At 70.2% G+C, this 57,092-nt stretch carries 49 protein-coding genes, 1 tRNA gene and 5 pseudogenes; 32 read left to right on the top strand and 23 right to left on the bottom strand.

All coding sequences use genetic code 11. The annotated features are described in order from the left end of the window. Positions 1-35 precede the first annotated feature (35 nt). Both IE248_RS25395 and IE248_RS25390 read right to left on the bottom strand, forming a co-directional pair. Entirely contained in the window at positions 36-881 is an 846-nt protein-coding gene (locus IE248_RS25395) for an ABC transporter permease (protein ID WP_073797274.1), read from the bottom strand. Continuing rightward, positions 878-1,786: an ABC transporter ATP-binding protein gene (locus tag IE248_RS25390; protein WP_190031784.1), complete on the bottom strand. Its 909-nt coding sequence runs from the start codon at positions 1,784-1,786 to the stop codon at positions 878-880. Before IE248_RS25390 ends, IE248_RS25395 begins: the two co-directional genes overlap by 4 nt. Before the next feature lie 133 nt (positions 1,787-1,919). On the opposite strand from IE248_RS25390, the gene IE248_RS25385 reads away from it, so the two are divergent. Beyond that, positions 1,920-3,173 carry a sensor histidine kinase gene (locus IE248_RS25385; protein WP_190031783.1) on the top strand — a complete coding sequence of 418 codons (1,254 nt, stop codon included), beginning with the start codon at positions 1,920-1,922 and terminating at the stop codon, positions 3,171-3,173. After that, on the top strand, positions 3,170-3,829 hold the full coding sequence (locus tag IE248_RS25380; protein WP_190031782.1) for a response regulator: 660 nt from the start codon (positions 3,170-3,172) through the stop codon (positions 3,827-3,829). The genes IE248_RS25385 and IE248_RS25380 overlap by 4 nt, the downstream gene beginning before the upstream one ends. Before the next feature lie 725 nt (positions 3,830-4,554). On the opposite strand, the gene IE248_RS25375 is transcribed toward IE248_RS25380, so the two are convergent. Continuing rightward, a complete protein-coding gene (locus IE248_RS25375) occupies positions 4,555-4,944 on the bottom strand; it encodes a hypothetical protein (protein WP_143196312.1) in 390 nt (129 codons plus the stop codon). Between the two features lie 682 nt (positions 4,945-5,626). Between IE248_RS25375 and IE248_RS25370 the strand changes: the two genes are divergently transcribed. From IE248_RS25370 to IE248_RS25355, 5 genes and pseudogenes are all read left to right on the top strand, one after another. Then, positions 5,627-7,369: an immunity 49 family protein gene (locus IE248_RS25370; protein ID WP_190031829.1), complete on the top strand. Its 1,743-nt coding sequence runs from the start codon at positions 5,627-5,629 to the stop codon at positions 7,367-7,369. A 44-nt stretch (positions 7,370-7,413) separates the two neighbouring features. After that, a pseudogene (locus IE248_RS25365) lies at positions 7,414-7,860 on the top strand (IS5 family transposase); the annotation flags it as partial. Between the two features lie 289 nt (positions 7,861-8,149). Further along, a complete protein-coding gene (locus IE248_RS25360; protein WP_190031831.1) occupies positions 8,150-8,617 on the top strand; it encodes a hypothetical protein in 468 nt (155 codons plus the stop codon). Positions 8,618-9,015: 398 nt separating this feature from the next. Next, positions 9,016-9,090: pseudogene (locus tag IE248_RS37560) on the top strand (ATP-binding protein); the annotation flags it as partial. Between the two features lie 713 nt (positions 9,091-9,803). Further along, entirely contained in the window at positions 9,804-11,762 is a 1,959-nt protein-coding gene (locus IE248_RS25355; RefSeq protein ID WP_190031781.1) for a trypsin-like serine protease, read from the top strand. A 98-nt stretch (positions 11,763-11,860) separates the two neighbouring features. Here IE248_RS25355 and IE248_RS25350 read toward each other — a convergent pair whose 3' ends face one another. Both IE248_RS25350 and IE248_RS25345 read right to left on the bottom strand, forming a co-directional pair. Continuing rightward, positions 11,861-12,169 carry a MerR family transcriptional regulator gene (locus IE248_RS25350; protein WP_190031780.1) on the bottom strand — a complete coding sequence of 103 codons (309 nt, stop codon included), beginning with the start codon at positions 12,167-12,169 and terminating at the stop codon, positions 11,861-11,863. A 68-nt stretch (positions 12,170-12,237) separates the two neighbouring features. Further along, positions 12,238-13,773, bottom strand: coding sequence for a tetratricopeptide repeat protein (locus IE248_RS25345; protein WP_190031779.1), 1,536 nt, complete (start codon positions 13,771-13,773; stop codon positions 12,238-12,240). Between the two features lie 554 nt (positions 13,774-14,327). Here IE248_RS25345 and IE248_RS25340 point away from each other — a divergent pair. Next, positions 14,328-14,404, top strand: a tRNA-Met gene (locus IE248_RS25340). Between the two features lie 97 nt (positions 14,405-14,501). Here IE248_RS25340 and IE248_RS25335 read toward each other — a convergent pair. The 3 genes and pseudogenes from IE248_RS25335 to IE248_RS25325 all read right to left on the bottom strand — a co-directional run bounded on the left by IE248_RS25335 (position 14,502) and on the right by IE248_RS25325 (position 20,147). Further along, the gene (locus IE248_RS25335) at positions 14,502-15,452 is read right to left on the bottom strand and encodes a DUF8636 domain-containing protein (protein WP_190031830.1); all 951 of its coding nucleotides are present in this window, start codon (positions 15,450-15,452) and stop codon (positions 14,502-14,504) included. 418 nt (positions 15,453-15,870) lie between these two features. Beyond that, positions 15,871-16,216: pseudogene (locus tag IE248_RS37555) on the bottom strand (transposase); the annotation flags it as partial. Positions 16,217-16,265: 49 nt separating this feature from the next. Further along, positions 16,266-20,147, bottom strand: a complete 3,882-nt coding sequence (locus IE248_RS25325; protein WP_190031777.1) for a P-loop NTPase family protein — start codon at positions 20,145-20,147, stop codon at positions 16,266-16,268. Between the two features lie 178 nt (positions 20,148-20,325). Here IE248_RS25325 and IE248_RS25320 point away from each other — a divergent pair, with 178 nt between their 5' ends. After that, the gene (locus IE248_RS25320; protein WP_159032041.1) at positions 20,326-20,484 is read left to right on the top strand and encodes a hypothetical protein; all 159 of its coding nucleotides are present in this window, start codon (positions 20,326-20,328) and stop codon (positions 20,482-20,484) included. A gap of 406 nt (positions 20,485-20,890) precedes the next feature. Here IE248_RS25320 and IE248_RS25315 read toward each other — a convergent pair whose 3' ends face one another. After that, positions 20,891-22,141: an FAD-dependent monooxygenase gene (locus IE248_RS25315; RefSeq protein WP_190031776.1), complete on the bottom strand. Its 1,251-nt coding sequence runs from the start codon at positions 22,139-22,141 to the stop codon at positions 20,891-20,893. A gap of 78 nt (positions 22,142-22,219) precedes the next feature. Between IE248_RS25315 and IE248_RS25310 the strand changes: the two genes are divergently transcribed. From IE248_RS25310 to IE248_RS25285, 6 genes are all read left to right on the top strand, one after another. Continuing rightward, positions 22,220-22,780, top strand: a complete 561-nt coding sequence (locus IE248_RS25310) for a TetR/AcrR family transcriptional regulator C-terminal domain-containing protein (RefSeq protein ID WP_190031828.1) — start codon at positions 22,220-22,222, stop codon at positions 22,778-22,780. Between the two features lie 103 nt (positions 22,781-22,883). After that, a complete protein-coding gene (locus IE248_RS25305) occupies positions 22,884-23,075 on the top strand; it encodes a hypothetical protein (protein WP_073797288.1) in 192 nt (63 codons plus the stop codon). 1,310 nt (positions 23,076-24,385) lie between these two features. After that, positions 24,386-24,811, top strand: a complete 426-nt coding sequence (locus IE248_RS25300; protein WP_190031775.1) for a hypothetical protein — start codon at positions 24,386-24,388, stop codon at positions 24,809-24,811. Then, entirely contained in the window at positions 24,808-25,746 is a 939-nt protein-coding gene (locus IE248_RS25295; RefSeq protein ID WP_190031774.1) for a hypothetical protein, read from the top strand. The genes IE248_RS25300 and IE248_RS25295 overlap by 4 nt, the downstream gene beginning before the upstream one ends. 35 nt (positions 25,747-25,781) lie before the next feature. Continuing rightward, on the top strand, positions 25,782-26,834 hold the full coding sequence (locus IE248_RS25290; protein WP_190031773.1) for a hypothetical protein: 1,053 nt from the start codon (positions 25,782-25,784) through the stop codon (positions 26,832-26,834). After that, complete coding sequence (locus tag IE248_RS25285) at positions 26,831-29,557, top strand: CHAT domain-containing protein (RefSeq protein WP_190031772.1); 2,727 nt, start codon at positions 26,831-26,833, stop codon at positions 29,555-29,557. The genes IE248_RS25290 and IE248_RS25285 overlap by 4 nt, the downstream gene beginning before the upstream one ends. 1,450 nt (positions 29,558-31,007) lie before the next feature. On the opposite strand, the gene IE248_RS25275 is transcribed toward IE248_RS25285, so the two are convergent. Together IE248_RS25275 and IE248_RS25270 are read right to left on the bottom strand one after the other, a co-directional pair. Continuing rightward, positions 31,008-31,757, bottom strand: a complete 750-nt coding sequence (locus IE248_RS25275; RefSeq protein ID WP_190031770.1) for a hypothetical protein — start codon at positions 31,755-31,757, stop codon at positions 31,008-31,010. A 275-nt stretch (positions 31,758-32,032) separates the two neighbouring features. Next, the gene (locus tag IE248_RS25270; RefSeq protein ID WP_073797294.1) at positions 32,033-32,392 is read right to left on the bottom strand and encodes a hypothetical protein; all 360 of its coding nucleotides are present in this window, start codon (positions 32,390-32,392) and stop codon (positions 32,033-32,035) included. Positions 32,393-32,463: 71 nt separating this feature from the next. Here IE248_RS25270 and IE248_RS25265 point away from each other — a divergent pair, with 71 nt between their 5' ends. Continuing rightward, positions 32,464-32,835 carry a C40 family peptidase gene (locus tag IE248_RS25265; RefSeq protein WP_190031827.1) on the top strand — a complete coding sequence of 124 codons (372 nt, stop codon included), beginning with the start codon at positions 32,464-32,466 and terminating at the stop codon, positions 32,833-32,835. 16 nt (positions 32,836-32,851) lie between these two features. Here the strand turns inward: IE248_RS25265 and IE248_RS25260 are convergent, their stop codons facing one another. Then, the gene (locus tag IE248_RS25260) at positions 32,852-34,012 is read right to left on the bottom strand and encodes a serine/threonine-protein kinase (RefSeq protein WP_373301609.1); all 1,161 of its coding nucleotides are present in this window, start codon (positions 34,010-34,012) and stop codon (positions 32,852-32,854) included. A 286-nt stretch (positions 34,013-34,298) separates the two neighbouring features. Here IE248_RS25260 and IE248_RS25255 point away from each other — a divergent pair. From IE248_RS25255 to IE248_RS25225, 8 genes and pseudogenes are all read left to right on the top strand, one after another. Next, positions 34,299-34,554: pseudogene (locus tag IE248_RS25255) on the top strand (transposase); the annotation flags it as partial. Positions 34,555-35,080: 526 nt separating this feature from the next. Continuing rightward, positions 35,081-35,515, top strand: a complete 435-nt coding sequence (locus IE248_RS25250) for a hypothetical protein (RefSeq protein ID WP_190031768.1) — start codon at positions 35,081-35,083, stop codon at positions 35,513-35,515. Between the two features lie 13 nt (positions 35,516-35,528). Next, complete coding sequence (locus tag IE248_RS25245) at positions 35,529-36,311, top strand: hypothetical protein (protein ID WP_190031767.1); 783 nt, start codon at positions 35,529-35,531, stop codon at positions 36,309-36,311. 5 nt (positions 36,312-36,316) lie between these two features. After that, positions 36,317-37,360, top strand: a complete 1,044-nt coding sequence (locus tag IE248_RS25240) for a hypothetical protein (RefSeq protein ID WP_190031766.1) — start codon at positions 36,317-36,319, stop codon at positions 37,358-37,360. Between the two features lie 290 nt (positions 37,361-37,650). After that, positions 37,651-38,127 carry a hypothetical protein gene (locus tag IE248_RS25235; RefSeq protein WP_308438181.1) on the top strand — a complete coding sequence of 159 codons (477 nt, stop codon included), beginning with the start codon at positions 37,651-37,653 and terminating at the stop codon, positions 38,125-38,127. Between the two features lie 26 nt (positions 38,128-38,153). Next, the gene (locus IE248_RS25230) at positions 38,154-38,777 is read left to right on the top strand and encodes a hypothetical protein (protein WP_229895503.1); all 624 of its coding nucleotides are present in this window, start codon (positions 38,154-38,156) and stop codon (positions 38,775-38,777) included. A gap of 349 nt (positions 38,778-39,126) precedes the next feature. Beyond that, the gene (locus IE248_RS37550) at positions 39,127-39,312 is read left to right on the top strand and encodes a hypothetical protein (protein WP_008735818.1); all 186 of its coding nucleotides are present in this window, start codon (positions 39,127-39,129) and stop codon (positions 39,310-39,312) included. Between the two features lie 352 nt (positions 39,313-39,664). After that, entirely contained in the window at positions 39,665-40,006 is a 342-nt protein-coding gene (locus tag IE248_RS25225; protein ID WP_100582072.1) for a PRC-barrel domain-containing protein, read from the top strand. 482 nt (positions 40,007-40,488) lie between these two features. Here the strand turns inward: IE248_RS25225 and IE248_RS25220 are convergent, their stop codons facing one another. Next, a complete protein-coding gene (locus tag IE248_RS25220) occupies positions 40,489-41,082 on the bottom strand; it encodes a helix-turn-helix domain-containing protein (protein ID WP_190031764.1) in 594 nt (197 codons plus the stop codon). On the opposite strand from IE248_RS25220, the gene IE248_RS25215 reads away from it, so the two are divergent. Both IE248_RS25215 and IE248_RS25210 read left to right on the top strand, forming a co-directional pair. Then, a complete protein-coding gene (locus tag IE248_RS25215) occupies positions 41,081-41,599 on the top strand; it encodes a GNAT family N-acetyltransferase (RefSeq protein ID WP_190031763.1) in 519 nt (172 codons plus the stop codon). The two genes, IE248_RS25220 and IE248_RS25215, sit on opposite strands and share 2 nt — an antisense overlap. 432 nt (positions 41,600-42,031) lie before the next feature. Then, complete coding sequence (locus IE248_RS25210) at positions 42,032-42,322, top strand: hypothetical protein (protein ID WP_190031762.1); 291 nt, start codon at positions 42,032-42,034, stop codon at positions 42,320-42,322. A gap of 29 nt (positions 42,323-42,351) precedes the next feature. On the opposite strand, the pseudogene IE248_RS37545 reads toward IE248_RS25210, so the two are convergent. From IE248_RS37545 to IE248_RS25190, 5 genes and pseudogenes are all read right to left on the bottom strand, one after another. Further along, positions 42,352-42,509 (bottom strand): annotated as a pseudogene (locus IE248_RS37545) (IS21-like element helper ATPase IstB); the annotation flags it as partial. Between the two features lie 41 nt (positions 42,510-42,550). Then, positions 42,551-42,715 carry a hypothetical protein gene (locus IE248_RS25205; RefSeq protein WP_190031761.1) on the bottom strand — a complete coding sequence of 55 codons (165 nt, stop codon included), beginning with the start codon at positions 42,713-42,715 and terminating at the stop codon, positions 42,551-42,553. 432 nt (positions 42,716-43,147) lie between these two features. Beyond that, positions 43,148-43,645: a YfbM family protein gene (locus IE248_RS25200; RefSeq protein ID WP_190031760.1), complete on the bottom strand. Its 498-nt coding sequence runs from the start codon at positions 43,643-43,645 to the stop codon at positions 43,148-43,150. A gap of 206 nt (positions 43,646-43,851) precedes the next feature. After that, on the bottom strand, positions 43,852-44,163 hold the full coding sequence (locus IE248_RS25195; protein WP_100582076.1) for a hypothetical protein: 312 nt from the start codon (positions 44,161-44,163) through the stop codon (positions 43,852-43,854). A gap of 727 nt (positions 44,164-44,890) precedes the next feature. Then, on the bottom strand, positions 44,891-45,715 hold the full coding sequence (locus IE248_RS25190; protein ID WP_190031759.1) for a TetR/AcrR family transcriptional regulator: 825 nt from the start codon (positions 45,713-45,715) through the stop codon (positions 44,891-44,893). Positions 45,716-45,803: 88 nt separating this feature from the next. On the opposite strand from IE248_RS25190, the gene IE248_RS25185 reads away from it, so the two are divergent. Further along, positions 45,804-46,193, top strand: a complete 390-nt coding sequence (locus IE248_RS25185; RefSeq protein ID WP_190031758.1) for a VOC family protein — start codon at positions 45,804-45,806, stop codon at positions 46,191-46,193. 387 nt (positions 46,194-46,580) lie between these two features. Here IE248_RS25185 and IE248_RS25180 read toward each other — a convergent pair whose 3' ends face one another. Continuing rightward, a complete protein-coding gene (locus IE248_RS25180) occupies positions 46,581-47,471 on the bottom strand; it encodes an alpha/beta fold hydrolase (RefSeq protein WP_190031757.1) in 891 nt (296 codons plus the stop codon). 86 nt (positions 47,472-47,557) lie between these two features. Here IE248_RS25180 and IE248_RS25175 point away from each other — a divergent pair, with 86 nt between their 5' ends. From IE248_RS25175 to IE248_RS25160, 4 genes are all read left to right on the top strand, one after another. Next, positions 47,558-48,034 (top strand): MarR family winged helix-turn-helix transcriptional regulator, encoded by a 477-nt coding sequence (locus tag IE248_RS25175; RefSeq protein ID WP_190031756.1) that lies wholly within the window; start codon positions 47,558-47,560, stop codon positions 48,032-48,034. A 649-nt stretch (positions 48,035-48,683) separates the two neighbouring features. After that, positions 48,684-49,115: a hypothetical protein gene (locus IE248_RS25170; protein WP_190031755.1), complete on the top strand. Its 432-nt coding sequence runs from the start codon at positions 48,684-48,686 to the stop codon at positions 49,113-49,115. Next, positions 49,112-50,920, top strand: a complete 1,809-nt coding sequence (locus IE248_RS25165; protein ID WP_190031754.1) for an alpha/beta hydrolase — start codon at positions 49,112-49,114, stop codon at positions 50,918-50,920. Before IE248_RS25170 ends, IE248_RS25165 begins: the two co-directional genes overlap by 4 nt. After that, positions 50,917-51,507, top strand: coding sequence for a hypothetical protein (locus tag IE248_RS25160; protein ID WP_073797312.1), 591 nt, complete (start codon positions 50,917-50,919; stop codon positions 51,505-51,507). Before IE248_RS25165 ends, IE248_RS25160 begins: the two co-directional genes overlap by 4 nt. A gap of 463 nt (positions 51,508-51,970) precedes the next feature. Here the strand turns inward: IE248_RS25160 and IE248_RS25155 are convergent, their stop codons facing one another. Then, positions 51,971-52,825: a class I SAM-dependent methyltransferase gene (locus IE248_RS25155; RefSeq protein ID WP_190031753.1), complete on the bottom strand. Its 855-nt coding sequence runs from the start codon at positions 52,823-52,825 to the stop codon at positions 51,971-51,973. 529 nt (positions 52,826-53,354) lie between these two features. Beyond that, on the bottom strand, positions 53,355-53,966 hold the full coding sequence (locus IE248_RS25150) for a CGNR zinc finger domain-containing protein (RefSeq protein WP_190031752.1): 612 nt from the start codon (positions 53,964-53,966) through the stop codon (positions 53,355-53,357). Between the two features lie 103 nt (positions 53,967-54,069). Between IE248_RS25150 and IE248_RS25145 the strand changes: the two genes are divergently transcribed. Next, positions 54,070-54,921: an SDR family NAD(P)-dependent oxidoreductase gene (locus IE248_RS25145; protein ID WP_190031751.1), complete on the top strand. Its 852-nt coding sequence runs from the start codon at positions 54,070-54,072 to the stop codon at positions 54,919-54,921. Between the two features lie 120 nt (positions 54,922-55,041). On the opposite strand, the gene IE248_RS25140 is transcribed toward IE248_RS25145, so the two are convergent. Beyond that, a complete protein-coding gene (locus IE248_RS25140; protein WP_190031750.1) occupies positions 55,042-55,476 on the bottom strand; it encodes a hypothetical protein in 435 nt (144 codons plus the stop codon). Between the two features lie 60 nt (positions 55,477-55,536). Next, the gene (locus IE248_RS25135) at positions 55,537-55,956 is read right to left on the bottom strand and encodes a hypothetical protein (RefSeq protein WP_190031749.1); all 420 of its coding nucleotides are present in this window, start codon (positions 55,954-55,956) and stop codon (positions 55,537-55,539) included. Positions 55,957-57,092 lie beyond the last annotated feature (1,136 nt).

The raw sequence follows: 57,092 nt of genomic DNA, 5'->3' as shown, positions 1-57,092 counted from the left end.
GAAGTGCCACCCAGGCAGTTGGCTGACCGGCTCTCTCACTGGTCGCGCCGTTGCGCGCTGGTGACGGCGAGCACTGCTGTGGTGAGCGCCCACACCGCATAGACGGTCCAGGCTCCACCGGTCGTCCACGGAAAGTCGGTCCGGGGTGAGCCGACCTCCACGAGCCGTGACCACGCCTGGTAGAGCGTGGCGTGCCCGGCGACCGCCGACCAGTGGCGGCCGTCGGTGAAGACCATGGGCAGTACGAGGATGGCTACCACAGAGGCGACCATGGTGGCCGAGGTGTGCCTGATGACGGAGCCGATCGCCATGCCGGTGAGCGCGCACACGGGCGCAAGAAGAGCGGACGCCGCTACAACGCGCAGGGCACCCGGGTAGCCGATCGACAGGCCGGCGTCCCGGCCGTCGAGGATCGCCTGCGTCAGCCCGAATGAGGCCCCCGCGACGATCGCGCCGAAGACAGTACTGACGGCCGTGACGACCACTGTCTTGGCAGCCATCACCGAACGGCGGGCCGGAACGGCCGCGAACGTCGTACGGATGGTGCCCGTGCTGTACTCGCCGAGGATCGCGACGGCGCCGATGGCACCGAGGGCGAGCATCATGACCATGACGGCGTTCGCCGTGAACGCCTCCTGCAGCGGAATTCCGGCCCGGACGAAGTCTGCCCGGTCCGCCGCGCTCCGCTCCGGCCAGTAGTTGTAGGTGTCGTAGGCGGTGCCCGCGTTGAACGCGATGACGGCCAGTGCGGTGGCCCCGTACGCGATCCAGGTGGAGCGCAGCGACCGAAGCTTGATCCACTCGGCGGCCACCAGGTCGTGAAATCGGGCGCGGGGTTCGTCGGCGCCGAGTTCGTCAACGGCAGCGTATGTCGTGGTCACTGGGGGTCTCCTGCAAGGTATTGCACGCTGTCGGCGGTGAGCTCCATGAACGCCTCTTCCAGGGAGGAGGACCGGGCGCTGAGGTGATGCAGCGGAATGCGGTGTTCCATGGCGATCTCACCGATCCGGACCGCGGTCACACCGGTCACAGCAAGCAGGTCGCCCGCCGTGTGGATAGTCGCTCCCTCGGCCGCGAGCAGGTCTCTCAGGACGGCCGATGCGGGCGTGCTCACCGTGACGCTCTGCCGGGTGCCACGAGCGGAGAACTCCGCGAGGCTTTCCGCCGCGATCAGCTCGCCGCGGCCGATGACGATCAGCTGGTCGGCGGTGTGCTCCATCTCGGACATGAGATGGCTGGAGACGAACACGGTGCGGCCTTCGGCGGCAAGTCGCCTGAACAGGTCACGCACCCACCTCACGCCTTCCGGGTCGAGGCCGTTGAGCGGTTCGTCGAAGAGCAGTACCGGTGGGTCGCCGAGCAGGGCGGAGGCGATGCCGAGCCGCTGTTTCATGCCGAGCGAGAATCCGCTGATGCGGCGCCGGGCGGCCTCGGCGAGACCGACCTCCCGGAGCACCTCCTCCACCCGGCGCTGCGGAATGCGGTTACTGCGCGCCAGGGCGGACAACTGTGCAATCGCGCTGCGCCCGCCGTGCACATCGTGCGCGTCGAGAAGGGATCCGACATGACGCAGGCCGCGGGGGCGATCCCGAAAGGAACGGCCGCCGACAATGACGCTGCCGCTGGTGGGCTCATGCAAGCCGAGGACCATCCGCAGCGTGGTGCTCTTGCCCGCACCGTTGGGTCCGAGGAACCCGGTCACCTGGCCGGGTCGCACGGTGAAGGTCAGATCCTTGACGGCCGTCGTGCTGCCGTATCGCTTCGTGAGCTCGTTGACTTCGATCACGGGGACAACGGTGCCGGGGGGCGACCTTGCCCGTCGTCGGGCCGGAGCTGACAAGTGCCGGACATGAGTGTCAACCCTGGTTGTACAACCGCGGGCCGATGGCCCAGGGACGGCACACGGTTACGATCACCAGATGTCCGCCTCCGTGTCTTCGCCGCTACTCAAGCGCATACCCCCGGGCCTGTGGACGGCGCTGGCGTGGTTCGCGGCAGCAGTGGAACCCATCGTCGAGTACGTCGTGATGCCGCCGAGGCCGACGCACTCGCTCAACTTTCCTCGGGACGGGCTTGATTCGCTTGGCGCCCGGGCCCTGCTTGCGCTCGCGTTCGTGCTGGTCCTGGCCGGTAGTGCGGCGCTGCGCCGCAGCACTACACCGGCCTACGCACTGGTGATCGCCGGCACGGTCGCCTCGACGGTGGCCTGGCGCCAGGACGAGATCCCGCCGCTGCAGTTTCTGGCAGTGGATGTGGCCCTCTGCTACATCGCGGCCATCCGATCCCGACGGAGTTCGCTCACGGCGGCCGCGGGGGCACTCGCCGTGCTCACCTGCTACTTCATGATGCGGCTGCTCATGGGGGACGACTCCGGAATCGCCCCCGAGCCCTTCCTGGCCCTGACCGTGGTCATCGCCTGGCTCATCGGCAACTCGGTGCACCAGGCCCGCGCCCACACCGAAGAGTTGTACGCACGGGCCGCCGCGCAGGCCGTCACCGCCGAACGGCTGCGCATCGCCCGCGAGATGCATGACACCGTCGCCCACAGCATCGGCATCATCGCCCTGCAGGCCGGCGCCGCAGCCCGGGTCGTCGAGACCCAGCCGGCCAGGGCCCGGGAGGCGATGCTCACCGTGGAGAAGGCGGGGCGCGAGACCCTGTCCGGGCTCCGGCGGATGCTCGGCGCCCTGCGCCAGGCCGACCAGAATCAGGAAGGCACCGGTCAAGACCATGGGCGTGCACCAGCATCCCTGCATCCGGCCCTCGGCCTGGCGGACGTGGAACGGCTCGCCGCGACGGCCACGGCCGCCGGTGTCCGCGTGGAGGTGCGCCGGCAGGGCAAGCACCGCCCGCTGCCCGCTGACATCGACCTCGCGGCGTTCCGGATCGTCCAGGAGTCGGTGACCAACGCCGTACGGCACTCCGGGGCCGATTCCTGCCTCGTGCGCCTCGAATACCGCGCGGACGAACTCGCCGTCGAGGTCTCGGACCGAGGGAAAGGCGGCGGCACCGGCACCGACACCGGATACGGCCTGATCGGCATGCGCGAGCGGACTGCCCTGCTGCGCGGCGATTTCACGGCCGGGCCCCGTCCCGGGGGCGGCTTCCTGGTAGCGGTCAGATTGCCGATACCGACAATGACTGAGGCAGAAGAGAAGGCGAGAGCCATATGACCATCCGCGTCGTACTCACCGACGACCAGCCCCTGGTCCGCGCCGCCCTGCAGATGGTCATCACCGACACCGCGGACATCGAGGTGGTGGGCGAGGCCGGAGACGGCGCGGAAGCGGTACGACTGACGGAGGAACTCGCCCCCGACGTCGTCGTGATGGACCTCCGGATGCCCGGCATGGACGGCATCGAGGCCACCCGGCTGATCACGAAGGGCACCGGCTCCGCACGCGTCGTCGTCCTGACGACCTTCGACGACGACGACTACGTCTACGGGGCGCTGCACGCCGGCGCGTCCGGATTCCTCGTCAAGGACATGGCCCTGGACGACATCCTCTCCGCAATCCGGATCGTTGCCGCCGGGGACGCACTGATCGCACCAGCTGTCACACGCCGGCTGATCAAAGAGTTCACCGCCCGACCCGCAGCGTCACCGCCGCGGCGGGCGGAGCTCGGCGCCATCACCGCCCGGGAACGCGAGGTGCTGACCCTCGTCGGCAGGGGCCTGTCCAATACGGAGATCGCAGGCGAGCTCTGCATCAGCATCGCCACCGCCAAGACCTACCTGACCCGCCTGCTCGCCAAGCTCGATGCCCGCGACCGGGTGCAGCTGGTGATCCTGGCCTACGAGGCGGGCCTGGTGGCAACATCCCAGTGAGTGGACGGACTCCCTGCGCAGCGAGCACCGGCCCGCCGGCCGCGCGGGAGAGCATGGAGGCGGTGAAGCCGTAGTTGATGCGCTGGGCCATTGCCGCGTAAGTGAGCGCCTCGCGCTGGCTCTGGGCACGAAGCCACAGCGCCAGCGCTTCCATCTGGCGGGTGCTGGCGGCAACGGCGTTCTCACGCCGTCCCATGACGGTCCGCCGCGTCGTCCCCTCGGCGCGGGCCACGGCAGCCCTCGTCCCACCGGCCACCGCCGGTCGTGGTGGTGGCTGTGCCGGAGTGGAAGGTGACGTCGATGCGGTCCGCTCACGGCCCGAAGCCACTGAACGTGCATGTCGGCGACTGCACCATTTGTCATCGAAGTTGGACGGACAGCTGTTTACGCCAGCGAAGATGGATCACTGCATGGTTGGTGACAGCGAAGCCGGACCGGCAGGGGCTTGAGCTGTGCGATCTCGGAGTCCAGCTCGCCGGAGGACCGCACTTTGCCGGCAGGTGCCCGAGCACCACTTGCGGGCGCGGGGCGGCTCGAGGTGGGCCGTGGAGGTTCCGCATGCCGCACATTCCCGCTGGTCACAGCCTCTGGTGAACTCCTGCTCGAAGGAGTGGTCCGAGCACCAGGGGTTCGGCCTGAGGGGCTGGGAGGGGCAACGGCAGGCCAGCCAGGACGAACCGGCACACCCGGAAGATCTGCACCCGACCAGGTTCACGTCGAGAGCGTCAGCACTTCTCCTTCCGTGCCTGCTGGATCAGCGGCTCGGCCTCGTCCAGCGTGAAGGTGACCTGCCAGGTCTCGGCCGCCCGGTGCAGGGTGTCGGCGAACTCCTGGTAGCCGTGGTCCTGTTGAGCTGCGTCGGCGGCACGGTTGGTCGCCGTGTTCAGGTACTGCTCGGCGGTCTGGTAGTAGGGGTCGGTCAGATTTGACGGCCGGGGGCGGGCGAGTTGGTCGGTCAGCTGCTGCAGGGAGGCGCAGGCGGACTTGGCAGACTCGCGCGCCGCCACCGTGGCCTTGGAGGGAGTCGAGCTGCAGGCCGCCAGGGAGAGCGTGCACGCTAACAGCAGGGGCAGGGGCAGTGACAGGCGAAGTATCAGCTGACGTCGACTAGTCATGGATCAATCCTAGTTAGTATGACTGCCTGACCGCCCGGAAATCCGGTGGGCCGCAGCCACCGTCCTGCCCGGCCCGCATCTGGGTCTTGTCTGCTCTCGCCTGCAACGCGGCTATCGACGACGGCACCCCTTCCGCCCACAGGAATGCTGACCCTGGGCCCAGTGGCGCGCTGCCTGGCTGAGGCGGAGGCGTGCGCCGGAGCGGGGTAAGCGACCGCAACACGCGAACCCCGAGCCCGTGGTGATCCACTGCCCGAAAGTGACGGCCGTCGTGGCAATCTGAGCGACAGCCTTGGCGGTCCCTGCTGGCGACCGCATTGTGGGGGGGGGTGCCGTTGCCCCGGACGACGGCAGAGCCGTCACGGAGCGGGCCAGCACCGGCTCGACCGGCGGTGAGAGGTGCGCTCTCCGCTCCTACGCCTTCCGCGCCACGTCCGCCCGCACGCCGCGCGGCCCGCGGCTCACCAAGTGCGCGGCACCCAGAAGGGAGATGCCACGCGGTCCTGGCCCGCGCCTGACGGACGACGGCGGTTTGCGGCCCCCTTGGGTCCGCGTGGCTCCCAGGGGACGGCGCTGCGCGGCCCGGGCCCGGTCACAGCAGTCGTCGGCCTGTCAGATCCCGCACCTAGGCTGTGGCAGAGATCGATCAAGGAGCAGGGCAGTGCGAATAGAACGTCACCAGGTGCGCGAGGCCGTCGTGTCGGCAGCGCGAGAGGACTTCACCAACCGGATCGGGGGTCAGGTGCGGTCCATGTCGAGGGCCGGCCGGATGGCCACCGACGAATGGCAGTCGATCGCCGAAGAGTTCCTCGACTACCTGGGCGCCCTCTCCGTCGCGACACCCGACCTCGACACCTCGGAGGCCAAGGCGGCCCTCAAGGACGCGTCGGAGGCCGCGGCCGGCGCCGTTGCCTACGCCGCGTACTACCCGCACTGCAGCTTCCAGGTCTTCCTGGAGTACGTGAACTTCGGCATCAACTACGACCCGGGGGAGGACGCTGACGCACCCGAGGAGAGCGTCACCGCCGGGGAGTGGATCGACGCGCTCTGCCTCGCCGTCCTCAGGGACAAGGCCACGTTCCACGGCGAGGCCTTCCACTTCGCCCGCGACAAGTTCGTCGCACAGGCGGCCGGCACGCCCGCCGGCGAACTCGTCACCGGGCTGATGGCCGTGGTCCTGGATGACACCGGCGACGACGAGGAGTACCCGCCGAGCGCGCAGGCCAAGCTCACCGCCGTCGATGCGGCGCTGGGCCGCATCAGCACTCGCGCCGCCGAGACCGGCGAGTCCCTCCAGGAGCGGCCGGACAGCGCGGCCCTCCACGCGTTGCGCGCCCTGGTCGTCGAGGACCGGGAGGCCTTCGATGCCGCGCTCGCCGATCTTCTGGCCCGGCACGCGGCCCTGCAGGGCCCCGCGTCCTCTGCGAGCACTCTGCTTCCGCTCGTCCCCCTCGCTCTCGCCGCGCTCGCGTACCGGACGCTGAGCTGGGCGCCGGCCGTCCGCACCGACTACCTCCCGCACGCGCTGGTCACCGGCTTCGAGACCCGGGGTCCCAGGGTCGCAGGGTTCGGCCGCGACCGGCGGCCGGACGCGGTCGCCGCGCTTGCCGCGGGCCCGCTGGTGGTGGAGCGGCCCGCCTGTGAGCGCGCGGGGATCGGGCAAGTCGAGGCCATGTACGAGGGACACCTCCGGGAAGCGTTCACCCCCGTCGACGGGAAGCCCCTTGCCGCCTGGCGTATCGGCAGCGCCATGGGCGATCAGGAGCGCCTCTTCCAGTGGCGGGCGGGCAACCCCGGCAGCGACACGGACGCCCAGCTCGCAACCCTCCGACTGGCCTCCCAGCTGGGGGCGGCGCTGTTCCGCATCGCGCTGGCGATGCCGGGCACGGAGGCCGAGGTGACCATCGCAGGGCGCACCCTGCGCTACCCGGCCAAGCGTGGCGAGAATGCCGGTGCCGGGTACTGGCAGACGGCCGTCGCCTTCGCCCTGATCACCGGCGTGCGCGAGGACCTCGCCCCGCTGGTCCTCACCGGCCCCACCTTCGCCCGTCCGGACGGCTCGGCGTTCACCGAATACCGCGGCGCCCTCCACGCCTACCTGAAGGGCGCCGAGCCCGAAGCGGCCGCGCAGCGGGCACTTCGGGAGGCCGAGAAAGCCGAGGACTGGGGCTTCCCGATGCCGCCCGCCGTCCTGCTGTCGCAGCTCGTGGAGGGCGACGAAGAGAGCTTCAACCTCGCCTTGGCCGACGCGCTCGAGGCCCACCGGGCCTACTACGAGGTCGCCGACCGCGCCGACGATCCGGACGTTTCCGTCAACCTCGATGTCCTCGCCCTGGCCTGCCACGCCCGCCGCCGCGGCTGGGCGATCCGGGTGGAGTCCCCCTACCTGCCGCAGGATCTCCTGCGGGCCGCTGAACCCTTCTAGGCCGAGTATCGAAAGAGGATCTCGGGCTGTGGATCATCAGGTGCATGGGTCGGGGAGATCTCACGGACGAGCAGTGGGCGGTGCTGGAGCTGTTGTTGCCGAAAGGGACCAGGGCAGCGCGGCCGCCCGTCTGGCCCCGGCGGCAACTGATCGACGGCATACGGTTCCGGGTCCGGACCGGTGTTCCGTGGCGGGACGTCCCCATCGAGTACGGACCGTGGAACCGGGTCTATGACCTGGCCCGCCGGTGGCAGCGGGACGGCACCTGGCACCGGGTCCTCACTCGGCTCCAGTCCCTGGCCGACGCGAAGGGGGCAATCACGTGGGACCTGAGCGTCGACTCCACAGTCTGACGTGCCCACCAGCACGCGGCCGGAGCTCGCAAGCAGGGCGACCTGCAGAAGGAGCCACCAGGTGGCGTCTTCACCGAGCCCCGTGATCACGCGCTGGGACACTCGCGCGGCGGGTTCACCACCACACTGCACCTGGCAGGACCCTGCTGGCCGGGCCTCGTTGACCGAAATCCTCGACCTGTGCCGTGCCGCGGCGGCCCAGGCACAGCTGCGCAGGCCCGAGGACTGGCTCCCCGCCGGACTCGTGGCGGGCATCTCCGAACGCCCGCCAGTCCCCAACCCGGTACCGACCGCACCGGCCTCCGCCCCCGCCCCGCCAATGTCCCGACCCACCACCACCCTGCCGGCACCCCAATCGGCCACGGCCTCCGCGATCCCAGCGCCAGTCAGACCTCCACAGCCCTCCGGGCAGGGCCCGAATCCGCCCATGGGACACCAGCACCAGGGGTACGGACCGCCGGGCAGCTACGGTCCGCCACAGACCTTCCATCCTGCCCGCCCGATGCCCGTGCCCGGTCATCCGTACGCGCCGCCCGCGCGACCACGCAACCGCACCGCCGTCATCCTGGTTTCCATCTTCGGACGGCTGCTGCTTCTTGCCGGCTGCGGAGCCGTGCTCAACGTGCTGTCCCGCGAGTCCGGCGACCGCGGGACAGCCGACAGAGCGGACAGCGCCCCGAGCGCTTCTGCCGGGGCAACGCCCCGCCCCGACCCGCAGCCCGAGACATACACGGACATCAAGCTGACGTCGGACTACCATCTGCGATTCGCCGACGCCCCGTTGGAGCCTGTCGAGTACAGCAAGGACGACCTCTTCTACTCCTGCGGCTTCGGCAGCTGCGACTTCGCCACCTTCAGCGCCAAACTCGCCCGGCTCGCAAGGGCAGCTCACTGAAGGGCGACCCCAGTACGTACGCCATCCTGGACGTCACAATATGGAGGGGCGCAGACGGCAAAGACTGACGACTGCAGTCCAACAGCGATGCCACTTCAATAGAGAGGCTTCCTTTGACCGGCTGCGTCGCAGAGCCCACCTGGGGCGGGAAAGTAGTCCGTCGTGGTGGTGATGCCGACCTCGGCCGCGGCCTTGGTTGTCGCCATGCCGGTGTGCAGGTGGTCGAGAAACGGGCGCTGGCGTTCCGGTGTGAGGCGAAGTCGGTGCGGCCAGACCCCTGCTTCGGGATAGACAGCACCTGATCTTGCGGGCTGGCACCACCCTGAGACCCGCCGAAGCCATACCGGATTTTCTACTCTGCCTGTCCCCGCGGCCCGCACGACGCTAGCGTCAAGTCCATGATCGTATGGCTCAACGGCACCCACGGCGCGGGCAAGACGACGACCAGTGCGCTCGTGCAGCAGCTGACGCCGACAGGGTGCTGGAGCGCTCTTCCTGGTCACGCGGGAAGGTGGCCTCGGGCAATGTACGCGGTCGGGCTGCCGTTGCCGGTGGGGGTGACAACCGAAGCAGTACCGCGTCAGGTAGGAATTCCCGGAGGGGATCGTCGCATCTGAATCCCGGATTCCGGCGCGGCGACACCCCCGCCAATACAGTGGCCTGCATCACTTTTCCGGCCAATATGGAATCCCTCCTTCCAATATGCGGGGTCTGTCGGCTTCGTAGATCTATTGTTGGGTTGCGCACCCCGAGATCGGTTACGATCGGCCCCGGAAGTGGGGGGCTTCCAGGGGTGATGGGCTCGTGACGAGTGCATACCCCCATTCGGAACGTGGCCTTCACATCCGTTTCGCAGCTGTTTCCGGCAGACCGGAACCGATGACTGGGACGGCAATGAAGGCACGTAATACAACGACGATGAAGCTGGTCGCGGAAGACGGCCCCGGTTACGGAGTCGATGACTCCGGCCGCCGGAACACCGCCCTGGAGATCCGCACCTCCAGGTAATCGGAATTCACCGTCCAGCCGGTCTCATGTACCGCAGCGGCCCGCTCCGTAGGCACTGCGCACTGCGTACTGCGCCCTTGCACCACTCCCCGTGACTCCGTCGGCCCAGGGGCCGACCCGCGCCCTGGCATGCGCGTGGACGTCGCGCCTGCCGCACCCAACCTTCGAAGGAAGAAGCATGTCCGTACTCCGTCCGCGCGTCTCGCGGATGACCGGCCTGTCGGCCGCCGCCGCCGTGATGGCGGTGGGCCTGATGCCGGCCGCCCCCGCCCTCGCGGTGACCGGCACCGAGGCCGCCGCCGGCAAGTACCCGTATGCGGTCCAGCTGACCATCGGGGACGAGGCCAACTCCCGGGCGTGCACCGGGTCGCTGGTCAACCACTTCTGGGTCCTGACCGCCGCGAGCTGCTTCGCCGGCACGCCCGGCACCCCGGTCCCGGCGGGCAAGCCCGCGCTGAAGACCACGGCGAAGCTCGGCAACGGCCAGACGCTCGACGTCACCGAGATCGTCCCGCGCGACGACCGCGACATGGCTCTGGTGCGGCTGGCCACGGCCGTGATCGGGATCAAGCCCGCCGCCCTCGCAGCGTCGGCCCCCGCCACGAACACCGAGCTGACCGCGGCCGGGTTCGGCCGTACGAAGACCGAATGGGTGACCGACAAGCTCCACACGGGCACCTTCACGGTCAATTCGTCCACCGCCACCACCCTGGCCGTTACGGGCAAGGGCACGGACGCCATCTGCAAGGGTGACACCGGCGGCCCGCTCCTCAATGCCGCAGGTCAGATCGTCGGCGTCAATTCCCGCTCCTGGCAGGGCGGCTGCTTCGGCACCGCGCCCACCGAATCGCGCACCGGGGCCGTCTCCACCCGTACCGACGACCTCGTCGGCTGGATCGCGGCCAATTCGCCCGACGGTCTGGGTGCTTCCACCGACTTCAACGCTGACGGCAAGACCGACATCGCCCTCACCGGCGCCACGGGCTGGGACTGCCTGCCCGTAGCCACCTCCCAGGGCGCCGGCAACTTCGACGTCACCTGCGGCAACCCCGGCGGCTCCTGGGGCTTCTGGGCCTCCACCGCCAACGTCAAGGCCGTACGGGGCGACTTCAACGGTGACGGCAAGTCCGACATCGCGCTCACCGGCGGCAAGGACTGGGACTGCCTGCCGGTCGCCACGTCCAAGGGCGACGGCACCTTCACCACCACCTGCAACGCCCCCAAGGGCGGCTACTGGAGCTACTGGGCCTCCTCGCCCGGCGTGAAGGTCGTCAGCGGTGACTTCAACGCCGACGGCAAGACCGACCTCGCCCTCACCGGCGCCACCGGCTGGGACTGCCTGCCCGTCGCCACGTCCAAGGGCGACGGCAACTTCGACGTCACCTGCGGCGCCCCCGGCATGAGCTGGGGCAACTGGGCCGCCAGCCCCAACGTCAAGGTCGTCACCGGCGACTTCAACGCCGACGGCAAGACCGACCTCGCCCTCACCGGCGCCACCGACTGGGACTGCCTCCCCGTCGCCACGTCCAAGGGCGACGGCAACTTCGACGTCACCTGCGGCGCCCCCGGCATGAGCTGGGGCAACTGGGCCGCCAGCCCCAACGTCAAGGTCGTCACCGGCGACTTCAACGCCGACGGCAAGACCGACCTCGCCCTCACCGGCGCCACCGACTGGGACTGCCTGCCGGTCGCCACGTCCAAGGGCGACGGCACCTTCACCACCACCTGCAACGCCCCCAAGGGCGGCTACTGGGGCTTCTGGGCTTCCTCGCCCGGCGTGAAGGTCGTCAGCGGTGACTTCAACGCCGACGGCAAGACCGACCTCGCCCTCACCGGCCCCACCGGCTGGGACTGCCTGCCCGTAGCCACGTCCAAGGGCGACGGCCAGTTCGACGTCACCTGCGGTGCCCCCGGCATGAGCTGGGGCAACTGGGCCGCCAGCCCCAACGTCAAGGTCGTCACCGGCGACTTCAACGCCGACGGCAAGACCGACCTCGCCCTCACCGGCGCCACCGACTGGGACTGCCTCCCCGTCGCCACATCCAAGGGCGACGGCAACTTCACCACCACCTGCAACGCCCCCAAGGGCGGCTACTGGGGCTTCTGGGCCTCCTCGCCCGGCGTGACCGTGATCTAGTACCGCCATCGCTTTCCATGACGAGGTCACAGCCCCACGGGCTGTGGCCTCGTCGCCGTACGGGCCTCTCGCCGGCCTTAGGTCCCTCCCGGGAGGCCTCAGGCGGCAGGCTGCGGGCTGGGGCTGCCCGCCGCCCGTCGCCCGTCGCCCGTCGCGATGACCTCGTCCAGCACCTCGCGCCAGCGCAGCAGATCGCCGGTCATCCGGTCGATCCGCTCCCGCTCCAGGCTCAGTTCGATCACCCGTGCCGGGGTGGCTCGCACCGCCGGGCCGCCGTCCTCGTCGCGCATGCAGGGCAGGACCTGCGCCATCTTCGAGCCGTGCAGACCCGCCGCGTAGAGCTCCTGGATCCGGACGACACGGTCGACGGCCCGCTGTCGCAGGGGTGCCCCCGCAGACCGAGTCACCTGGCGGGGCATCGCGCCGGGGTGGCGCCCTTGGGGTCGAGTCATGCTCGCCCTCGAAAACGACGCCCTCAGGCGGGCCGGGGTGCTGCAAGCATCTGGGCAGCCTCTGCGGCCTGGCGCAGATGCTCGGTGGGGTGAGCAAGGCCGTCAAGCATGGCTATCCCCGACCGGAGTGCTGCCTGGGCCACCTCGTGCAGACCGAGCGGCACGGCGGCCTGTGTGATGAGGAAGTGTTCCTCGGTGACCCTCATCCCCAGGCCGAGCTCGCGCCAAGCGAGGATCTGACAGGACGGTTTCGGTAGATCAAGATCGAGCGCCAGCTGATTGGTAGGCGGCGGTGGCGGCGGGCCGTCAAGTAGCGTGACCGCCCGTTGAAGGGACTGCCAGGCTGCCTCGACCTCGCCGTGGCGGCGTTGCAAAGAGGCGAGGTTGACCAGGGCCGAGCCGCGCTTGTCGGCGTCGTCCTGCAGGGACGCGTGCAGACTGCGCGCCCGGATCGCCTGCCCGAGATCCCCCAGGGCTTTGAGCTCGTTGGCGAGAGACCCGAGCAGGGCCCCATCACGCGGGCCTGTGTCATCGAGGATGCGTATGAGCGCGGCGCGGGCCAGCTCGGTCTGCCCCTGGCGGCGGGCCAGCGCCGTCCAGGTGAGGTCGTATTCGTCATGGGGATCCTGGCCATAGTTCGACTCATCCCAGTCGGCCGCCCACCGGGTGAGGGCCCGTGCGGAATCGGGGAAACCGCCGAACAGGAAGTGGACATCGGGGTCGGACTCCCGCAGAGACCGCAGCAGAGCGTGGTCCTGCGTCTCACCGTGCAGGGCGACCAGGACCGCGGCGAGGCGGAGCTCTTCGGTGGGGCCGCGGCGGACTTCCTGTCGCAGGAGCATGCGCAGAAGCTGCAGGTCGGCCGGCTGCCGGTCGTACTGGGCTGCGCGCAGGACGGTGGCCCGCCGTACCGGATCGCCCGCAATCGCGTCCCAGCAGTCGCGGTCCGCCCTCATCCGGGCCAGATCGGCCCGGCCGGGAGCGAGAACCGCCTGCCAGAGCGGCGGGCGCCGAAGACGGTCCAGCAACGCGTACGCGCAGCCTTCGTCCGCATTCACCAGCAGGAACTCCGGCTCGGTCCGCAGAAGGGACTCCTGGAGCCTGCGCAGCAGCTCCCTCCTGGAGAGCTCGCGCAGACCCAACCCGCTGAGCAGCATGCTGCGATCGGCGTCCAGCTCAGGGCCGTAAGAGTCCCGAATCTCGTCTTCGGTCCGGTTGAACACCGCCTCCAGCACCTCTTCATCGGCCGCGAGGTCGATTTCGGTGTAGTCGTGCCAGCCCGGCAGACCGAAGAGAATCTCCAGAGCCTCGTCCATGCTGGCGCCGATGAGGCCCGCTTCGCCCTCGGAGCTCGCGTACAGCACAGCCCCGTCGGCACATACGAAATAGGTTCCGCCGGTGTCATCACCCGCCACGGCCCTCAGCAGCGCTCCGCTCGCCAGACGGACCTCTTCCACGTGCTCGGCCCGGTCAAGATCAAAACCGAAGGATCCCGCAGCCACCCTCACCAGATCAGGATTCCGGCGCAGGACAGCAAGTACGTGGTCGGGGCGTGTCATGGCCGGACCGTAACAACCGCCGCTGACACCAGATCGTGCACGGTCTCAATACTGGAGGGTTTGCTCAGCATGACCGGCCGGACACCGGACACCGGACACCGCAAAACCCTGTCCATAACTTCTGCTCCAGGGCCAGGCCGCCCGCCAGGACACCGGGTCCGGGGACGGACTCGGCGGCCTGGGCGAGCATCGGCTCGAAGGGAGGGGTCAGGACCACTCGGGGTTGGCCTCCTTCACCGCCGCTCCGGGCCTGGTCCCCCAGCTTCACCGGCCGGGCGCGGTCCGGCGCGCCGGCGACCTCATATCGACAGCAGGTTCGGCGACATCAGTACGGGCTGTCTCACGGGCGGCCCTCCGCCCCTTCAGCTTGGTCCGCTGGAGGGGCGGTCGTGGAAGTCCGAGACACTCCCCGGTCCGTTCCCGAGGAGTACGGGCTGACTCCTGTCAGGGACAGTGCGGCGGACCCGGGACGCTTCGGGTTGAAGGGGAGCGCCTCACCGTCCGGATACTCGGTCGGAAGCGTGGGGCCAGTGCCGTAGGGTGGTGTTCACCGACGCGGGGTGGAGCAGCTCGGTAGCTCGCTGGGCTCATAACCCAGAGGTCGCAGGTTCAAATCCTGTCCCCGCTACCAACGCAACAGCCCCCTCGACCACAAGGTCGAGGGGCTGTTCGCATTCAACGCCCGCGTGTGCCGTGGAGACGGCCGGGTGCATGCGAATCGGGCGGTTCTACTTGCCGGGCCGCACCTTCACGATCTTGATGTCCGTGGCGCCCTCTGCCTCGAGATCTGCCTTGCGGTGTTCGGCGCTGGGCTGGTCGTAGCTCACCGCGGACAGCATGGCCTTGCCGTCGCTCGCGCGTACCCACTTCACCCGGTAGTTGACCATCGCTACGCTCCCTCGTCCGCTCCGCACTCGTCGGCTCAGATCAGCAGGCCGTGTCTTTGCATCCCGTACGGATATCCGCCCGCCCCAGATCGACCGGATCTCATCCAACAACTCCGGGTAGTGCTCTCCGTACGTGTTCAGCGCATGCCACACCGCATCCAGAGCTGCTTTGAGCGGGTCGGGTTCGGCAGCAGCGAGTACGGCGGGGAGAGCGAAATGCGGCTGTGAGATGGGCCCACGGACCTGCGGTGTGCTGGCAGGGAACACGAGCTCGGTGAACACCATCGGTGCCTGGCTGTCCGGTAGCCGGTCAAGCTCCCAGCTCGTCTCCCCGTCGCTCTCTTCTGCGGTCTTGACCCACATCAACCCTGCCGGCGGCTGGGGAAAGTACGGCCGCCGCTGGGGCGGTACTGCCCCGAGAACATCCGGGCCCGGTTCGAGAGGGGTGGACCGCAGAGCCTCCCGCATCCGGGCCGCGTCGTCGAAAGGGGGTGGTAGCGGATGCCCCTGCGTCAACGCGGCGAGCGCCCCAGCGACCCACGGCACATCGGTCAGGCCTGCCACCTCGCAGGCCCGCTGAGCGGCGAGCACCGCCACGGCACGCTGGACGTCTGGATCCACGGCGCCGAGGTCGTGGACCAGGTCACTGTCGAAGTCGAGCAGCCCCAGGACGTTGCTCTCGCGGACACGGCGCAGCGACTCACTCGGCAGTCTTCCGCCCCACCGCCACCTCTCGTAGTGCAGCTGCGGATCCTCCGTGACCCCTACCTCATCTGAGACCAGCTTGTGCACAACGCCCCCCGGTCGGGACGGCCTCTGAGATCCCCATCGGATCTGCCGTCACCTCTCCCGCATCATGCCGCAGGCCACTGACACGCCCGGGACACGGGCCGGGGTGACGCGGCCGAGCGGTTGTTCATGTCCGGCCGCCGTGGCTCTCGCGTACGGCAACCGCCGCCCATCTACTGGCGCCGACTGGCTACGACTCCGTTCAGGTCGGCTCGCCTTGACTAGTGCAGAGAAGATGACAGCGCACGCACGGTCCGGACTGGGATGGGGCCCAGGTCGCGACTGCGGTGCGTGGAGTGGGGGTGCTCATGAGCGGGTTCCTCTCGGCGGCGGCACTGTAGTGAACCGTCAGCCCGCACCGTGTCTTCGGCCCCGGAGTACGTTCGGAGGTACGGGGTGTGGCCCTGGCCACCGGGGCCGCGATGGGGGCCGCGCCCCGACACGGCTTTTCGTAGTCGCGGGCCAGGCGGCGGTGGAGCTGAGCCAGCCGTAGGTCCGCTCAACCGTCCACCGCTTGGGGATGGGGGCTTGCGGGCGGTGATTTCCATGTCGATGCCGAGGGTGGCGGCGTGTTCGACGAGGTGCTGGCGGTAGCCGCCGTCGACCCAGACCTTGCGGATTGGGGGATGTTCAGCGGCGACGCGGTCGATGAGCCGGGTGTCGGCGGCGGAGTCCTGCAGGCTGGCCGCGGTGACCACCACCACGAGGAGGAGGCCGGGCGTGTCAGTGACGATGCTCCGTTTGCGGCCAACGCTCCTTGGCTTCGCCGAAGCCGACCTTCATGACTCCTGCTGCTCCGCGGGCCACGGGACGCCACTACGGTCCCCCGTACAGTTCGGTCGCCACCGTACGGACCGCGTCCGGTGCGACAGCCGCCAAGCGGTCCAGGACGCGCTCCCATGGGCCGACGGCGAGGGCCTGGGCGATCAGGTGTTCGCGTTGCGGTGATCGCGCGGCATCGGAGAGGGTCGTCAGCATCGCCGACTGTGCCAGCTCCTGGTCGAGGAAGCGGACCAGCGGCTGGGCGTCGGCGACGCGTGCGGAGGCCCGGTCCGTGGCACCGGCCCGTGCCAGTGCCTCGGCCAGCGCGGTCAGGGCCTCCACTCGTGCGTGGGGTGCGTGGATCCGGCCGATCAGTGTCTCCGCCGCTGTGGCCAGTTGCGCGACTCGGTCCGAGGAGCCCGGACCGCCCGCACCTTCCGGTCGGCCCGGGGCGGCGGTGACGGTGGTCTCGGCGGACGCGGGGCCGATGGCTTGTGCGAGGGCCTTGGCGCGCTCTGTGAGGTTCGGGATCGCCGCAATGGCCGCGTCTGCGCGATCGTGGTCTCCGAGCGTCGTGTACAGAGCCGCCACGCAGGCCGATTCCAAGGCCATGCTCATCCCCAGACGAATGTCGCAGACGAGTTCCCCGGCCGCTCGGGCCAGCCTACGAGCCCGGTCGCGCTGCCCGTGCACGGCGAGGACCTTTCCGAGGTCCACCAGGGCGCGTGCGCGGCGTGCCCGCTGCTGGTCAGCCGGGTTGTCCTCGATCGTGCGGGCGAGCCCCTCGGTTCGTCGGGCCAGGGCCAGTGCGTGGGTGAGGTCGCCTCGGGTGGCCGCGAGGTCGGTCACGGCGGTCAGTGCCCGGCACTGCTGCTCCCCCGCAGGCATCCTGTGGGCCAGCCGTTCGGCGTCTTCGGCCAGCGCGGCGGCGCGGCGGCGGGCCGGCTCCGCGGGATCTTCCGGCGTGCCGTTCTGATGGAGAGCGGCCTTCGCCAACGCGACCAGGGCGCTGACTCGTTGTTCGTCGTGATCGATCTGCCGTACCGCCAGCTCGGCGCTGGTCAGGTCGCCGGCGTCGGTCAGGGCCCTCGCGAGGGCCCTGAGGGCCAGGCCGTGGTGGTGGCTCAGGGTGATGTCGCCGGCGCGGCTGACGGCCATGCGGGCAAGGGCAATGCCGCCCTCGTGCTCTCCGGCGGCCCCTCGCTCACGGGCCACTACCGCGAGGGCGGCGAGCTGTAGGTACCTGTCGGTGATGCGGTGAGCCAGGGTTTCGGCGGCCTCGTGATCACCTGCTCGGGCGAGTCCTTCCGCCATGGCAGCCATGCCCCTTGTCCGGGTACCGGAGTCCGGGTGGTCCCTGGCCTCGTCCTCGGCCTCATTCGCCAGTGCTACGGCCCTGGTCCGGTCGACGCCCGCTAGTTCCCGGGCGAGTGAGGCCAGTACCTCGGCTCGCGCGCCGTGGTAGGGGAGGGCACGGGCGAGTCCGACGGCGCGGTCGTGGTCGCCTGCCCTGGCCATGGCGACGGCGAGGTCGAGCGTCGCGTCGTTCACTTGGCCCTGCCGGAACGCGGTCTCCAGGGCCCTGACGTCCTCCGGCTGGCCATCGGGGGAGCCCGTACCGTCCGGGGTGGTCGGGGCTATGGCTTCGATGGCTGCCTGCGCCTCTTCGAGTCTCCCGGCTGCCGCAAGACCTTGGGCAAGTCCGCACAGCATGTCCTCACGCCGGTACTTCCAGATGCCGAACTCGGCGGTGATGTGCAGTGCCCGGGCGAAGTCGCCGGTCGCGGCAGCAGTGCGTACCAACCGGGCGTAGGCGTGTTGCCAGGCGGATTCCCGTGGGAGGGCGCGGGCGGCGCGTTCGGCTTCGGCGTTGGCCGCCAGGGCGCTGGGGTGGTCACCGATGGAGGCGCGTACCTCCGCCAGTTCACACCACACGGAAACGCGCCGGAACCCGTCCGAGAGGGCGCGGGCCACGTTCTCGACGGACACCGCCAGGGCAACCGCCCGGTCCTGTTCACCGGCAGCCGCCGCCGACCGGCCGACCGCTGCCAGGGCGGTGGCCCGGTGGAAGATGTCGTGGATGCCAGTGGCCACGCGTTCGGCCAGCTCCAGATCACCGGCCCGGGCGGCCCCGCGGACCACCGCGGCAAGCCCCTCGTCGCGGTCCTCGCGCTGGGGAAGGCCCCGGACGATCTCTTCCGCACCGGTGCCGTCACCGGCCTCGGTCAGGCCTTCCACCAGGGAGAGGAGGCCCCGTTTCTGAGCGAACCAGTCGGAGGCGGACCGGGCGATCGCCTCGGCGCGGTGGGGCTGTTCCAGTACCGCCCAGGCTGCGGGCAGACAGCTCGGCATCGCGATGTTGCGCGCGGCCAGTTCGTTGCGGTGTACGGACAGCCTCAGCATTGCGGTGAGGTCGGGGCGAACCCGCCCGAGGAGGAAGTCCTGTGCCGTGGTGATCTCGGCGTAAGCGGCGGCGTCTCCGCCGGAGACGTCGAGCATCCGGTCGTGGCGGGCCGGGTCGGCGGCGCAGAGCAGCATCTCGGCTTCCGCCTCGGCCGCGCCGGAGGTGGTGTCGCCGGCCGCCTGCCGCAGCATCCCGGGGTAGCCGGTGAGCAGGTACTCGGGCGTGTCCTCGGGCCAGTCGCGCCGCCGGTAGGTCGCGGCCCAGTCCCGCAGGCGTCGGCGGTGGCGCAGGAGCCCGGACGCACCGATGGTGTTCTTGGCCATGACCTGGAGCTCTTCGTGGGCGAGGGCGTAGAGATCGGGGACGCCCTTGTGCTGCCAGAGGCCGGGGCGGGTGGTGAAGGCCCGGCCCGCGACCGCGTGCAGCCTGTCTTCAACCTCGTAGCCGGGGAGCCCGGTGAGTTCGGCCAGGTCGTCCCGGGACAGGCCGCCGCCGGCCGCCGTGACCAGCCCCAGAAGGTCCTGGCCTGCGGAGTCTCCGTGCAGGAGGCGCTTCAGGTCGCGTTCGGCGGCGGTGCGGACCACCTGGGCGTGCCGGGAGGGCGCCAGGGCGCGGACCACGGCCGAGCGGCGCAGCGGGTGGCCGTCGGGTACATCGTGCGGGATCGGCGGGTGGGGCCGGCCGGCGACCACGATCCGCAGGCCTTTGGGGGGCCGAACGGGCAGAAGGGCGGCGATGCTGTAGGTCCCGGAGCCGCCGGAGACACCCTGGTCCTCGTCCAGGCCGTCCACGAGAAGGACGAGCCGACGGCCTTGCCGCAGGCGGGACTCGGCGGTCTCGGCCAGAAGTCTGGTCAGGTGGGCCTCGATGAGTTCCCTGGGCGGAAGCGGCGCCCGGCTCCCGCGCAGGGCGTCGAGTTGTTCCGAGACGGCTTCCAGGTAAGCCCACCGGTCGTTGTGGGTGGCGAAACGGGCGGTCACGAAGAACGAGATGACATCAACCTTCGGCGGTGGGCGCAGCGCGAACGTCGACATCAGGGCTGACTTGCCGGCCCACGCGGGGGCCTGCCACCACAGGTAGGCGCTCTCGGTCGGGGCGCCGGTCGTGAAGGCGGCCAGCTCGGCGAGTTCCGCCGTGCGGCCGATGAGTTCGGCGGGGGCGATCTGGCGTATGTACTCGCTGTAGAGGGACGTGTGCGGCCGGGTACGGCCGGTCCAGGCGGTCTGGGCTTTGCGGTAGAGCTCCAGTCCCTTGGTCACCTCGTCCGGGCCGCCGCCCAAAGCCCGTACCAGGCTGGACAACTGGGCCTTGCCGCTCGGCAGGCGCAACCCGCGAAGCAGCTCGTTGACCGCAGTAGGGGAGAGGTGCATCCGCTCGGCGATGCCGCGCAGCCCCTCGCGGCCGTTGTTCTCGCGGAGCTTGTCGAGGAACAGGAGCAGTTGCCGTATCGGTCCGGTGTCCGGCCACTGGCTCCGGTTGGTCGGGTCCCCCTTCGCCAACTGCGCCTCCGGTCCGTCTCCCGAGGTGTCCACCAGGTGTCTCGCGACGGTGCCCGCAGGCGCCGCTGAGCCGCTGGTCAGACCACTTGTCCGTCACCTCTTCCGCACACAGGACAGCACATCGCGCCGCCATCGGGCGGCCGAAGCGCAGGATTCGTTCCGTCAAAGGTGCCGGCCGGCCCGCCCCTCTCTCTTGGACAGGAGACAGATCATGAGCCAGTGGATCTCCCTCATCGAGCTCGTGACCAGCCTCGCGGGTGCTGGCACGGCCACGTTCGCCCTCGTCACGGTCATCGCCGAATCCAGGCGCCGTTCCAGCCTGAGCGCGGCGCGTCAGGACAGCGACGAGAGCCGGCCTGACAGCGAGTGAGCGAGGTCACGTCAGTCACTCGGGCGGGCCAGGCGGCAATCGCGGCGTAGAGCTCGGTGTGGGCTCCGGCTGGGTCTGCGCGGCGGGATTCTGACGCGGGGGACCAAAACCGGGGGCTGACGATCGTGCGCCGACCCGGCGGGCTCGGGAAGGACCCCGTACCCGCGGAGCGGCGGGCGGCGGCCCTGGCCGCCCGCCGCTCCGGACTGGAACCCCGCCGAACGCGGCTGGACGGTGGACTGGCAACGCCACTACGCCTACCTCGCCCGGCTCTTGGACGGAGGCGCCCGCCTGGTCGCCATCGGCACGGCGAGGACCGCTTCGGCGAGCGCCACACATGCTGTCACAGGGGCCGCCCGGTCAAGGGCGGCTGCGACGGTCCTCCGTACGAAGTGCACGGTGGCTCTCAGGCGGTGTTGGTCGGTGCCGGGTTCTCGGGGAGTTGCCAGTTGCCGCCGCGGTCCTCCTTCGAAAGGCGGGCGGCGAGGTCGGGGATGTGCAGGAAGCAGGCCAGTGCGGTGGTGGCCTGGAAGGCACCGATCGCACGCTGGGTCATCGGCATGCCCAGGCGCAGCAGGCGCGGGTTGACCTGGCCCTGGATCTCGTTCACGAAGGGCCGCAGCGCGCTCTCGTAGTTCGCCAGGGCGGTTGGCAGGTCGCCGGGGTGCCGGTTGATCTCGCCGGCCAGGACGTGGGCGCCGACCAGGCTGCCGGAGATGCCCATGCCGCTGTAGGGGGAGGCGCAGTGGGCGGCGTCGCCGGCCAGGACCACGCGGCCTTTGGACCAGGTGTCGGTGCGGACTTGGACGATCTCCTGGGAGTAGAAGAGCGGGCTGGTCTTCATGCCTTCGATGAAGCGTTCGGTTTGCCATCCGGCGCCGTGGAACCTGCTCGCCCAGAACTCCTGCTGGCGCTCGACGGGTGCGCGGTGGATCGCCGAGGCGTCCTCGGATTCTTCCCGTATGACGAAGTACGCCTGGGTCTCGGTCGGGTTGTGGCTGCGGCGCATGATCTGGCGGCCGCCCGGGATCATGTAGGTGTCTCGGATGTTGCTGTCGGAGGCGATGCGCGGGACGAACCAGTAGGCCATGTGGATGCCGATGCGCCAGTACGGGTCGAAGCCCTCCGGGAGGATCGCCCGCCGGATGCGCGATCCCTGCCCGTCGGCGCCGATCAGGAGATCGTATTCGCCGTGGGAGTCATCGGAGAAGTGCGCGACGACCTTGTGTTCGTCCTGTTCGAAGCCGTTCACGCTCTTGCCGAAGATGTACTCGGCATCGTCTCTCGTCGCATCGTGCAGGATGCGCACCAGGTCGCCGCGCATGATCTCGTACTCGGACGTGAGGGTCTGCCGGCCCCTCCCCGAGGTGTTGGCCATGATCGTCGCCTTGGCCTTGCCGTGGGCGTCGATGAAGGCGACGCCCGCCTCGTCCACGAGCTTGCCCCGGACGGCGCCGAGAAGCCCCATGCGCTCGACGGCCTCGATGCCCTGCCCCCGCAGATCGACCTGGGCCCCGGCCGCCCGCAACGCCGGAAAGCGTTCGGCAACGGTCACCTGGTGGCCGCCCCGGGTAAGCCAGAAAGACAGGGCCTGCCCCGCGATTCCACCACCGGCGACGAGAACCCGCAGGGGCTGCTCACCCCATCTCTTCGTCATGCCCACTCCCCAAAATCTATCAGTGAAAGATTCCTTTCCAGAGTCATCTATCAGCGATAGATTGTCAACGTGACCAAGATGAACCGCGAAACCGTCATCACTGAGGCGCTCGGCCTGCTCGACGAGGTCGGGCTGGACGCCGTGAGCACGAGACGGCTGGCGAAGCGGCTGAACGTGGAGCAGCCGTCGCTCTACTGGTACTTCCGCACCAAGAAGGACCTCCTGACCGCCATGGCGGAAGCGGCGATGGAACCCCATGCGACCGCGCCCCTGCCGACACCCGACGACGACTGGCGCGACTGGTTCGCGGACAACACGCGCAGCTTCAGGCGCACCCTGCTGATGCGCCGGGACGGCGCACGGCTCCACGCCGGCAGCACCCCCACCGGCGACCTCGACCGGATCCGCCGCAAAATGGGCTTCCTCGTCGCATCCGGCGTGCCCGAGCGGGACGCACAGATGGCCATGCTGGCCGCCGGCCGCTTCACCGTCGGCAGCGTCCTGGAAGAGCAGGCAGACACCGGCCCCGCTGACAGCGTGGATCTGCCGGTTGACATGCCGGTGATCGATCACGAGTCGGCGTTCGAGGCGGGCCTCGCCCTCATCCTGAACGGCCTCGTACACCGCACCGGGATGTAGGGAGGGCTATGCGGCGCCGACTGTCACCCAGCGCGTTTAACCTCCGGTGATTCGGTAACAACAAGTAGCTACAGACAGTCCGAACCCGACGGAAGGCAGGAACATGACCCTCGTTACCGTGCTCATCCTCGTCGCGGTCGTCGCCCTCGTCGGCCTGCTGGCCCTGGCCCCCAGCGCCCCTGCGCGGCGCAACCCCTTCCCCGGCCGACGCCACCGGGCCCCTCGCCGCCGCACCGCCATGCCCCGCCTCAGCGGCATGCCCCGCCAGCAAGGCATCCACCACCACGCCCGCTGACACGGCATCAAGACGACCGTCGCGGCCGGGCTCAGCGAATCCCGCGGCGGCCGCCAACCCGAAGCATTCAGGACTGTGCACGGCGGACCGTCACCTATTCGCCAGGGGATCGTTCTTCCCGCATTTTCGCGGGCCCCAGGGCCCGAGCCCCCGGCTCTCGACTGCCTGAACCGGTCCGCCCTTTGATCCCGTCCGGGCCCATGGCCGCCGCTCACCGCGCAGTGGCCGCCCGCCCGGCCGGAAGGAGGCCGGCAAGGAGGGCGGACGGCCGCTGGTCCCGGCACCTGACCATGACTCCCCCGTGCCGTACGGCCGGCCGCACTTGCCGGCCCGGGGTGGATCGGTCTGGCAGATTCAGCCTGTCAGATGCCAGGACCGTTCGCGCGTCCCGGGAGTTGGGTGAACGGATCTCCAGGACACAACCATCCGGTACAACAAGCGAGCATCATCCCGGACACCGGGCTGTTCCGCGAGCGGCACGCACGCGATTCAAGAAGGCGTGGAACGGGCCCTCGGTGCCGTGAACGTCCTGAAAGGCCGAGGGCCTGACGCGCGGTGGACGCGTCAGGCCCTCGGCTTTGTCGGTCTTGATTGACACGGGTGCACCGTCGGCCTAGGTGGCGGCAGAGCGGGCGGCGTGCTGGTCCGGGTACCGGGTTGCCGAGCTGGGCTGCCCGGTAGACGGCGCAGCCGGGTTCGCCGTGGATGAGGTTGGCTCGCGGGTGCGGGTGGCGCCCCCGCGGCAACCGCGCTCGGGGCGACATCCACGGGGAGGAGCACGGCAGCCGCCACGGCGGCGAGCGCCGTACGGCGGGGTGTGCGACGGAGTGTGCGCAGGCCAGCCGTGCGGGAACTCCCGTCTCGTCAACGTCGTTACGGGAAATGGGAGTTGCCGAGGAGACCGGCGAGGGCCGGCAGGGGATCGCACCGCGCTGCCAGTCTCGGGCATCGCCCTCCGGGCGGTGGACGGATCGGGGAAACCGGCCGCCGCACGGAGCGGCCGGGACGCCCGGGGCGCGAGCGGCCACGACGCACCGGGCACGTCCGGTTACGGACGGTCCCCGTGGGGTAGGCGAGGTACAGGGGAGAGGGCGTGAGCCCCGGCGGGGAGGGCCGGGACGGGAGCGGCGGAGACGGACAGCGGACGACCTGACATGGGACGACGGAGGTCGGCCGGCCCGGAGCCGTGGCGCGATGACGAGGCCGCACCGGGAGGGCGCGGGTGGAGGGACACCCGGCCGCCGTGGCGCGGGCCGGGGGCCGGTGGCGGCCCCCGGCGGTGGTGGACATCGGGGTGAAGGGGGAGATTCATGAGCGAACTGCGATACCTGGCAGCGCTGTTGCGCGGCTCGCTGCCGCACCTGGTCGACGAGGGCGAGCTCGACGAGGGCGAGGCACAGCGCCTGGAGTCCGAACTCGGCCGGCTGCTCGCCGGCGGGCCCGCAGCGGAGAGCGCCGACGCGGACCTGCAGAAGGTCCTCCGCTCCTCCCCCGCGGTGGTCGACTGGGTGGCGGCGGTACTCGCCCACCCGGACGGGGTGCCGCCCGAGGCCGCCGAGCTGGCCGAGGACAAGGCGGGGCCCTATGAAGGGCTCGCCGGCGACGCCCCGGGGGTCGGCGCGCAGCGGTACACATGCCCGGTCGCGGGCGACGTGCACTGGTTCCGGCTGCGGCTCTCCGCCACCGTGCCGAATTGCGGCACCCACCACGTTCCGCTGGAACTGGTGACCACGTGATCGACACGATCGGCGAGACCGTCGTCGGCCACCTGGTCGACCGGAGCATGACCACGCTCGGGCCGGGACTCGTGTTCTGGACCGGCGGCGGGCTCGCCTTCCTCTCCGCGCACGGCGGCCAGGCGGAACTGGAACGGCTCGGCGACCGCGTGGCGGAGCTGCCGGTGCTGGCGGTGATCGTGCTGGTCGCCGTCGCGTTCGTCAGCGTCTACGCGACCACCCTGCTCGTCCGCCTGCTGACCCGTCCGGTGCTGCGGCTGCTGGAGGGCTACGGACCCAAGGGCTACGGACCCAAGGGCTGGGGTCGCAAGCGCACCGCCAAGCTGACCGGCCGGGTCGAGAAGTGGAGCGAGGAACAGCAGACCCTCGCCGGCCCCGTGGCGGACGAGACCGCCACGCCCGAGCAGCGGGCCCGCTACGCCTGGCTCGACGCCCGGCTCAACCGCGACCCCGGCAGGCGGGAGCTGCGGCTGCCGACCCGGGTCGGCAACATCCTGCGGACCGCCGAGACCCGCCCCGGGGAGAAGTACGGCCTGAACGTCGTCGCGCTCTGGCCCCACCTGTGGCTGAGCCTGCCGGACGAGGCGAAGACCTCGCTCGCCGAGGCCCGGACCGCCCTCGACCGCTCGGTCGCCACCGTGATCTGGGGGCTCGGCTTCACGGCGTTCGGCTACTGGAACCCGTGGGCGATCCCGGTCGGAGCTCTGCTCGCCCTCGCGACGCACCTCTGGTGGCTGCCCGGCCGCGCACTCGTCTACGCCGACCTCCTGGAGGCGACCGTCGACCTGCACCGGCACCTGCTCTACCAGCGCCTGCGGTGGCCCGTGCCGACGGACCCGGCGGACGAGCGCCGCGCGGGCGCCCTGCTGACGATCTACCTGGTGCGGGGCCTGGACGGCAGCGCACCGACCTTCACCACCCAGGCCGCACCCTGACCGGGGGCAGACACCCGTCCCGAGGGGAACAGCCGATGAGCTTCCTCGACCATGCCGCCGCGTACTGGCAGCGCTTCAAACTGGGCCAGTACCGGCTCGCCTTCGTGAGCACGGGCAGCCCCGAAAACCTCGATCTGGCGATCGAGGCGGGCCTGACCGCGTACCGGCGCGACCGCGAGGCCGGTTACCCCGTGACCGCGGCCTACGCGGCACAGGCCACCGTGCCCCTGCTGCGCGACCGCAGCTACCTGCACGACACTCGCGAGGAGGCCGCTGCGGACCTCGACCTGGCCGAGGCTCTGCTGACCGACGCCCTCGACCCCCTCGCCGCGGATCCGCCCTACCGCAGCGCCGCGCGGGTTGACCTCGCCTCCGTCCTCGCCCGGCGCTACGAACTGACCCTTGACCCGGCCGACCTGCACGCCGCCGACACCGCCTACACCCGGGCGCTGGCCGATCCGGTTCTGACCCCGGTCAACCGGAGCACCTGTCTGATCTCCGTAGCCGACCTCAAGCACGAACTGTTCGAACGCGAGGGCCGTGTGTCGCACCTGCACGAGGCCGTTGCCGCTGCGACCGCCGCCCTCGCCCTGCCGGAGACCACCCCCGAGCACCGGTTCGAGACCCGGTGCGTGCTGGCCGACGCCCAGGTGGACCTGGCGGAGACCGGCGCCGCCGACACCGCGGCCGACCCCGCGCCGCCTGCGGGCGTCGAAGCCGACTGGAAGCGGCTGCTGGACGCGGCGGTCACCGCGTATGAGGACCTGCTGACCCTGCCGCCCGAGCAGGACGTCAACCGCGAACTGCCCCGGCTGCGCGGCAACCTCGCCCACGCCCTGCGGCTGCGCCAGCAGCTGACCGGCGACCCGGCGGACCTGCGCCGCGAGATTGAGCTCCTGGAGACCGTCCTCGGCGAGGTCACGGCCCCGGGCGCCTCGGCGCCCCCGGACCGGGCCGCGGCGCTGCGGTGGCTGACCGAACGGGACCGGCCCGCCGGGCGCAAGCGGCGCGACGACCGTGGCCCGCACGATGACCCGGGTCCGCAGCAGGAACCCCGACGCCCGTCCGACGAGGGAGACCCGCGATGAGGATCCGCCGCCGCCGGCGCCCGCCCGAGCCCGCCCTGATCCGCCTCCAGCTCGCCGACGCCCTGATGGAACGGCACGGGCCGGTCGGCCCCGGCAGCGCCGTGGAGGACGCCGCCCGCGCCGCCGCCCTGCTGGAAGACGTGGTGGGCGACCCCGCCACCCCCTTCCAACGGCTGCCGGAGGTGGCCGCCACGGTGCTCGCCCGCTACGACGTCGTCCCCGCGCGCGGCCGGCGCCACCGGCTGGTCGAAGCCACCGTCTCCGCCCTCCAGGGCGGGTTGCTCAGCAGTGCGGCCCTGCGCGGCGCCGACGGGAGCGACCTCGCGGAACTGGACGGCTTCGACGCCGCCCTGCGCCGTCGCCTCGCCGACCTGGCCGTCGTCCAGGTCCTCGACTCGGGGGCCGACGCCGACCTGGAGCGCGCGGTCCGGTTCGGCCGGGACGACGCCGCGCCGACCGGCAGCCGTCAGAACGGCCCCGCGGCCGGACCGGCACCCGACCGGTCGGACGATCCGACGGGGCGGCAGGCCCGGGAACGGCTCGCGATGCTGTTCCTCCTCCGCTCGGACCAGCGCCGCAGCGCCGAGGACGCCACCGCCGCCATTGATCTGCTGACGGCCGACCTCCCCACCGGGCTGCTGACCGCCCTCGACGCCGAGGCACCCGGGGGGCCAAAGGCACCCGAGACACCCGAAACGGCGGAAGCACCCGAGGCACCGCTCACCGCCGAGGACGCCCACACCGCCCTCACCCTCGCCCAGGCCCTCACCCAGCGGCACCGCCTGCGCCACGGCGATGGCGGCGACGACCTCGCCCGGGCCCGCACCATCGTCACGGCCACGCTCCGGCTCGCCGAGCTGAGCGGCCTGCTCACCGACGGCTTGCGGGAGTCCGCGGCCCTCGTCCTCGCCACCGTCCCCGACGAGGCGGGCACCCGCACCGCGACCACCCTGCTCGACGGCCTGGGCACCCCGACCGCCCGCCTGGCCCGCGCCATGATCGACGCCCACCGGGACCGGACGACGCCCGACGAGGCCACCCGCTGGGACGTCCGCTCGGCCCTCGCCGACCGGCGCTCCCTGCCCGGCCTCCCCCCGCTGCTCGACGCCATGCTGGAGGCCGAACTCGGCAGGCTCGCCGTCCGGGACGAGGACTGGCCGGCCGCGCTCGCGATCTTCGAGGCCGCCCGCGAGAAGTTCCTCGGCCTCTACGAGGCCCAGGCGCTGCCGGGCAGCCGGGAGTTCCTGCTCGGCCTGCGCAGCGGGTTCCCCGTGCTCCACGCCTACGCGCTCGCCCGCACCGGCCGGGCCGAGGAGGCCGTCGAGATACTGGAGGAGGGGCGCGCCGTCCTGCTCGGGGAGGCCCTGCACCTCGGCCGCGCCGACCTCACGGGGATCCCCGCCGAGGCTGCCGACCGCTACGGCCGGGCAGCGACCCGGGTTCGCGCCCTGCTGAGCCGGCCGGCGGATGCCCCGGACGAGACGTCCGCAGCGGACCTCCGGACAGCCCGCGTCGAACTCGCCGCCGCCGTCGAGCTGGTGCGCAGCCACCCGGACGGGGCGGGGTTCCTGCGCCCGGCCCCCGGCGAGGCCCAGCGGGCCGCCCGCGCCGCCGGCGGTCCGCTGGTCCACCTCGCCGCCACCCCCGACGGCGGCTACGCCCTGATCACCACCGGCCCGACCGCCACCAGCGGCACGCAGCCCGGGGTCCGCTTCGTCGAGCTGCCGCAGCTCACCACCGAGGCGCTGCAGCGCCACGCAGTCGCCTTCCTGACCGCGCACCACGATCGCCGCAACGACACCCCGGCCTGGCGCCGCGCGCTGCGCACCACCCTGGACTGGCTCGGCAGCGCGCTCGCCGCCCCGCTGCTGGCAGCCCTCGGGCCGGTCGACCGCTGCCTCCTCGTCCCGCTCGGCCCTCTCGGCCTGCTGCCGCTGCACGCCGCCCGGCTCCCCGGCGGTGGCCAGGCCCTCGACCACACCGTGTTCCAGTACGCCCCGGGAGCCGCCGCCTTCAACGCAGCGCACCGGCTCGCCGCGGCGACCGGCCCGGGCGGGCGGCTGCTCGCCGTCGACGACCCGGAGCCCGCCACCGTCCCGGCCGAGCTGGTCGGCGTCGAGACGGCCGAAGTCGCGGCGCACTTCCCCGCGAATGTGCTGCGGCTGCCGGGACCGGCCGCCACCCGCGAGGCCGTGCTCGCAGCCCTCGCCGACCACGACGTGGTCCACCTGTGCTGCCACGGGTTCGTCACGTTCGACGCCCCCCGCCACAGCGGCGTCCGCCTCGGCGACGGGCCGCTCACCGTGGCGAGCCTGCTGGACACCCCGCTGCGGGCCCGGCTGGTGGTGCTCTCGGCCTGCGAGAGCGCGGTCTTCGGACTGGACGCCCCCGACGAGGTGATCGGCCTGCCCGCCGGATTCCTCCAGGCCGGCGCGGCGGGCGTGATCGCCACCCTGTGGGCCGTCGACGCCCGGGCGACCGCCCTGCTCGTCGCCCGCTTCTACCGGGCCTGGCGCGCCGAGGGCCTGCCGCCCGCCAACGCGCTGCGCCTCGCGCAGCGCTGGCTGCGCGACAGCACCAACGGCGAGCTGACGGCCGCGTTCCCCGCCCTCCACCGGGCCCCGGCACACCTGGCCGACGCCGCCGACCTCGCCCGCTGGGGGGAGGGCCGCCCCTACCGGGCCCCGGAGTACTGGTCGGCCTTCGTCCACGTGGGGGCGTGAGGCACCCCGGCGGGGGGGGTGACGCCACCTCAGTTCTCGCACCCGGCCGCCAACATCTGTCAGCGGACACGCCGAGATCGGGCTGCGTAGGTGAGAACTCCGGAGTCACCCGCCAACCGGAAGAGTCGATGTTCACGAGAGCGGGTTCTGGCTCACTATTCGTGAAGCATGCACTCTGAGTGACGACCCTCGGGCGATCCGGCCTGGGGGAAGATGCCCGGAATTGATCCGTACGGGGTGCGGCGTGGCTGACAGTTCGGCCCGTGGAAGAAGGGGTGCTCCGACTGGAGGAGTTGCTGCTCCCGTCGATATCCGACGTGGTGGTGCTGTCCGTGGCCGTGAGCGACGACGCAGTTCACATCGAGGCCCGAAGCACGGTGGCTGGGGCCATCTGTCGGATTCACAACTCCTACCTGCGATTTCCCGCTGATGTGCCCAGCGGAGGCAGACGGGTCGCTCTCTGTTTACGGGTCCGCCGGTTCCTCTGCCTGGTCATTTCGTGCGGGCGGCGGACCTTCGCCGAACAGTTGCCAGGTTTGACCCCTCGGTACGGCCGACGGACCGAGCGCCTGCGGACGACGCTGGCCGCGGTGGGCCTCGCGCCCGCCGGCCGGGCTGGTGCTCGCGTGGCGAGAGCCTTCGGCGTGTCTGTCAGCCGGAGTACGGTGCTCAGGCTGGTCAAGGCGTTACCCGACCCCGAAATTCCAGCCCCGCGGGTGGTCGGCGTCGTTGAGTGTACGACCCGCAAAAGCCGCCACTGCCGCCACTACGGGACCGTCCTTGTCGACGTCGAAAGCCGGCGTCCAGTCGACTTGCTGCCCGACCGGGAGGCGTCCGGCCAGGCCGCCTGGCTCGCGAAACAGCCCGGGTGGAGGTGGTCTGCTGCCGCGATCGTGCACCGTTCTTCGCCGAAGGCGCCACGGCCGGGGCACCGCAGGCGGTGCAGGTCGCGGACCGGTGGCATCTTTGGCACAACCTGAGCGAGGCTGCGGAACGGTGCGTCGCAGACCACCGCGGATGCCTGCAGTCCTGGCGCCAGATCCAGCCCAGCCTGCCCCCGGGCCAGAGAAGTTCGAAGACCCCTCCGGCTCTCCCTGGCCGAGTACTTGACGGCGGGGGCTCTCAATCCGGATCGAACCCCCTCTCGGCATCGCGCGTCCTGTGACCAGGTAAGGCGCGACCTGGCGCTCACCGCTACGAGCAGCGGGGCCGGACAGGGTGATCCTGTCCGGCCCTGCTGTCGTCGGGTCAGCCGAAGTCGAGCGTCTCCTGAGCGAAGTCCGTCGGGGCTGGGCGGGGGCGGCGGCGGTGCTCCCTGCCTGAGTGCGGCCTCCCAGCGCCCAATCAGCTCGTCCTTCCACCTCTTGGGCGGGGGCCACAAGACGCCCCAGACGGCGAGCTGGTCGTGCTTCCACCCGCCGGCGGGGATCCCCGCGGACGTCCCGACAGGTCAGGGTGTGGGCGAGGCCTCGGTGAGTGCCATCCAGTCTCGGACCGTCTCTTGGTGCGAGCTTCTCGCCGTGCTTGCCGCCACTGCTTCAGCGTCCTCGACGGAGCACGGCCTCCCTGCTCGGGTGAGCAGGACGAGCGGCCATGCGGGGCCCGCACCGGCTGCCTCTTCATCGAAGGCAGTCCAGTCCCAGGGGCCGTCGAACCGCCATGCCCGGCCGGCGATGTCGGCGACTTCGTCGCCCACCTGGAGAGACGCGTATGGACGCATCAGCAGTTCGAAGGTGAAGGGGATCCCGTCACCGGGGTGGATGGTGTACCCCGAGCCATCGAGATGGCTCCCATCTGGGAACTCGCGATAGGACAGACCTCGGCGCAGCACGGTCACGGTCTGGGTGGGACGCGGCAGCCAGGCCGTCTCCAGCGGAGGGTCGTGGTGGTCGACGACCGTTACGTGCACCACGGTGGGCGGCACGCCGACCCGGCAGACGTCTCCGGCCTTCAGCTGCTCGGGCGGAGGGTCCGTTCGGAACAGCTCAGGCTCCGCCTCGGACTCAACGCTTCCGTCGCTGCCCACGCCGAGGGCGACGATCCCGTTCCAGTGCGCGAACTCGTTGCTGCTGTCGATCTCCCACCACGGCCATCGCACCGACACGTGATCCCACGTGATGCCCTGCTCGACCGTGGTAACCGTGAAGGGGCACGCGACCGACAGCACGTCACCGACCCGGAAGTCCCCCTCATCAATCATTCGGCCAGGGTAGACGGGTCCTCTCGGCGGTCCACGAGGGCATAACAGCCGGGGCCCGGTCCGGACCGGCGCCGCCTACGCCACCGTCACCATCTGACACCCACCCCGCGCCGGGTCACTGAACCAGGCCCACCACCACCCGCGGGGCGCGGACCTCGGCGCCTGCGTGATGGCCGCCGGCAGCAGTGGCTCGACGGCAACCCGGTCGCTCGGCGGACCGGCCGTGTGTCCGGACGGTCCGCCACCCGGCACGATGCGGGCGAAAGCGAGCCTGCCTACCTGGCCTGCGGGGCGTCGAAGCGCACCGAGCGGACTTCCAGGGTGTCCTTGGCCGGCTGGCCGTGTGCCTTCAGCCGCCAGCCGGGGCTCTGGCAGTTCGCGCCCAGGTAGACGGTCACGGCGGTGTCGGTGTCGTTGTGCGGGCCGTAACCCGGCTGCTCCTCGTCGTCGCCGACGGCGTAGAGATTGATGCACTTGCCGCTGTGCGGGTCGTGGAGGGTGGCCTGGCGCTCCACGCCGAAGCCGTCGACGTACTTGTAGGTGAAGTTGCCCTGGGCAGCCTGGGCCGAGCCGGCCATCGACAGGACCAGAGCGAGCGCGCCGAGACCGGCGCCGAGTGTGGTGCGGAGCTTCATGACAGGGAATCCCTTCCGGAGATGATCAAGAGTGATGCGGGCCCGACCATAGAAGCCGGGCCCCGCGGCGAATCGATCCGCCCGACCCGACCCTCCCGCGCGCCCCGCCACCACCACCCGATCGGACCGGCGTCGGCCCGGTCGCCGGGGAGGGCGACCGCGTACACACCCAGCTCCCCCGCACCGCCGCCGCCCAGTACGAGGCCACAGCGCACCGGCCCGTCTCCCGCGGCGAACTCCTTCCGGGCGACCGGCTTTTCTGGGCCCACCGGAACGGGTCCATCTACCAGTTCGGCCTCTACGCAGGCTCTGGCCGGGTCCTCCACGCCCCCCGTACCGGCTGCACCGTCGAGGTGGCACCCGTCGACTCCGCCATGCCCGCCGCCGACTACCGCGGCGCCACCAGGCCTGACCCGCCGAAAGAGATTCAGGGCTCTCTGTGATCAGAGTGACGCTCGGTCAGCGAGAGAGTTTGCGGAGGGCCGATTTGAGCGCGGCGGGCAGCTGTGGGACCTCGTCGCCGGTCAGGTCGGCGGCGACCGCGTCGACGGCCGCCTCGGCATCCTTGCCTGAATAGCCGAGGCCGACCAGGGCAGCACGAACCTGCTCGCGCCACGGCTGCGGCCGGCCGGGGGCCTGGCGGGGGGCGGCGCCGTGCGTTCTGCCCCCGTCGAGGGCCAGAACCTTGCGGAGGGCCGACTTGAACATGGCGGGCAGCTGCGGGACCTCGTCGCCGGTCAGGTCGGCGGCGACCGCGTCGACAGCCGCGTCGGCATCCTCGCCTGAATAGCCGAGGCCGACCAGGGCAGCATGAACCTGCTCGCGCCACGGCTGCGGCCGGCCGGGGGCGCGGTCGAGTTGTCGCAGCGCTTGGGCGAGGTCGGCGGCGTTCGCGTACCGCTGGGCGGGGTCTTTTTCCAGCAGCCTCAGTACGAGGTCGTCCCACCCGGAGGGGACGCCGGTGGACACCGAGCTGGGTGTGGGCGGTTCTTGGGTGAGGTGTGCCGAGAGGTATCCCGTGGCGTCGGGGGCCTGGAAGGGGAGCCGGCCTGTGATCAGCTCGAAGAGGAGGCAGCCGAGGGCGTACAGGTCACTGCGCGGTTCTGGGAAGCCGCGGGCTTGTTCGGGCGCCATGTAGGGGGGTGTGCCCACGATGAAGCCGGTCTGAGTGAGGCGGTCCGCGGTCGCGCCGGGGTCTGCGGCCCTCGCGATGCCGAAGTCGAGGACTTTCACGGTGCCGGAAGGCGTGATGAGGATGTTGGACGGCTTGATGTCCCGGTGCATGATTCCGGCTGCGTGCGCCTCGGCAAGCGCGTCGGATATCAGCGCGCCCCATCGGGCCGCGTCCACCAGGGTGACGGCCCCTCGGCGCAGCATCGTGTCCAGGCCCTCGCCGCGGACCAGCTCCATCACCAGGAACGGGACCCGTTCGCTTCCCGCACCGGTCTCGCCGAAGTCGTGGATGGTCACGATGTTGGGGTGCTGTAGTTGGGCGGTGATCCGTGCCTCGCGCAGGAATCTGGCGCGTGCCTCGCCGCCGAGGCTTCCTCCACCGGCGAGCAGGGAGATCACCTTGACCGCGACGGGCCGACCCAGCGTCTCGTCCTGGGCTTCCCACACTTGCCCCATTCCGCCCTCGCCGAGCTGCCGCACCAACCGATAGCGACCTCCGAGGAGCTGGTCTCGCACCGTCACGCCTCCCCCGTTTCGAACATTCCTGTCCCTCCGGCTGGCGCACCGGCGCGATGGGGATCATGAGGCGACAGCGACGGCGACACGCCCATTACCCACGGTACGTCATGAGCTTCCGCGTCAGCCAAGGATTGTCCCCAAGAACGCCTCACACAATGAGGTGGATCGGTCCTGGTGACCGTGTCCGGTCGGCGAGTTCGGCACTGTCTGAGCCATGAGGGCTTCGCCGTGGATCGTGTCGGATGCCCTGTGCGAGCGGATCCAGCCGCTCCTTCCGAAGTGGGAGAGACAGCTCAGGTACCCGGGCCGCAGGTCGGTCCCGGACCGGCAGGTGCTGTGCGGGATCCTGTTCGTGCTGCACACCGGCATCCAGTGGGAACACCTGCCCCAGGAGCTCGGCTTCGGGTCCGGTTGTGACGTGTCGGCGCCGACTGCGGGACTGGAACGAGGCCGGCGTCTGGCAACAGCTGGGGCCGAACTCACACAGCGAACGTGCCGACGGCTTCACCGGTGGCGGCGAGTTCGCCGAGCGGGGCGGCGCGCGCGCGAACCGGCGGGGTAGGGAGGCCGGCGACGGCCGGGTCACGCCAGTGCCCGCGGCACGCGGCCAGGGCGTGGACGAGCCAGGCGTCGACGTCGTGACGGACGCGACCCGGCTGGACCTGGACCACTTCGTACCGGTGACGGACGTCTACGACTCGGAGCAGGCGCCGTGGTCGGCGGCCCGCGGCGAAGGTCGCTTCACCGGCAGCCAATGGTGGGTAGAGACTGCCGGTCGGCGGCAATGCGCTGCCGCGAAGTGGCGGAGAGGATCAAGGAATGCACTGTGTCGAGGAGAGCTGCGCCGTGTCGCTGCCGCGCGGTAGTGGATGCGGCAGGCACTGACCGGCGCACACCCGCAGCTCCCAGTCCAACGTCGGCCTGTGGTTCGTCGACAAGCATGGGTAGTTTGACGGTCTGCGGGGACAGAGCGTTTCGAGTTGAACGGGGGCGGTCGTGTCGGGGGACTTCGCGCAGGAGTGGGGCAGCGAGAGAGCACGGGCCGCCGATCAGGCAGCCATGCGGCTCAACGGTGTTCCGGCAGCCGACGGCGGGGGCGGGGGCGGGGGGACTTTCGCGTCGACCCCGGCGCAGAAGAGGTCTGCTGCCAACACCATCGAGACCGAGCTGGAGCCGAACACCAAGAAGGCCACAGAGCACGCGGACGAGAGCACCAGCACCGCGGTCAAGGGCTTCGACGGCTGGGACGCGGCCCTGGGCCTGAAGAAGGTGGCGGACACCTGGGACCAGCAGGTGAAGGTCCTGATCGGCCGGCTCGGTTCTGAGAAGGGTTCGTTGCGCGGCGCTTCGGGTCTGTTCGTACGGAACGACCTCGGCACGGGGGACGGGTTCCGCCCGCTGGGTAGCCAGTCGAAGCTCAACGGTCTGTAAGGGGGAGCAGTACATGTTGACGTACCACGAAGTGATGTCGACCGACCTGGGCCTGCTGACGACGGCAGCGGGCAAGTGGGACGAGATGGCGGGCGAGCTGAAGAAGGTCGAGACCCGTTACGGCGACAGCGTCCAGAAGATCACCACGGGGCCCGACTGGAGTGGCGTCAGCGTCGGCGTGGCCCACTCGAACTTCGCCGCGACGCGGTACGAGTACTCCGCCGCGCAGATCCAGGCCAAGGCGGTCGCGAGTCTGCTGCGCGATGCCCACACCCAGTTCGCCGACTTGAAGAAGCGCGTCGAGTCCGCGCGCGACGACGCGATCAAGGCGGGCATGACCGTCTCCGAGCAGGGAACGGTCGCGTTCGACTACGCCAAGCTGACTCCCGCCGAGCGCAGCGCCTACCACCACAACCCTGACGGCCGGACCACCATCCGTGGCAGCGAACGGGATGCCAAGCTCAGTGAAGCCGGTGACATGCGCGTCTACGGGTACCACGTCATCGGCGGAGCGATCACCGGCATCCCCGTCGTCGGCGACATGGCCCAGCGTGTGGTCGACGGATGCTGGAACGAATGGCTCAAGGGCGTCAGCGCCGAAGAGGGCCTACTGGCCCGGGAACGCATCAGCTCCGGCAACGACGCGGCGCAGACGGACCTCAGCCGGTTCTTCAAGAGCTGGGGCGACGAAACCCACCAGTCGGACACCACGGTCGGTGCCGCCCAGCGCGAAGCACAGCAGAGTTACACCAGCGGGCGCGAAAGCGCCTACGACGCGCTGCGAGAACGGAAGTAATCCCCATGTCTGCACATACTCCACGAGCGCTCCGGCTCCGCATCGGCGTCGGGCTGGCTGCCGCCCTCGTACTGCTGGGCGGTGCCGGACTGCTCGCCTGGTGGAACACCGACATACTGGGGCAGGACCGATTCTGCGGTGATGCCCTGCCGTCGTCGGACGTGAGCGCCGTGCTGGGCGGCCCCGGCAGACTGGCGCAGAGCGGTCTCTACGAGGAATCGGACCCGTACTACTCCTTCTCGTGCAAGGTCCAGCGCACCAGCAAATTCGTAGGCGGCGACCAGCCGCTGCTGGAGGCGGAGCTCTCCTTCGACAAGGCGGATTTCGGGCTGGGCGCTTCACGCCTGTGGAAGAACGCCTCAGCCTCCTCCTACTTCATAGGCGGAGCCACCGGAGCGGTCTCCCAGACACAGGCATGGGTGCTGCTGCCCACAGGCTGCGCCAAGGAGATCCGGCCGGCCTCACAGCAGGCCGACACACCAGTGCTCAAGATGAACCTCACCCGGGGCCGCAGCAACCCGGCGGCTCTGGCGCGGGCTGCGCTGGCTACCGCCCAGCACGTCGCCGCGGGCCTCGGCTGCACGGACACCAACGCGCTGAAGATGCCCGCTCGCCTGCAGGGTCCGGTCGATGACACCAACCCGGCCGTCCTTTGCGGCATGAAGGGCTTCCAGCTGCCAGAAGCCGCCCTCGTCAAGGGGAAGGCGGAGCCCGGCACTGCGCATGTCACCGGCCGCGGGTCCCGGACACGGGTGTGCGACATCGTGCTCCAAGGTCCCGGTGAGCCCCGGATCAGCCTCGCCGTCAGCGACGACCCCGCGGTGACCAAGGCGGTACGCCGCGACGAGACGGCCACGCAAGGAAGCGGCCGCACCGTTACCGCCTGCTCCTCCGGCGACCTCTACGTCGGCGTGAGTTTCAACGACGCCTACCGAGATGTGCTCCTGGACCAAGGGAAGGACGCGTACGAGACAGCACGTTCCGCCCTCTTCACGTCCTTCCAGCATGCCGCGGGCAAGGACTACGGCTGTCCGACCGGCGGAGAATAAGCGGGCGACTTCACCGCCGAAGCGCCGCTGCACTCACGGACGCGCCGACGCAACGGAGGCTCCGGCCCGCCCCTCAGCCAGCGCTACGCGAACGAGGCGTTTGCCGCCGGTGATCCCTTCAAGCCGATGCGGCTTTGCGGGATCACCGCGCAGACCGCCATGCGCGGTGTCGGCGCCGCCTGCCCGGAGCGCACCGCGAAACTGCCCAGGTAGCGGGTCCGCTCCGAGCCCGATGCGGTAGCTGAAAGCCCGTGGCGGTGTAGCAGTGGGTCCGGCATCATCCCCATGTGATGGTGATGCAACCCGTTCTGGAGATCTCCGCTGCCGACGGCTTCGCGCTCTGGCCGGTTGGCGAGCACGAGTCATACGGCTACCTCGTGCTGAACGGGGAGCTCACCCCTGCGGAGGTCGGCACGGTCGACACCGTCTTCGTCGAGCCGGGCTGCTGCAACGGCCTGGAGACCTGGCGGGACTGGCTGGACGTGCTCGACGGTACCGGCTGCGCCTACTTCGGCCACGATCCGTCCTCGGTGGCCGAACCCGTTGGCGGCATCGTCCGGCTGACGCTCGACGCCCATGGGGCGGACGACAGCCCGGTGATCGAGCTGCCGGCAGACCAGGTACGCAGGCTCGTCGCGGGCGCCCAGCAGGATTTGCAGGGCTTCCTCAGCCTGGCCGGGACCAGGGCTGAACGCCATCTGCCGGCACACGCTGCCGCCGTCACTGGCGCGCTGGCACGGGCGCTGGACCTGGCGCCCGCACAATGACCAGTTTCCTGACCCACCGAGCGCGAGTGCACGACGCCCGCCTTACCCTCCGGCGCCGACACAGTGCGCTGCGGACCTGCATCACCCTCTTTGCTCCGTACGGCCTCCGGGCGACGTACCACCACCTCACGCTCAGCGCCGCGATCCCCCGGCGGCTGGAGGCGGACCCGGACGCGCTGGTGCGGGCGGTGGAGGAACTGTATGAGGCGCGGGTGCTGTGGCTCGCGCGGGCGGAGGAGTACGCCGCGCAACGCCGGGCGGAGAAGCGGGCCGGGCGGCGGGCTGCGGTGAGCCCGCGACCGTGGTGGCTGCGGAGTTGGTGGGAGGGCCCGAACCGCGCCTGGTACGAAGACCCGGTTCGCCATCCGTCGCTGCGGCTGCCCGAGTACGTCCGGCGACAGAACGCGATTCTGGACGGCGCCGACCTCCCCGGCTGCCCAGCCTGCGGGGACGAGAGACCGCTGGTGTCAAACTCGACCGGGCACGGCTGGGTGGAACTGTGCCGTGGGTGCGCGTGGGTACTGGCGCCATGTCCGTGTGGGCAGCGGCACCGGTTCGTCCCGGAGACCTCGTTCAGCTGGAAAGCGATCTGGCAGCGGGCGCACATGAGCGATGACGGCATGCCGAACCCGCACTGGCCTGCGGGCTAGCCGGTTGGATGCGCCACGGGGGCTTGAGTGTGGCTGATCGGCTGGGTGGCGCGCTCTTGAGATCGTTCCCCGCCGCGCAGGTGACCGTTGCCGGCCCGCCTGCACCACCGCCTGTCGCCACGGCCCTCAGCCGGGAACACCCCGGCCTCGCCACCACCACCTTCGCCCAGCGCACCTCTGCTGTCCTCGTAAAGCTTCCGGAATCAGATACCCCGGCGCTCTGTCCGTGGGACTGAGGCCCCACCAGTGATTCCAGTCCCCGGCCATAGAAGCGGCCAGCACTACTGCCCGCCTGCACCGATAAGAAACACCTAAAGTCCATGCGCATGTTCCGAACGCGGTCGGGCAGATGGTGCTTCGGAGGTTGATAACTATGGTTCCCCTGCTTCTCGTTCTTCTGCTGGCTCTGATCCTTTTCGGCGCGGGTTTCGCGGTAAAAATTCTGTGGTGGGTCGCTATCGCGGTCCTGATTCTGTGGCTCATCGGATTCGTCGCCCGGCCCAAGGGCGGGAGCGGCCGCTGGTACCGCTGGTAGACAGCCGGTCCTGACACAGCTCAGGCAAGGCATGACGGTGGCCTGCCACCCCCGGTCGAGGGGGTGGCAGGCCACCGTCATGTTGCGTTTTCCGGGTGAATTCGGCTACCTGGGGTACCCGTAGGGTGCCGGGGCGGCTGCCGTGACGCAGCAGGGGACCTGCTCACCTCCAAAGATCGGCGGCCGCCTCGGCCCGAATCTGATCTCGGGTGTGTAGCGGCACAAACGGGGGGCATGCGGAGGTCAGAACGGAACGCAAGTTCCACCATGTAAGCAATACGGAAGAACGGAAGAGCAGCGGGGAGCCTGAATTCCCACTGCGTTCCTGCTTTACCGGAGGAGTTGTTTTCGCATGACTGCAAATGTATGGGGTTACCGTGAGACGTCCGGCCATCTGGCGGGTGCGGATCTGACCGGGTACAAGGTCGAGGCGACAGACGGCTCCATCGGCAAGGTCGACAAGCACTCCGACGAGGTCGGCTCCGCGTACATCGTGGTCGACACCGGGCCGTGGATCTTCGGCAAGGAAGTACTCCTGCCGGCCGGCACGGTCAGCCGCGTTGACCCCGACGACAAGAAGATCTTCGTGGACCGGACGAAGGAGCAGATCAAGAACGCTCCCGAGTTCGACAAGGACAAGCACCTCGGCAACGCCGAATACCACAACCAGGTCGGCGGCTACTACGGCGGCTAACGCATACGCGGACACGGGTGCCCCGGGCGGGCCGGCAGCCACATGCTGCCGGCCCGCCCCGTTGCTGTGTCTTGGAGCCGCTCTCCCCACGACCACCGGCACCCGGCTGTGGGACATCGCCGCCCTGCGCCGCCGAGGCTGGCTGTTCGCAGCTTCCGAACGGGAGTGGTGCCCTGATGCCCGCCTCCGATGACCGAAGCCCCCGGGGCCGTTGCGGTTACCCGTCGAGAAGGCCGAGCTCACTGTCGGGCCGGCACAGTGGGCAGGCGATGACCGACGGTATGGTCCGACGCACCTCCAGCACCGATTCCCGGGAAGCCGGCTCTCCCCGGATTTCGATGGGAAGTCGGCGCTCCGGTTGGCAACCCGTTCGACGGACCGCCTCGGGACCGTCGGGCAGCTCGGGTGGTACGGGAGCGGGTAGGTGGCGTGAGCCGGCTATCGCGGCGAGGAGGAACGCGGCGCCCCGTGGAAGAGGGAGTTCATGGCCGGGTGCCGCGAGCGAGGATGATGGCGTAGCGGCAGTGGGTGTCGGTGGTGTTGACGAAGACGCGCTCGGTGGGCTCGCCGAGCTCGACGGTGTCGCCCTCGTCGAGCTCGTGGACCATGTCCCCGTCGTGAAAGGTCAGGTGGCCGCCGAGGACCCAGACGACCTGTCGCACGAAGGCGAAGGCTGCGGCCGGATAGGGCACGCGAGCTCCCGCAGGCAGGTGGATCTCGGCGATCTCCGCGGGGAACTGCGGGCCGGTGATCTGGCGGCGCCGGTAGCCGGTCGCCGGGTCGCGCCATTCGGCCGCGTCGGCCCGGCGCTCCACTCCTGCGACTCCTGTCGTGTCGTCGTCCTGGGTTTCCTCCGCCAGGGTGAACAAGGAGGCGATGCTGAGCTGGAAGGCGGCGGACAGCTTGCCGAGGACGACGGCGGTGGGGCTGCTCTCGCCCCGCTCGATCCGGCTGATCATGGCCTGGGAGACGCCGGAGGCGTCCGCGAGCTGGGCCAGGGTCCACCGGCGGCGCTCCCGCTCGGTGCGGACGCGGGCCGCGATCCGGACCACCAGAGGATCTACTATGTTGGACATGAATCCAATATACGAGAGAAGCCGGCCTGTGACCGTACGCCGGGCCCTGTCCGGTAACGTGGAAACCATCCGGGCCATTCGCAACCATGCGATCGAGCATTCGACGGCCCTGTGGACACAGACCCTCCAGTCGCCGGCCGAAGCGGCGGCCTGGCTCGCCGCCCATCTGGAGCGGGGCTCGGCGTTCGTGGCGGAGGTGGAGGGTGAGACGGCCGGGTTCGGGGTCTACGGTCCGTGGCGGGAGAAGGACGGGTACCGCCACACGGTGGAGGACTCGGTCTACGTCCGCGACGACATGTACGGACTCGGCATCGGCTCCGCGCTGCTGGCCGAGCTCATCTCCTCGGCGCGTGATGCCGGCCACCACGTCATGGTCGCCGGCATCGAAGCCGAGAACACCGCGTCCATCCGGCTGCACAAACGGTACGGATTCCGCCTCGTCGGCACGGTGCCGGAGGCCGGCACCAAGTTCGGCCGATGGCTCGACCTGACCCTCATGCAGCTGCCCCTGTCCTGACTCTCGGTAAAGTCGCGCGCCGCGCTGGGCCCTGTCGACGCGCGTGCGGCTCACCCCTACCAGGAGTCTTGGAGGCCATGGACACACCCCACCTTGACGGGATCGACATCGCGGCCTATGAGACGGCAGGTAAGTGAGAACGGAGCGAGAGCACTTGTCGGTGGATTTCGGCATCACGCAGGGATCGAAAAGCGCGTGAATGTTGGTGAGAAGTAGGAACACCCTCGGAAGGCGGGGCTCGATCGTGCGTGCGGAGCCGGCTGTGCTCGTGGCAGGATGACGGCATGTTGATCAGAAAGGGCGATGCCGCGTAGGCGCCCGAAGGCCGTCCGTGCTGAGCGGTGGCGGCCTCGCAGACACGTTGTAGTTCGGCAGATCCGGGGCGTTTCCGCGCGGACTCGTGCCGCTGTCCGCCGCGTCGAGGATGAGCGGATGTGGCCTGGCGTAGTTGCTGACACGCTCGCCCGTTTCGAGTCGGCGTTCGGGCAACCCGGCCGCTATTTGAACGCATCCCCGGTCTGGCAGCCCGGACTGGAGGTGGAGTACGCCCGCGATGATCTGGAAGAGGTCATGCTTCACCTCCCTGACGGTGCCCGGCGCGACCTCGGCCGGCTGATTGCCCGCATCGATGATGAGTTCGAGCGTCGTACCCTGCCGAATCCTGGGCCGATGAACGCCTGCACGGTGGGCGGCTGGTGGTGGTCAAGAAGCCGTGAGCACTGAGGATGCTCACGAAGCCTCGTGCGCCCAGGTCAGCTCGCGGCCGGCTGTTGTCCGGCGCGGGCGCGGGTGGTGGCGAGCCGGTAGGAGTCGGTACCGGCCGGTCTCGATGATGGTGCCGCCGAAGGTGAGACGGTCGGCGATGGCCGCGCAGGGCCGGGGGTCGGTGAGGGTTGGTCCAGCCGGAGGAGGGCATGCAGAGCAGGTCGACGCGGCCGTAGCGGGCGATGGTTAGGCGTTGATGGGCGTCGTGGCGTGGTTGCCGACGGAGCTGAACGTGCTCCCCTCGGGGGCATCGGGGAAGACTTCCTTGACGGTGTAACAGTGGTTGTCCACCGGGTCCTTGATGGAGACCCTCGGGGCCGTCAGGAGAGGCTCTCCCAGGATGACGGTCACCGCCATGGGAGCCCGACGCGGGGGCCGCCACGGTCAGGGCAAGGACAAGGGCGCTTCCGGTGGCGACGAAGGCGAATCCGGCCCGCCCAACGGATCGACAACAGTGGCTCGCCGTGGACGTGGCGCAGGAAGACAGCACGCTGCGGCACGGTTCCCGCGACGTCGCAGTCCGTGACATCCACGATCTCCGCGATGAGCCGGCAGTCCTGGGCCTAGCGGCGGGTCAGCCCTATGGCGGACCAGGGTTCGGGGACGCGTCGAGGGAGGCGAGGACGGTTCCGTGGTCATCCGGGATCAGGAACCTCATGAAGGCTGCTTCGAACGGCCGGACCCCGGGCGCACCCTGGTGCCCGGGGCGGGAGTCAAGCGCGGCTTCGGGCCAGGGGAAGGGGCGGGCAACCGCTCTGACGGGAGGAGGCAGGTCAGTCTGGTTCAGGTAATCCACAGGAGCACCGCGTCTCCCTCTCTGGCCGCAGCGCGCAGGTACTTCGCGAGGTCCGCCCAGTGCGCTGCGACCCAGTCCGCTTCCTCGCCGCGCTCCCAGATGGCCGTCGGGTAGATGTTCGCGGCAGCCAGATCCGTCGGGGTGACGCCTTCCGCCAGGATGTCTGGAGCATGGTCATCCAGGGCGTCGACGGCAGCGCGCACCCGGTCCGCGGTCAGGATCCGGGGCGGGCCATAGCCCCAGTCCTCGCCTTCCGGCCAGGGCATGTCCGCCTCTCCGTAGACCACGTCCACCGGGAAGCCGCGCCGGTTCAGCAGGAAATCGAGGGCATGCCAGGCCTTGTCGGTCTCAAGCACCCGCGCAGTGGCGGCCGCGTCGTCGCGGTCGTACAGCGCTCGGGCGTGCTCGGCCGCCCAGCGCGGGTCCTGGCAAGCGCGCTCGAATTCGTCCCGGGTGAGGCGGAGGTACCGCCCGATCATGCTCATGACCCACACCCTAGGGACAGACACTGACAGGACGACCGTGCCCAGAGGGGGCATCGGCGCCCCCAGATCCGCTGACCTCGGCACGGGTTCCCGCCCGCAGGCGGGCTGGGATCTTCCCGCCTGTCCGGCCACCGGCGCACTCAACAGGTACCGGGCCGCTTCCGCTTCCGGATCCGGATCCGGATCCGGATCCGGATCCGGATCCGTCACGAGCGTTCCATCAGCTGACGGGCGACGGCCGCGTAGTGACGGCGGGCCTCGGCGATCTGCGTGTGGTCGGAAGGATTGAGTTCCGCCCGGGCCCGGGCGCACTGCCCACGTTGCTCACGCCAGCCGGCGATCAGCGCCTCGTCCGGGGCCGGCTTGCGGTTCTCGGAGTTGATCTGTGCGGTGTACGCGCCGACCGCTCCGTTGATCGCCTCGATCGCGGCCTCGTAGGCCACTGACTTCTCGCTCGACCATTCGAAACTGCTGATCGAGGAAATCACCGGCTCCGGGGGCGGCTCTGGGGTGGCCATCAGCGTGTTCTCTCCTTGGGTTTGTGAGCAGCACTTCTGCGAACAGTCGCAGTATGTAGGCCTGTTGCTGATGCCGGCCGGGAGTTATCGGGCGCAGCGGCGCATGCTCGGGCGGCGGCCGATTACCAGGACGCTCGGGACGTGAGCCCGGGGCAGGCCCCGCGGCGTGACCTGTGCAGGTTTGTGGTGACCCACTTCAGTTCCTGGGCGATCGCCCGGCGGCGGCGCCCTGCTGCTCCGCGCCCATCACCGCCGAGTGGGCCCCGGCCAGCGATTCGAGCTGACGGGGATGAAGGGGGTGGAAGCGCCGGTGCGGCAGCCGACGCGGCGGGCGTGGCCGACGCTGGCCAGAATTGACCCGTGTACGGATGGGATTGCCGGATCCAGTGGCTGGCACTCTGCCTAGCAGGCTGTACCGTCTCGAACTTGCCGGTGACTGTAGGTCGCTGGAAGTGGAGCCGGGTGACCTGAGGCAGACCGCCGAGACTGCTCCCCGTGCACGCGGATGGCCCCTGGGCCCGGGTCGGTACGTGGCGGAAGGCGGTGCCGAATGCGCTGGTGGCGTCGCGGGTCTCACCGCACGCGTCGAGCTGGATTTCCTCGGCTTTGCCGTGGTGGATGCGTGCCTGGGCGGCGTGGGTCCAGGAGTCGCTGGCCGCGGGCTGCGGCCGTCGGTAGTAGGGGGCTTGGCACGCGGTCATCCGGTGGTGAGCTGTGCGTTGGGGGACTATCTGGCGGATGAGCGCTTCGGATTGACCTCGCGTGACAGTGGGAGCGGTGGGGCGCTGTGGGCTTCGATGAGGGTGCCGAGGCCGTCGAGAACGCGTTGCAGGCCGAAGTGGTAGGCGTGGTCGGGGCTGTAGGCCGCTCCGTGGGCGGCGCCCGCGGCGGCGCCCACGCGGGCGGCGGTGGGGTACTTGTCCGGGTCGAAGACGCGGGTGAGCAGGGGGGCGTTGGCGGCCCACCATTGCTCCTCGCTCATGGCGCTGTCCTGGCGGATGGCGGCCGCCTCGGCCGCTGAGCGCGCGGCGGCGTGGACGAAGCCGAGCAGGAACGTCAGGGCTGCGTCCATCTCGACGTCGTCGAGCCCGAGACCTTCGAACGCCCCCAGCTCGTGCTCGTACTTGGCCATGAGGCCAGGGCCGAGCGGGGGACGGCTGGTAGCGACCTCGGCGATCCAGGGGTGAAGGTCAAACATCTGCCGGTTTTCTTGGGCGACGGCCGTGAGTCGCTCGCGCCAGGGCCTTCCGGACAGCTCACTACGGGGCATCTGGCCGTAGACCGTGTCGAGCATCAGGTCGAGCAGTTCCGCCTTGCCGGGCACATAGGTGTAGAGCGACATCGGCACCACTCCGAGGATCTGGGCGACCTGGCGCATCGTGACAGCTCCCAGGCCGTCGGCGTCCGCCAAGTCGATCGCGGCCGCGACGACCCGCTCGACACTCAGACCCTGGCGCGGGCCGCGCCGGGCGTCCGCGGGGTCTCCGGGCTCGCGCCAAAGCAGCTTGAGGGTGCGAGCGGGGTCGCCGGCGCTGCTGCGTTGAGTGGGCATGGGAGCATCCTCTCGCGCTTTTATCCTGTACGCAGTACAGTGTACTGCGTACAGGATAATCTGGCTCTCCTGCCCCTTGGAGTTCCCCATGAAGATCACCGCTTCGGCCGTTTCGCTCAACGTTGAAGACGTCGCCGCGTCCGGCACCTTCCTGAGCAGTCACTTCGGGTTCCGGGAGGAGATGGCCGCGGACGGCTTCGTGTCGTTGACCCGCGAGGATGCCGGCATGAACGTCATCTTCCTGCGTCGCGGCCTGAGCTCTCTGCCGGACGACCAGCGCGACGACCACGCCGACGGCGTGATCCTCGCCTTCGTCGTGGACAGCCTCGAGGCCGAACTGGCCCGCCTGACCGCCGAAGGCGTCGCCATCACCATGCCGTTGCGCGAAGAGCCCTGGGGCGAGCGTGCCTTCCAGGTCACCGACCCCAACGGGGTCATCGTCCAGCTCGTGGACTGGAACGGATCCGCCGGCAAGTGACCCAGCCGGGAGGTGGGTGCCACGACGCGCTGCACCCACCTCCCCCCGGCACATGGGAATCCGCGGCAGACGCGGCAGTCCCCTTGCCTGTCACCGCGCACTGCCTGGCACCCCCTCACACCCGGCAGCCCTGGAGGCACGGTGGGCCGCGATCTGGACACTCTGGCGACCGCGCTGAGCTGGGGATTTTCCTGTCGTATTGATGTTCGTTAGCGACGTCGCCGCGCAAGGGCCGTGGTCCGGCTGGTGGTCGGGGGGTTGTTTCGTGGCGTCGATCGAGCGGACGGCGTATCCGCGGTTGAAAAACGCGGTGTCGGCGCGGGAGTTGCCCGCCTCGGCAGCACGAATCCGGGAGGCAACGGCGCCGCCCCGGCTCGGGGGACCGCGTCAGCGGTTCCGGTCGACGCGGTCGACGAAGTCACCGACCGCGGTGGCGAAGGCGGCGGGCGCCTCCTGCGCGACGAAATGCCCGACGTCCGGGATCGTGACCGCGGTGACGTCGCCGGCGACCTGGCGCATCGTCCGCTCGGTGAAGGGGGAGTTGATGCCGTCGACGGCGAGCACGGGAACGGTCAGCGGCCGTGACTCGGCCAGTGCCCGCATCCGGTCGCCGCCGGTCAGGGAGGAACGGTAGAGCCCCTCGGTGCCGCGCCAGCCGCCCGGCCGCGCGTAGGTGCGGGCGAACTCGTCGAGGTCGGCCTCGGTGATCCCGCCCGGCACCATCGTCATCACCGAGACGGCCCAGTCGAGCATCACTCGCTCGCGGCCGGCCAGGAACAGCTCCGGAATTCCCGGGGCGGCCAGGAATCCCACGTGCCAGGAGCCGCCCTTCCTCACGTCGGCCAGCATCTCCCAGCCGTATCCCGGAAGGGTGGTCTCGACGCCGGTGAAGCTGAGGACGTCGCCGGGGTGCGTGGCCGCGAACGCGAAGACCGGCCCGCCGCTGATGTCCTGGCAGGTCACGTGCACGGGCCCGACGCCGAGGTGGGCGACCAGCCGGTGCAGGTCCTCCGCCATGGTGGCCAAGTCGTGGTCGCCGTCGGCGATGCCGGAGTCGCCGAAGCCGCGCAGGTCGACGGCGAACACCCGGTGGGTGGCGGCGAGCAGCGGGATGACGTCGCGGAAGGCCCACCAGGACTCCGGCCACCCGTGCACCAGCAGGATCGGGGAGCCGGTGTCGCCCGCCGAGACGTAGTGCAACGTGGTGCCGTTGACCTCGGCGGTGTGGTGCGTGACGCCCGCCACGGCGGGCGAGGCCGTCACGAAAGAGCTGGTCATGCGATGACTCCCAAGATAGACAACCAGGTTGACTACAGTGTTGGTCAACCTGGTTGTCCAGTCAAGGGAAGATCTAGACTGTGGTCATGTCCTCACGATCCGGCGCCGATCTCGCCCTGCTGCTCCTGGGCAGCTATCGCAATCTGGTGGACGAAGTGGTCCGGGAGCTGGCGACCCGGGGATACCCCGACGCCCGGCCGTCGCACGAGTACGCGATCCGGGCCATCCGAGCCGGCGCCGACAGCGCCTCGGACTTGGCCCGCAGACTCGCCATCACCAAGCAGGCCGCGGCGAAGACGATCGCCGCGCTCGTCGAACGCGGGTACGTCACCACCGAGACCGACCCCGCCGACATCCGCCGCAAGAACATCCGGATCACCGATCACGGGATCGGGCTGATCACCGAGAGCACGGCGATCTTCGACGAGGTGCGGGCCCGCTGGGAAGTGCGTCTGGGCGCCGCCGAACTCGCCGAGCTGGAAAGGCAGCTCGCCCAATTCGTCGGCGACTCGCCCATCAACCTCGACGCTCCGGGCTGGGCGGCGGGACAGGAACTGCGCTAGCGGTCAGCCGAGGGTCGTGGTCGGCCGGTCGGCGGGGCCGGGACCGGAGTCGGCGGGGTGGCGGTGCCGAAGCCGGGGTGGGGGTCAGCCGGCGGGGTCAGGCTCCAGACGTCGGCGGCCGGCTCGTCCGCCGGCCCGTCGGTGGGTGTGGAAGTGAGGACGCTGTTGCTCCGGGTCTCGGTGAGAAGGCCGGCGGCCGGTGCTGCGGGACGGCCTGCTCTGGGAGGGCCGGGCCGGTCTTGCCCTGGGCGCTGCTGGGGGCGAAGTACATCGGGGTGCAGCAGTGGATGTGCGAGCCGGTCCTCGGGATCGAACCCGCCACCGAGGACGAGGAGTCGAAGCCGCGCCCCACGCAGGCCGACAAGTGGATCGCCAACCTCGCGGCCGCCGGGCAGTTCTTCGAGCGCGAGGGCCACCTGACGGTGCCCCGCAAGCACGTCGAGACCGTGCTCTCCGAGGACGGGGGGAGCTCCGGTTTCGTCTGGGGCAGGGGTCAACGACCAGCGGAGCAGGGCCGCCGCGCTGTCCTCGGAGCGGGTGGAGCAGCTGTCCGAGATCGGGATGCGGTGGGCATCGCCGCTGCTCGTGCGGCACCTGGGTTAGTCTCTCTGGGCGCGGAAGCGGAAGTCAGACGTAGACGGGGGAAAGCGTGTCCTATTCGGAGCGCTGGCAGGAGCTGTTCGGACCGGCTGACGGCGGGCCCGCGATGAGGCTCGCCTCAGCGGCCCCTGACTCCGGGAGCGGCGGGGGCGGGGCCGGAGGCCTCGAACACAGCCACGGCCCCTGGACCAGCGCCTCCAGCACCGCCGGCGACCTACACACCAGCACGGAGACCAGCCGCTCTTCGCTCGGCCCTGGCCACGAGGGCATCGAGACGGGAGCCGCGGGTCTCAGCTCCGTCGCCGCCCTCAAGAGCGTGCTGACGTCCTGGGATGAACGCCTTCAGGCGGTGCGGGACGAGTGCAAGCAGCTCAAGGGGACCTTGCTGACGGTCGCCAAGGAGATGGGTGAGACGGACACCGCCATCGAGACGTCCTTCAAGGGCGTCAACGGCGGCGCCAAGGCTGATGGGCAGCGATGACCAGCACCCTCACCTGGCAGCAGCTGCGCGACCTCAAGACCTCCGAGTTCACGGAAGCGGGAGACAAGTGGCACGAGGTCTCGAACCGCTCGGACTCCGACCGGGCCCGGGTTGACAGCGCAATGTCCGCGAAGCTCCGCGAGACCCAGAAGAGCGAATCAGCGGCGGCGGCCCTGGGCAAGCTTCAGCGTCTGAGCCGCAACTTCCAGTACCTGCACACCGAATGCGGGCTCATACGTACCGTCCTCAACGGGCTCGCCGGCGATCTCGCGGAGCCCCAGAACCAGTTGAAGCAGGCCCTCGCGGATGCCGCCGCCCTGAACTTCAGCGTCCACGAGGACGGTTCGGTCAGCTACCCGGCCACCGAGGTCGAGGACCTGACCGGTGCGAAGAAACAGGCCCCGGGCAGCAAGGTCCAGGGCAGCTCCCGCCTCGCGCTGGAACCGCCCGGCCTCGGCGCGCAGGGGCAGTCGCCTCTCTACCCTGGCTACTCGGGCTTCAAGCCACTGAACCCGAACGCGGCCAAGGCACAGGAGGTGGCCGACCGCATAGCCCGGGCCATGCGGTCCGCCCATGAGATAGACGCCCGGTACGCCAAGACCCTCGGCGGTCTGAAGGCGGAGAAGGGCCTTGATGTCACCGAGGCCACGCTGAAGGACGTCTTCCGGGACACCTCCGACGTCCGTTCCGCCGCCGCCACGTACCTCGGCAAAGGCATCCCGCAGGACGAAAGCCCCGCCGAGCGAAAGCAGTGGTGGGACGGCCTGACCGATGAACAGCGCCAGGAGTACCTGGAGATCGCACCGGACCTGATCGGCGGCCTGGACGGCATACCGGCGGTCTCCCGCGACGAGGCGAACCGCAACTACCTGCCGGTCCTCATCGACAGCTTGGCGCACCAGGGCGGCGATGACGCGAAGACCAAGGTCGATGCCCTCCGCATGATCCAGGACAAGCTGGGCGAGCCGAGTCGCCCGCCCATGTTCCTCCTGGGCATCGGAGACGAGGGCAACGGACGCGCGATCGTCTCCTATGGCAACCCCGACACCTCCAAGAACGTCTCGGCCTACGTCCCCGGTCTCAGTACCAAGCTCAACGACGAGTTCGTCACGGGCACGATGAAGCGGGCCCAGGACACCGCCATCGGTGCCCGGCGCGTGGACCCGTCCAGTGCCTCGATCGTCTGGTTGGGCTACGACGCCCCGCAGAACGTGGACGTGATGTCGAAGGGCGATGCGCAGCGGGGCGCCCCGGCGTACAACCAGTTCATGGCGGGCATCTCGGCGACGAACGAGAACAAGGACCCGCACGTGACGGCGATCGGGCATTCCTACGGCTCGCTCACCGTGGGCACGGCCGCCAAGCAGTCCGGCGGGATCCCTGGCGTGGACGACGTGATCCTGCTCGGCAGCCCCGGCGTGGACGCACAGAAGGCGACGGAGCTCGGCGTGGGCAAGAACCATGTGTTCGTCGGCGCAGCCGACAACGACCCGGTCACCCACCTGCCCTCGAAGAGCGAGGCGGCGCTCGGCTGGGTGCTGGGAGGCCCGGTGGGCGTCCGGGTCGGACGCGACCTCTTCGACATCGACAACGACGACGTGTACTTCGGCAAGGACCCCGCGAGCAAGGCCTTCGGGGCACAGCGTTTCCTGGTCGACGACGGGCCCAGGATGATATTCGACGGCGGAGGGTTCGACGCCCACTCCCAATACTTCACTCCGGAGAAGGACCAAACCTCGGCGAACAACATCGCCAGGATCGTCGCCGGACATCCTGAGAAGATCGTCAGGGAGGAATACCGATGAAGCGCACCACACGGACCGTTCGCCTGGCCTGTGCGATGGCCGTGGCCGGCGCGCTGCTCGCCGGGTGCGGGCTGTTGGGCGACACCAAGAACGGGAAAGAGGCAGTTGCGGGCATGGACATGCAGGGAGCGGCGGAGCGCGCCGACGCGATGCTCTACGCGACGGTCGGGGCGATCAAGCCGGAGATCGAATGGGTCCATGACACGACGACGACCGGCAGCTGCGACGTAACCCGCTACTGGACCGTGATGACGGTCGTCTCCGAGCAGCGCCGCGGCAACTTCCTCGGTGTGGTCGAGAACTTCTGGAAGGCGAGCGGCTACCGGATCAAGACAGTGAATCCGGACAAGGACATGCCGGAGATCGTCGCCACGTCCCCGGACGGCTTCGGCATCATGGTCATGTTCGGTCACGCTGGGCAGGCCTTCTTCGAAGTCACCAGCCCCTGCGTGCACGAGTCGAAGGTGGCCGCGCCCACGAAGGTGGCGAACGGCCGCACCTACGAAGGCGACATCCCCACCCCGAACGTCCGCTCCGACTTCTGGTCCGCCGATACCCCGGTACCGGGCCCCACCCCCTCGCCCTGACCTCAGACGCGGCGCAGGGCCCAACGCCGCCAGCCGCAGGCTTACCCCGCGGCGGAAGCGCGACCGTCAGCCGCGGGCGTTCTCAGCGGTCGCTGCGGCCGCCGCCTCTGAGCGGTCGCGCTCGGCCTGGTCCGCTGCCGCGACCGCCCTCTCCTCGCACGTCTCGCGCAGCGTCGGGTGCCACCGGTGGCCCGGCTCCCGGCTGGCTGCGGCGTTCGGCCATCGGTCGTTGTCGGACTTCGTCCCGCAGCCGGCGCAGACTTGGCGGGCGGGGCGGGCGGCTGGACTCTCCGGCGGAATCGGTCGAGCGGCAGCGAGCGGGGCACGTCGCAGCGGTCAGGTCTGGCCGACCCGTACATCCTTCGTGCGCATCCTTCCAGGATGCTCCCCCGGTGGCCGGGAGTGCGGCCGTGCCAGACTGGCGGTCGCGGCTCCGGACCGGCGTTCCGTTGTTCCGTTGCGCTCAGCGGGCGGTCAGCGAGTAGGCCGGCAAGGGCGTGTTACCGCGCTCCTTCGCCAGCGACCGAAGCACATCCGCCTGGCTCAGCACCAGGTCCCGTACCGTCTTCGGGAGCTCGGCCATCCGGTCGACGCTGTCGAGCAGTGTCGCGCAGGCATCCACCTCCCAGTCGCCGTCCTGTAGGGCGGTTGTGTCCACGGCCTGTCCCGGGGCGGGGTGCCAACCTGTCGCCGGGAGGACCCGGAGCAGGCTTTCCCGCGAGAACGGCGTGCGTACGTTGCCTTCGCCCCGAGACCCGCTCACCTCTATCTGGCCTTGGATCAGGACGGCCAGAAGGTGGGGCAGCTGGTCGGCCGATCGGGGTTCGAGGTCCCACTCGGCGAAGCACAGGTTCCTGGCCCAGCGGCGAACCCGGGCGAGGGTCTCCCGCAGCGGGTCCAGAGAGGCGAAGTACCAGGAGCAGTGGGCGAGGACCACGTAGTCGAACCCGTTGTCGGGGAAGGTGACCGCCTCGTCGAGGACGTCCAGGCCGAAGCGGAAGTCGATGCGGGAGCCCAGCGGCGTTGCTTTGAGGTGGTCCGCCGACTGCCCCAGAGTGACCGGGGCCCCGTACGACGGATCCGCAATGTCGACGGCGACCACCCGGCCCTGTGGGCCAACGGCCTCGGCGAGGACGGCCGTCATGTCGCCCTGTCCGCAGCCGACTTCCAGTACCGACGCTCCGGCCGGGATGTCCCAGCTGGAGACGAGTGCGGCCCGGTAGCGGGTCTGGGGTAGCTGGACGCCGGGGCTCAGGGCGTTGGCTGCCATGGAGGCCGCGATCGAGGGCGCCTTCGCCATCAGATCGGTCTTGTTCACAGGATCCTCCGTTGTGCTCTTCGAGTGCTGTGCGTGTCGAGGCCGCGGTTTTGCAGGGCTCCATCACGGTCTTCCCACACCCTCCCTCGCCTCCGTCGACGGCAGCACGCCATCGACCACGCAGGAAGCCATGGTCCAGCACTCCGGGTGGAGCGCAAGGCCCAAGACCGCACGCCCTCGGGCAGAGAGTGCTGCCTGCCGGGCCCGGACGGTGTCCTGCCCCACCGAGCGGCTCGCCCGGCGCGGGGCCAGTGCGGCCCGGGCTGCGGGCGCGTGGCCGGCTCACTTCGTCGCGTTCGATCTGCTGCGGCTGTCAGGGACCGACACGGCCCTGTGCCCGTATCAGCAGCGCAGGGCGGCGCTGGAGTCCGCCTGGCCTCGCCTTTGTAGGGCCTGTCCGTCGACGGCTTCGGGGGACGCCTGGCGCTTCTCGCGTTCGGCAAGTGCCCGCTGGATGCTGGCCAGGGCAGGGTTCTGGCATGTGCGTTTCCCGGTGGGGACGATTGCTCTTCTCATTGGCAGGGCGGTCTCATGCCTCGGAGGGCGCACCACCGCCACGGCGCTGCCGCTGGCGGTGTTTGCGCATGGACACCTGAGAGCCGCAGCCTGTACTGCAGTACAGCCCTCCCCCATTGCGGGTGCGGTCGAAGAAACCGAAATGGCATGGGGGGTTCCGGCACGCCTTGATGCGCCCCCAGTCGCTGCTCTGCGCAAACGTCGTCACCGCAGCCAGTACGGTTCCGAACACGCGTGGCACCCCCGACTGTGGGGAGGCCAGTTCTACACCGCTGGCCGTGACCACCGTCGCCAGCGGGTACAGCGCACCCACGCGTCGCAGGTGCCGCTCGGCCCGCAGCAGCGGTTCACCCAGGCTTTCCTCGTCGCCCGAGTGCGCGAGCAGCACAGTCACCAGGGCGTCACGCAGCTCGCGGGCGACCGCGGCGTCAGCGTCGGTCACCACGGTTTCGCCACCGAACTCGTCGCGCTCCGCCAGCCACGCCGCGAACGAGTCGCCGTCCCCGAACAGCTCTCGGCTACCCGATCCGTCCGCGCGCGTGTTCACGAACGCGAGAACGGTCTCCACCGTCGGCGTGACGGTGCGTGGGCTGGGTTTGGGGGATCCGGCTGCCGCAGTGATCATCCCCTTACGGTACATCAGCGTGAGCGGTACTACTCCGACTAGTGAGCAACATTCGAGTCGATCTAGGTTGACTCGTTGCGAGCTAACGGCTTACGGTCGCAACATGAATCGAGCATCCACCTCTCAGACCCTCCTCCGCACGTGGCTGATCACTGGCGCGACGTCCGGCATCGGCCGCGAACTGACGCTCCAGGCACTGGAGAACGGCGACGCCGTCTCGGCTCTCGCCCGTGACACCTCCTCCCTGGACGAACTGGCTGAAGCGCACGGTGAGCGCCTGCTTCTCATCCAGGCGGACGTACGTGACGAGCAAGCCGTCCGGGACGCGGTGGAAGGCACGCTCGCACGCTTCGGCCGTATCGACGTGGTGGCCAACAATGCGGGATATGGACTGTTCGGAGCCGTTGAGGAGGCCTCCGACACACAGGCCCGCGCCGTGTTCGACACCAATGTCTTCGGAGTGCTCAACGTGCTCCGCGCAACGCTGCCGGTGCTCCGCGCCCAGCGATCCGGGCACATCCTCCAGGGCTCGTCGGTCTACGGTCAGTCCGCCCATCCCGGCGTGGGCCTGCTGGCCGCCACCAAGTACGCGGTCGAGGGGCTATCGGACGCGCTCGCGGCCGAGGTCGCACCGCTCGGCATCAAGGTCACGATCATCCAGCCCGGGCTGACCGCGACCCCCTTCCTTGCCAACCTCGATGTCGCATCCGGCCTGGGCGACTACGACCAGACCGTCCGCGAGGTCCACAAGGGCATCGGAGAGCTGCCGGCGTCCGCGTTCTCCTGCGCGGCACGGATCGCCGCAGGCATCCGGACCGCAGTCGACAACCCCAACCCCCCGCTGCGCTTGGCCCTTGGCACCTCCAGCGCGACGGGCATGCGCCCCGCTTTGGAGGCACGGATCGAAGACCTGGACAGCTGGCGGCGTGTGACCGAAGCCGTCGACAGCCAGTAAGCCACGAAACCCGCCGGGAAGACGGTCATGGCGGAGGCGGCCCTGCCCTCCTCACCGCCCGGCCATGACCAATCGGTCTGGGTCGAAGCCACGACGGACAGCTCGGCCCAGACCCCTGCACTACCACTGCTCCGCGCTCTCCCAGGCGGGCATCGGCCGCGGTTCCTCCGCCCGCAGGACACGGCCGCCAATCGCCCGCCCGGCGAAGGCCCACTGCGACACGGTGTTCACGGCCAACCACGTCACCGCGGCCGCCCGGTGGGCGGCCACGATCACCGTGACCGCATCCGCCAACGGCGAGGCTGCCGCCTCGGGCATCACCGGATCGTCCGCGACCGCGACCGCGACCGCGACCAGGGCCACAGTGAGGTACCGGCGCACGGCCTCGGACCTGCGGAGGAAACGGCGGGGCCAGCCGCGGACCGTTCCCTCGGCCAGGCCCAGACGGGCGGCGATCTGGCGGTGGCCCATCCCGAGGGCCGCAATCTCCAGCCGGCCCCCGATCACCTCGGCGCATCCATCCGCCGCGGCCAGACCACCTCCGGCAGCAGACATGCGTGACCTGACCACCGTGCAGTGTGAACGCCGAGGATGTACGACAGTCGGGATCCGAGATCACCACGGACCTCCCGTGGCCGACCGTGCCCCTGCGGCGCGAGCACGGCCCCACAAGGGGGGACACATCAGTTCGCCGGCCCGCAGTCGGCGTTCCCGGAAGCGGGAGAGCCAGCCGCCGGCCTTCTCGGCGGTCGCGGCGACCTCCGCCTCCAAGCGGTCGCGCTCGGCCCAGGCCGCCGCCGCGACCGCCTTGGCCTCGCACGGCTCGCACAGCGTCGGGCTGTCCCCTCCATCGTCGTCGAACTTCGGCCCACAACTGGCGCAGGCAGGGCGGGCGGCCTCGCGCTCGGCCCTCTTCTGCTCGGCCGCGCGGCGCGGCTGCTCCTGGTACTCCTCCTGCTGTGCTCGCGCCCGCTCTGCCCGGCGGGCGAGGACGGCGTCCAGGAGATCGCCGCCCTCGCCGGCCAGCGCCGGCACGGTGCCGGAAGCAAGCTGCGAACCGACCTCCTCACCGGAATCACCGCCAAGCGGACCACGCTCACCGTCCGCCCCGAAGCCCCGGCCTCCGCCTGATATGAACGCCTCCGCTACACGTCCGCAGGGCACACCCGTCCCTGGAACGGCGCACCGGTCTACCGCACCCTGGTCAAGCCGCTGAAAGCCTGAGACACCTCCCCAACGCCAGGGCCGAGCACAAACCCCCTCGGGGCTCACCGGTGAGTTCATACGAGGCACCCGGCGGGTCACCGGTGAGTTCGCACCGGCGCTGGTGAGGTCACCAGGCAAGACACCGACGGCCACAGCAGTGCCGGTGAACTCACCGGCGGCCGGTGAGTTCCTGGGTGGAGGGGCGCTCTGGCTTGGGGCGGGGAGGTTTGCAGAGTCACCGGCGAGTCACCACTCGGGCTGTGCGAGTCTGGCCGCATTGGGGACCGTCAGAGGCGCGGCGAGAGCGAGTCCGTGGCCGGCCAAGCCACCGTGTGTCATATCCCTTCCCGCCTGCAAGACAGCCCGAGCGTCCTGTCCCACATCCCACTGCGGCTTGGTCCGGTCACGCATCGCCGGCGGTTACCGTGCGGCTCTGAGGGACCGGTGCGCAGCCTTCCCCTCGATCACGCTCACCGGCCGCCCGCCGCCCAAGCCCCCACCATGGCTGGTAGAGCGCGGGATCGGTGTCCACCGCCTCCGGTCCGCGTACACACCACGGATGCGCCGAAGGGCCACAAGGTTCCGCCCGCACCTGCCCCTCCGCCAGCGCTGCGCAACGGATCCCGCCGCCGGAGTGCCACTCCCGCCCCGCGGCCGGCACTCTTGCCACCCGAACTCAGGGGAAGTACGCGTCGGACCCATTCATTTCACCCACCCCCCTCACCATTCCCTCTCAGCCCCAACCCCCGCCCTCCCTCACTCCGGCTCCCCTCCCCCATCCCCTTCTCCCCCGTCCCCTACCTGTCTTCTCCCCCGTCCCCACGCCCCCTTCCAAGCCGCTGCACTCCCTCAACCGTTCTCTTCACCCCCCTACCCCCTACCTATAAGTCCGGCCAGTCACCGGCTGCACTTCCGCGCCTGACCAGGCCCGATAGGGCTGCGACGCGAGAACCTCCTCCCCCCAT

Source organism: Streptomyces goshikiensis, assembly GCF_014650555.1.
In the GTDB taxonomy this organism is placed as follows: domain Bacteria; phylum Actinomycetota; class Actinomycetes; order Streptomycetales; family Streptomycetaceae; genus Streptomyces; species Streptomyces goshikiensis.
The sequence above is the reverse complement of the archived record's forward strand: the minus strand, read 5'-3'. Positions and strand labels throughout refer to the sequence as shown.

Bases quoted from the DNA above. Each gene is read 5' to 3' on its own strand.
- IE248_RS25385 (WP_190031783.1), top strand. From the start codon at position 1,920: ATGTCCGCCTCCGTGTCTTCGCCGCTACTCAAGCGCATACCCCCGGGC.
- IE248_RS25380 (WP_190031782.1), top strand. From the start codon at position 3,170: ATGACCATCCGCGTCGTACTCACCGACGACCAGCCCCTGGTCCGCGCC.
- IE248_RS25375 (WP_143196312.1), bottom strand. From the start codon at position 4,944: ATGACTAGTCGACGTCAGCTGATACTTCGCCTGTCACTGCCCCTGCCC.
- IE248_RS25360 (WP_190031831.1), top strand. From the start codon at position 8,150: ATGGGACACCAGCACCAGGGGTACGGACCGCCGGGCAGCTACGGTCCG.
- IE248_RS25355 (WP_190031781.1), top strand. From the start codon at position 9,804: ATGTCCGTACTCCGTCCGCGCGTCTCGCGGATGACCGGCCTGTCGGCC.
- IE248_RS25345 (WP_190031779.1), bottom strand. From the start codon at position 13,773: ATGACACGCCCCGACCACGTACTTGCTGTCCTGCGCCGGAATCCTGAT.
- IE248_RS25320 (WP_159032041.1), top strand. From the start codon at position 20,326: ATGAGCCAGTGGATCTCCCTCATCGAGCTCGTGACCAGCCTCGCGGGT.
- IE248_RS25315 (WP_190031776.1), bottom strand. From the start codon at position 22,141: ATGACGAAGAGATGGGGTGAGCAGCCCCTGCGGGTTCTCGTCGCCGGT.
- IE248_RS25310 (WP_190031828.1), top strand. From the start codon at position 22,220: ATGAACCGCGAAACCGTCATCACTGAGGCGCTCGGCCTGCTCGACGAG.
- IE248_RS25305 (WP_073797288.1), top strand. From the start codon at position 22,884: ATGACCCTCGTTACCGTGCTCATCCTCGTCGCGGTCGTCGCCCTCGTC.
- IE248_RS25300 (WP_190031775.1), top strand. From the start codon at position 24,386: ATGAGCGAACTGCGATACCTGGCAGCGCTGTTGCGCGGCTCGCTGCCG.
- IE248_RS25290 (WP_190031773.1), top strand. From the start codon at position 25,782: ATGAGCTTCCTCGACCATGCCGCCGCGTACTGGCAGCGCTTCAAACTG.
- IE248_RS25285 (WP_190031772.1), top strand. From the start codon at position 26,831: ATGAGGATCCGCCGCCGCCGGCGCCCGCCCGAGCCCGCCCTGATCCGC.
- IE248_RS25275 (WP_190031770.1), bottom strand. From the start codon at position 31,757: ATGATTGATGAGGGGGACTTCCGGGTCGGTGACGTGCTGTCGGTCGCG.
- IE248_RS25270 (WP_073797294.1), bottom strand. From the start codon at position 32,392: ATGAAGCTCCGCACCACACTCGGCGCCGGTCTCGGCGCGCTCGCTCTG.
- IE248_RS25245 (WP_190031767.1), top strand. From the start codon at position 35,529: ATGTTGACGTACCACGAAGTGATGTCGACCGACCTGGGCCTGCTGACG.
- IE248_RS25240 (WP_190031766.1), top strand. From the start codon at position 36,317: ATGTCTGCACATACTCCACGAGCGCTCCGGCTCCGCATCGGCGTCGGG.
- IE248_RS25235 (WP_308438181.1), top strand. From the start codon at position 37,651: ATGGTGATGCAACCCGTTCTGGAGATCTCCGCTGCCGACGGCTTCGCG.
- IE248_RS37550 (WP_008735818.1), top strand. From the start codon at position 39,127: ATGGTGCTTCGGAGGTTGATAACTATGGTTCCCCTGCTTCTCGTTCTT.
- IE248_RS25225 (WP_100582072.1), top strand. From the start codon at position 39,665: ATGACTGCAAATGTATGGGGTTACCGTGAGACGTCCGGCCATCTGGCG.
- IE248_RS25215 (WP_190031763.1), top strand. From the start codon at position 41,081: ATGAATCCAATATACGAGAGAAGCCGGCCTGTGACCGTACGCCGGGCC.
- IE248_RS25220 (WP_190031764.1), bottom strand. From the start codon at position 41,082: ATGTCCAACATAGTAGATCCTCTGGTGGTCCGGATCGCGGCCCGCGTC.
- IE248_RS25210 (WP_190031762.1), top strand. From the start codon at position 42,032: ATGTGGCCTGGCGTAGTTGCTGACACGCTCGCCCGTTTCGAGTCGGCG.
- IE248_RS25200 (WP_190031760.1), bottom strand. From the start codon at position 43,645: ATGAGCATGATCGGGCGGTACCTCCGCCTCACCCGGGACGAATTCGAG.
- IE248_RS25195 (WP_100582076.1), bottom strand. From the start codon at position 44,163: ATGGCCACCCCAGAGCCGCCCCCGGAGCCGGTGATTTCCTCGATCAGC.
- IE248_RS25190 (WP_190031759.1), bottom strand. From the start codon at position 45,715: ATGCCCACTCAACGCAGCAGCGCCGGCGACCCCGCTCGCACCCTCAAG.
- IE248_RS25185 (WP_190031758.1), top strand. From the start codon at position 45,804: ATGAAGATCACCGCTTCGGCCGTTTCGCTCAACGTTGAAGACGTCGCC.
- IE248_RS25180 (WP_190031757.1), bottom strand. From the start codon at position 47,471: ATGACCAGCTCTTTCGTGACGGCCTCGCCCGCCGTGGCGGGCGTCACG.
- IE248_RS25175 (WP_190031756.1), top strand. From the start codon at position 47,558: ATGTCCTCACGATCCGGCGCCGATCTCGCCCTGCTGCTCCTGGGCAGC.
- IE248_RS25165 (WP_190031754.1), top strand. From the start codon at position 49,112: ATGACCAGCACCCTCACCTGGCAGCAGCTGCGCGACCTCAAGACCTCC.
- IE248_RS25160 (WP_073797312.1), top strand. From the start codon at position 50,917: ATGAAGCGCACCACACGGACCGTTCGCCTGGCCTGTGCGATGGCCGTG.
- IE248_RS25150 (WP_190031752.1), bottom strand. From the start codon at position 53,966: ATGATCACTGCGGCAGCCGGATCCCCCAAACCCAGCCCACGCACCGTC.
- IE248_RS25145 (WP_190031751.1), top strand. From the start codon at position 54,070: ATGAATCGAGCATCCACCTCTCAGACCCTCCTCCGCACGTGGCTGATC.
- IE248_RS25140 (WP_190031750.1), bottom strand. From the start codon at position 55,476: ATGTCTGCTGCCGGAGGTGGTCTGGCCGCGGCGGATGGATGCGCCGAG.